This is a genomic window from Acinetobacter sp. XS-4 (assembly GCF_023920705.1).
GTDB lineage: Bacteria > Pseudomonadota > Gammaproteobacteria > Pseudomonadales > Moraxellaceae > Acinetobacter.
In genome coordinates this window covers 979,983-1,037,653 of the sequence record NZ_CP094657.1, presented here as the reverse complement: position 1 = coordinate 1,037,653, position 57,671 = coordinate 979,983, and the positions used below count along the sequence as shown (strand labels likewise).

61 protein-coding genes, 1 tRNA gene and 1 pseudogene (1 of these 63 only partly in view) are annotated in these 57,671 nt (G+C 38.8%); 32 read left to right on the top strand and 31 right to left on the bottom strand.

Going from position 1 to position 57,671, the window contains the following annotated elements:
- Positions 1-10: 10 nt before the first annotated feature.
- The 4 genes from MMY79_RS04850 to uvrB form a co-directional block, all read right to left on the bottom strand.
- Positions 11-1,468: a glyceraldehyde-3-phosphate dehydrogenase gene (locus MMY79_RS04850; RefSeq protein ID WP_252612338.1), complete on the bottom strand. Its 1,458-nt coding sequence runs from the start codon at positions 1,466-1,468 to the stop codon at positions 11-13.
- Between the two features lie 216 nt (positions 1,469-1,684).
- A complete protein-coding gene (rarD, locus tag MMY79_RS04845; protein WP_252612337.1) occupies positions 1,685-2,632 on the bottom strand; it encodes an EamA family transporter RarD in 948 nt (315 codons plus the stop codon).
- A gap of 110 nt (positions 2,633-2,742) precedes the next feature.
- Positions 2,743-3,330, bottom strand: a complete 588-nt coding sequence (locus tag MMY79_RS04840) for a lipocalin family protein (protein WP_252612336.1) — start codon at positions 3,328-3,330, stop codon at positions 2,743-2,745.
- A 93-nt stretch (positions 3,331-3,423) separates the two neighbouring features.
- Positions 3,424-5,445 carry an excinuclease ABC subunit UvrB gene (gene uvrB, locus MMY79_RS04835; protein ID WP_174740113.1) on the bottom strand — a complete coding sequence of 674 codons (2,022 nt, stop codon included), beginning with the start codon at positions 5,443-5,445 and terminating at the stop codon, positions 3,424-3,426.
- A gap of 180 nt (positions 5,446-5,625) precedes the next feature.
- Here uvrB and MMY79_RS04830 point away from each other — a divergent pair, with 180 nt between their 5' ends.
- On the top strand, positions 5,626-6,417 hold the full coding sequence (locus tag MMY79_RS04830) for a hypothetical protein (protein ID WP_004790757.1): 792 nt from the start codon (positions 5,626-5,628) through the stop codon (positions 6,415-6,417).
- Positions 6,418-6,592: 175 nt separating this feature from the next.
- Positions 6,593-8,029, top strand: a pseudogene (locus tag MMY79_RS04825) (sensor domain-containing diguanylate cyclase); the annotation flags it as partial.
- A 32-nt stretch (positions 8,030-8,061) separates the two neighbouring features.
- On the opposite strand, the gene MMY79_RS04820 reads toward MMY79_RS04825, so the two are convergent.
- Entirely contained in the window at positions 8,062-8,241 is a 180-nt protein-coding gene (locus tag MMY79_RS04820) for a hypothetical protein (protein WP_252612335.1), read from the bottom strand.
- Between the two features lie 208 nt (positions 8,242-8,449).
- Between MMY79_RS04820 and MMY79_RS04815 the strand changes: the two genes are divergently transcribed.
- The gene (locus MMY79_RS04815; protein WP_004790755.1) at positions 8,450-9,685 is read left to right on the top strand and encodes a pyridoxal phosphate-dependent aminotransferase; all 1,236 of its coding nucleotides are present in this window, start codon (positions 8,450-8,452) and stop codon (positions 9,683-9,685) included.
- A 52-nt stretch (positions 9,686-9,737) separates the two neighbouring features.
- On the opposite strand, the gene MMY79_RS04810 is transcribed toward MMY79_RS04815, so the two are convergent.
- Entirely contained in the window at positions 9,738-10,577 is an 840-nt protein-coding gene (locus MMY79_RS04810; protein ID WP_252612333.1) for a DMT family transporter, read from the bottom strand.
- 239 nt (positions 10,578-10,816) lie between these two features.
- Between MMY79_RS04810 and MMY79_RS04805 the strand changes: the two genes are divergently transcribed.
- Positions 10,817-11,254 (top strand): PaaI family thioesterase, encoded by a 438-nt coding sequence (locus MMY79_RS04805; RefSeq protein WP_252612332.1) that lies wholly within the window; start codon positions 10,817-10,819, stop codon positions 11,252-11,254.
- A 15-nt stretch (positions 11,255-11,269) separates the two neighbouring features.
- Here the strand turns inward: MMY79_RS04805 and MMY79_RS04800 are convergent, their stop codons facing one another.
- Both MMY79_RS04800 and MMY79_RS04795 read right to left on the bottom strand, forming a co-directional pair.
- Entirely contained in the window at positions 11,270-11,701 is a 432-nt protein-coding gene (locus MMY79_RS04800; protein WP_252612331.1) for a hypothetical protein, read from the bottom strand.
- 41 nt (positions 11,702-11,742) lie between these two features.
- Positions 11,743-11,889 carry a hypothetical protein gene (locus MMY79_RS04795; protein WP_252613439.1) on the bottom strand — a complete coding sequence of 49 codons (147 nt, stop codon included), beginning with the start codon at positions 11,887-11,889 and terminating at the stop codon, positions 11,743-11,745.
- A gap of 46 nt (positions 11,890-11,935) precedes the next feature.
- On the opposite strand from MMY79_RS04795, the gene MMY79_RS04790 reads away from it, so the two are divergent.
- Positions 11,936-12,011: transfer RNA gene (locus MMY79_RS04790), tRNA-Asn, on the top strand.
- Between the two features lie 192 nt (positions 12,012-12,203).
- On the opposite strand, the gene MMY79_RS04785 is transcribed toward MMY79_RS04790, so the two are convergent.
- From MMY79_RS04785 to MMY79_RS04730, 12 genes are all read right to left on the bottom strand, one after another.
- Complete coding sequence (locus tag MMY79_RS04785) at positions 12,204-12,962, bottom strand: SDR family NAD(P)-dependent oxidoreductase (protein WP_252612330.1); 759 nt, start codon at positions 12,960-12,962, stop codon at positions 12,204-12,206.
- A gap of 296 nt (positions 12,963-13,258) precedes the next feature.
- Positions 13,259-13,903, bottom strand: coding sequence for a tRNA-(ms[2]io[6]A)-hydroxylase (locus MMY79_RS04780; RefSeq protein ID WP_004790750.1), 645 nt, complete (start codon positions 13,901-13,903; stop codon positions 13,259-13,261).
- A gap of 6 nt (positions 13,904-13,909) precedes the next feature.
- Complete coding sequence (pdxJ, locus tag MMY79_RS04775; protein ID WP_252612329.1) at positions 13,910-14,635, bottom strand: pyridoxine 5'-phosphate synthase; 726 nt, start codon at positions 14,633-14,635, stop codon at positions 13,910-13,912.
- A 13-nt stretch (positions 14,636-14,648) separates the two neighbouring features.
- Complete coding sequence (locus MMY79_RS04770) at positions 14,649-15,362, bottom strand: DNA repair protein RecO C-terminal domain-containing protein (RefSeq protein ID WP_252612328.1); 714 nt, start codon at positions 15,360-15,362, stop codon at positions 14,649-14,651.
- A gap of 9 nt (positions 15,363-15,371) precedes the next feature.
- Entirely contained in the window at positions 15,372-15,575 is a 204-nt protein-coding gene (locus tag MMY79_RS04765; RefSeq protein WP_252612327.1) for an NF038104 family lipoprotein, read from the bottom strand.
- A 17-nt stretch (positions 15,576-15,592) separates the two neighbouring features.
- On the bottom strand, positions 15,593-16,615 hold the full coding sequence (gene era / locus MMY79_RS04760; protein WP_252613437.1) for a GTPase Era: 1,023 nt from the start codon (positions 16,613-16,615) through the stop codon (positions 15,593-15,595).
- A gap of 11 nt (positions 16,616-16,626) precedes the next feature.
- Entirely contained in the window at positions 16,627-17,319 is a 693-nt protein-coding gene (rnc, locus tag MMY79_RS04755) for a ribonuclease III (protein WP_004643662.1), read from the bottom strand.
- Positions 17,291-17,665, bottom strand: a complete 375-nt coding sequence (locus MMY79_RS04750; RefSeq protein WP_252612325.1) for a DUF4845 domain-containing protein — start codon at positions 17,663-17,665, stop codon at positions 17,291-17,293. Before MMY79_RS04750 ends, rnc begins: the two co-directional genes overlap by 29 nt.
- A 24-nt stretch (positions 17,666-17,689) precedes the next feature.
- Positions 17,690-18,517 (bottom strand): signal peptidase I, encoded by an 828-nt coding sequence (lepB, locus tag MMY79_RS04745; RefSeq protein WP_252612324.1) that lies wholly within the window; start codon positions 18,515-18,517, stop codon positions 17,690-17,692.
- Positions 18,518-18,593: 76 nt separating this feature from the next.
- Positions 18,594-20,411, bottom strand: coding sequence for a translation elongation factor 4 (gene lepA, locus MMY79_RS04740; RefSeq protein ID WP_009393568.1), 1,818 nt, complete (start codon positions 20,409-20,411; stop codon positions 18,594-18,596).
- A gap of 173 nt (positions 20,412-20,584) precedes the next feature.
- On the bottom strand, positions 20,585-21,037 hold the full coding sequence (locus tag MMY79_RS04735; RefSeq protein WP_252612323.1) for an acyl-CoA thioesterase: 453 nt from the start codon (positions 21,035-21,037) through the stop codon (positions 20,585-20,587).
- 125 nt (positions 21,038-21,162) lie between these two features.
- Positions 21,163-22,539, bottom strand: coding sequence for a Do family serine endopeptidase (locus MMY79_RS04730; protein ID WP_252612322.1), 1,377 nt, complete (start codon positions 22,537-22,539; stop codon positions 21,163-21,165).
- Between the two features lie 230 nt (positions 22,540-22,769).
- On the opposite strand from MMY79_RS04730, the gene nadB reads away from it, so the two are divergent.
- A complete protein-coding gene (nadB, locus tag MMY79_RS04725) occupies positions 22,770-24,413 on the top strand; it encodes an L-aspartate oxidase (RefSeq protein ID WP_252612321.1) in 1,644 nt (547 codons plus the stop codon).
- 57 nt (positions 24,414-24,470) lie between these two features.
- Here the strand turns inward: nadB and MMY79_RS04720 are convergent, their stop codons facing one another.
- The 4 genes from MMY79_RS04720 to pabC all read right to left on the bottom strand — a co-directional run bounded on the left by MMY79_RS04720 (position 24,471) and on the right by pabC (position 27,518).
- A complete protein-coding gene (locus tag MMY79_RS04720) occupies positions 24,471-24,887 on the bottom strand; it encodes a PaaI family thioesterase (RefSeq protein WP_003650294.1) in 417 nt (138 codons plus the stop codon).
- Positions 24,888-25,024: 137 nt separating this feature from the next.
- Positions 25,025-25,624: a dTMP kinase gene (gene tmk / locus MMY79_RS04715; protein ID WP_252612320.1), complete on the bottom strand. Its 600-nt coding sequence runs from the start codon at positions 25,622-25,624 to the stop codon at positions 25,025-25,027.
- A gap of 9 nt (positions 25,625-25,633) precedes the next feature.
- Positions 25,634-26,704, bottom strand: coding sequence for an endolytic transglycosylase MltG (mltG, locus tag MMY79_RS04710; RefSeq protein WP_252612319.1), 1,071 nt, complete (start codon positions 26,702-26,704; stop codon positions 25,634-25,636).
- 1 nt (position 26,705) lies between these two features.
- A complete protein-coding gene (pabC, locus tag MMY79_RS04705; protein WP_252612318.1) occupies positions 26,706-27,518 on the bottom strand; it encodes an aminodeoxychorismate lyase in 813 nt (270 codons plus the stop codon).
- Positions 27,519-27,781: 263 nt separating this feature from the next.
- Between pabC and MMY79_RS04700 the strand changes: the two genes are divergently transcribed.
- From MMY79_RS04700 to MMY79_RS04675, 6 genes are all read left to right on the top strand, one after another.
- Positions 27,782-28,789: a sulfate ABC transporter substrate-binding protein gene (locus MMY79_RS04700; RefSeq protein ID WP_252612316.1), complete on the top strand. Its 1,008-nt coding sequence runs from the start codon at positions 27,782-27,784 to the stop codon at positions 28,787-28,789.
- Positions 28,790-28,819: 30 nt separating this feature from the next.
- Positions 28,820-29,428 carry an alpha/beta hydrolase gene (locus MMY79_RS04695; RefSeq protein WP_252612314.1) on the top strand — a complete coding sequence of 203 codons (609 nt, stop codon included), beginning with the start codon at positions 28,820-28,822 and terminating at the stop codon, positions 29,426-29,428.
- Between the two features lie 80 nt (positions 29,429-29,508).
- Positions 29,509-30,342 (top strand): sulfate ABC transporter permease subunit CysT, encoded by an 834-nt coding sequence (gene cysT, locus MMY79_RS04690; RefSeq protein ID WP_252612312.1) that lies wholly within the window; start codon positions 29,509-29,511, stop codon positions 30,340-30,342.
- Positions 30,339-31,223, top strand: a complete 885-nt coding sequence (gene cysW, locus MMY79_RS04685; protein WP_252612311.1) for a sulfate ABC transporter permease subunit CysW — start codon at positions 30,339-30,341, stop codon at positions 31,221-31,223. The genes cysT and cysW overlap by 4 nt, the downstream gene beginning before the upstream one ends.
- A gap of 11 nt (positions 31,224-31,234) precedes the next feature.
- Complete coding sequence (locus MMY79_RS04680; protein ID WP_252612310.1) at positions 31,235-32,296, top strand: sulfate ABC transporter ATP-binding protein; 1,062 nt, start codon at positions 31,235-31,237, stop codon at positions 32,294-32,296.
- A 28-nt stretch (positions 32,297-32,324) separates the two neighbouring features.
- Entirely contained in the window at positions 32,325-33,248 is a 924-nt protein-coding gene (locus tag MMY79_RS04675) for a CysB family HTH-type transcriptional regulator (protein ID WP_252612309.1), read from the top strand.
- A gap of 88 nt (positions 33,249-33,336) precedes the next feature.
- Here MMY79_RS04675 and carO read toward each other — a convergent pair whose 3' ends face one another.
- Entirely contained in the window at positions 33,337-34,065 is a 729-nt protein-coding gene (gene carO, locus MMY79_RS04670; RefSeq protein WP_016137361.1) for an ornithine uptake porin CarO type 4, read from the bottom strand.
- Positions 34,066-34,359: 294 nt separating this feature from the next.
- Between carO and dapD the strand changes: the two genes are divergently transcribed.
- From dapD to MMY79_RS04630, 8 genes are all read left to right on the top strand, one after another.
- Positions 34,360-35,181 (top strand): 2,3,4,5-tetrahydropyridine-2,6-dicarboxylate N-succinyltransferase, encoded by an 822-nt coding sequence (dapD, locus tag MMY79_RS04665; RefSeq protein ID WP_004699931.1) that lies wholly within the window; start codon positions 34,360-34,362, stop codon positions 35,179-35,181.
- A 78-nt stretch (positions 35,182-35,259) separates the two neighbouring features.
- Positions 35,260-35,970, top strand: coding sequence for a 7-carboxy-7-deazaguanine synthase QueE (queE, locus tag MMY79_RS04660; RefSeq protein WP_016137359.1), 711 nt, complete (start codon positions 35,260-35,262; stop codon positions 35,968-35,970).
- A gap of 40 nt (positions 35,971-36,010) precedes the next feature.
- Positions 36,011-36,679, top strand: coding sequence for a 7-cyano-7-deazaguanine synthase QueC (gene queC / locus MMY79_RS04655; RefSeq protein WP_004790702.1), 669 nt, complete (start codon positions 36,011-36,013; stop codon positions 36,677-36,679).
- 16 nt (positions 36,680-36,695) lie between these two features.
- Positions 36,696-37,112: a hypothetical protein gene (locus MMY79_RS04650; RefSeq protein ID WP_017387866.1), complete on the top strand. Its 417-nt coding sequence runs from the start codon at positions 36,696-36,698 to the stop codon at positions 37,110-37,112.
- Between the two features lie 99 nt (positions 37,113-37,211).
- Positions 37,212-37,898, top strand: coding sequence for a diphthine--ammonia ligase (locus MMY79_RS04645; RefSeq protein WP_252612308.1), 687 nt, complete (start codon positions 37,212-37,214; stop codon positions 37,896-37,898).
- A 19-nt stretch (positions 37,899-37,917) separates the two neighbouring features.
- Positions 37,918-38,379 (top strand): peroxiredoxin, encoded by a 462-nt coding sequence (locus MMY79_RS04640; RefSeq protein WP_252612307.1) that lies wholly within the window; start codon positions 37,918-37,920, stop codon positions 38,377-38,379.
- Between the two features lie 117 nt (positions 38,380-38,496).
- The gene (locus MMY79_RS04635; protein WP_252612306.1) at positions 38,497-39,066 is read left to right on the top strand and encodes a CAP domain-containing protein; all 570 of its coding nucleotides are present in this window, start codon (positions 38,497-38,499) and stop codon (positions 39,064-39,066) included.
- 11 nt (positions 39,067-39,077) lie between these two features.
- Positions 39,078-39,440 (top strand): glyoxalase superfamily protein, encoded by a 363-nt coding sequence (locus MMY79_RS04630; RefSeq protein ID WP_174732154.1) that lies wholly within the window; start codon positions 39,078-39,080, stop codon positions 39,438-39,440.
- Between the two features lie 11 nt (positions 39,441-39,451).
- On the opposite strand, the gene MMY79_RS04625 is transcribed toward MMY79_RS04630, so the two are convergent.
- Positions 39,452-40,027, bottom strand: coding sequence for a nicotinate-nicotinamide nucleotide adenylyltransferase (locus MMY79_RS04625; RefSeq protein ID WP_252612305.1), 576 nt, complete (start codon positions 40,025-40,027; stop codon positions 39,452-39,454).
- 109 nt (positions 40,028-40,136) lie between these two features.
- Here MMY79_RS04625 and MMY79_RS04620 point away from each other — a divergent pair, with 109 nt between their 5' ends.
- A complete protein-coding gene (locus tag MMY79_RS04620) occupies positions 40,137-40,937 on the top strand; it encodes an enoyl-CoA hydratase-related protein (protein ID WP_252612303.1) in 801 nt (266 codons plus the stop codon).
- On the opposite strand, the gene MMY79_RS04615 is transcribed toward MMY79_RS04620, so the two are convergent.
- From MMY79_RS04615 to purL, 4 genes are all read right to left on the bottom strand, one after another.
- A complete protein-coding gene (locus MMY79_RS04615) occupies positions 40,930-41,250 on the bottom strand; it encodes a hypothetical protein (protein ID WP_016137350.1) in 321 nt (106 codons plus the stop codon). The genes MMY79_RS04620 and MMY79_RS04615 overlap by 8 nt on opposite strands.
- 69 nt (positions 41,251-41,319) lie before the next feature.
- Positions 41,320-41,445 (bottom strand): KGW motif small protein, encoded by a 126-nt coding sequence (locus MMY79_RS04610; RefSeq protein ID WP_252510131.1) that lies wholly within the window; start codon positions 41,443-41,445, stop codon positions 41,320-41,322.
- A gap of 199 nt (positions 41,446-41,644) precedes the next feature.
- Positions 41,645-42,850, bottom strand: a complete 1,206-nt coding sequence (locus MMY79_RS04605; RefSeq protein ID WP_252612302.1) for a multidrug effflux MFS transporter — start codon at positions 42,848-42,850, stop codon at positions 41,645-41,647.
- 77 nt (positions 42,851-42,927) lie between these two features.
- Entirely contained in the window at positions 42,928-46,761 is a 3,834-nt protein-coding gene (gene purL, locus MMY79_RS04600; protein WP_252612301.1) for a phosphoribosylformylglycinamidine synthase, read from the bottom strand.
- 309 nt (positions 46,762-47,070) lie between these two features.
- Here purL and MMY79_RS04595 point away from each other — a divergent pair, with 309 nt between their 5' ends.
- The 10 genes from MMY79_RS04595 to pal all read left to right on the top strand — a co-directional run bounded on the left by MMY79_RS04595 (position 47,071) and on the right by pal (position 56,907).
- A complete protein-coding gene (locus tag MMY79_RS04595; RefSeq protein ID WP_252612300.1) occupies positions 47,071-48,411 on the top strand; it encodes a deoxyguanosinetriphosphate triphosphohydrolase in 1,341 nt (446 codons plus the stop codon).
- A gap of 93 nt (positions 48,412-48,504) precedes the next feature.
- A complete protein-coding gene (gene ruvA, locus MMY79_RS04590; protein WP_016137345.1) occupies positions 48,505-49,104 on the top strand; it encodes a Holliday junction branch migration protein RuvA in 600 nt (199 codons plus the stop codon).
- Between the two features lie 7 nt (positions 49,105-49,111).
- Entirely contained in the window at positions 49,112-50,116 is a 1,005-nt protein-coding gene (gene ruvB, locus MMY79_RS04585) for a Holliday junction branch migration DNA helicase RuvB (RefSeq protein WP_198079571.1), read from the top strand.
- A 205-nt stretch (positions 50,117-50,321) separates the two neighbouring features.
- Positions 50,322-51,656: a M20 family metallopeptidase gene (locus MMY79_RS04580; RefSeq protein WP_252612299.1), complete on the top strand. Its 1,335-nt coding sequence runs from the start codon at positions 50,322-50,324 to the stop codon at positions 51,654-51,656.
- 210 nt (positions 51,657-51,866) lie between these two features.
- Positions 51,867-52,274, top strand: a complete 408-nt coding sequence (ybgC, locus tag MMY79_RS04575; RefSeq protein ID WP_004699892.1) for a tol-pal system-associated acyl-CoA thioesterase — start codon at positions 51,867-51,869, stop codon at positions 52,272-52,274.
- A 23-nt stretch (positions 52,275-52,297) separates the two neighbouring features.
- A complete protein-coding gene (gene tolQ, locus MMY79_RS04570; protein ID WP_252612298.1) occupies positions 52,298-52,996 on the top strand; it encodes a protein TolQ in 699 nt (232 codons plus the stop codon).
- Positions 52,996-53,448, top strand: coding sequence for a protein TolR (gene tolR, locus MMY79_RS04565; protein WP_003650231.1), 453 nt, complete (start codon positions 52,996-52,998; stop codon positions 53,446-53,448). The genes tolQ and tolR overlap by 1 nt, the downstream gene beginning before the upstream one ends.
- 3 nt (positions 53,449-53,451) lie before the next feature.
- Positions 53,452-54,945 (top strand): cell envelope integrity protein TolA, encoded by a 1,494-nt coding sequence (tolA, locus tag MMY79_RS04560; protein ID WP_252612297.1) that lies wholly within the window; start codon positions 53,452-53,454, stop codon positions 54,943-54,945.
- 93 nt (positions 54,946-55,038) lie between these two features.
- On the top strand, positions 55,039-56,319 hold the full coding sequence (gene tolB / locus MMY79_RS04555; protein WP_252612296.1) for a Tol-Pal system beta propeller repeat protein TolB: 1,281 nt from the start codon (positions 55,039-55,041) through the stop codon (positions 56,317-56,319).
- 27 nt (positions 56,320-56,346) lie between these two features.
- Complete coding sequence (gene pal, locus MMY79_RS04550) at positions 56,347-56,907, top strand: peptidoglycan-associated lipoprotein Pal (RefSeq protein WP_013197071.1); 561 nt, start codon at positions 56,347-56,349, stop codon at positions 56,905-56,907.
- A 57-nt stretch (positions 56,908-56,964) separates the two neighbouring features.
- On the opposite strand, the gene MMY79_RS04545 is transcribed toward pal, so the two are convergent.
- Positions 56,965-57,150 carry an NF038105 family protein gene (locus tag MMY79_RS04545; protein ID WP_004790651.1) on the bottom strand — a complete coding sequence of 62 codons (186 nt, stop codon included), beginning with the start codon at positions 57,148-57,150 and terminating at the stop codon, positions 56,965-56,967.
- 185 nt (positions 57,151-57,335) lie between these two features.
- Between MMY79_RS04545 and MMY79_RS04540 the strand changes: the two genes are divergently transcribed.
- Positions 57,336-57,671, top strand: the beginning of a protein-coding gene (locus tag MMY79_RS04540; protein WP_252612294.1) for a class 1 fructose-bisphosphatase. 636 nt of this gene lie beyond the right edge of the window; only the first 336 of its 972 coding nucleotides appear in the window; its start codon is at positions 57,336-57,338; its stop codon lies off the right edge, out of view.

Genomic DNA, 57,671 nt, shown 5'->3' with positions numbered 1-57,671 from the left:
GTTAATGATCTTAAGCATTCAATTCTGCTGGAATTTTTTTGTAGCTTACGCCGCACATTTGTTCAGCAATACGTAATACCTGACAGCTATAACCAACTTCGTTATCGTACCAAACATAAGCAGTTAAACGGTTACCAGAAGTAATCGTTGCTTGAGCGTCATATACACCAGCAGTACGAGAACCGATAAAGTCACTCGATACAACTTCAGTCGAGTTGGTATAACCAATTTGACCTTGAAGGCTAGAGTTAATCGAAATTTGACGAATGTATTCGTTCACTTCTTCACGATCAACTTCTTTATCAAGCGTTAAGTTCAAGATAGCAAGAGATACGTTTGGCGTAGGAACACGTACAGAGTTACCAGTTAACTTACCTTTCAATGCAGGTAATGCTTTAGCAACAGCTTTAGCAGCACCAGTTTCTGTAATTACCATGTTCAAGGTAGCCGCACGACCACGACGGTCTGCTTTATGGTAGTTATCGATTAAGTTCTGGTCATTTGTAAATGAGTGAACAGTTTCAACGTGACCGTTAAGAACTTTATATTTGTCATCCAATACTTTAAGAATTGGAGTAATTGCATTTGTTGTACAACTTGCAGCAGAGATGATTTTGTCTTCATCTAAGATGTCTGTGTTGTTTACGCCAAATACAACGTTTTTCATTTCGCCTTTACTTGGTGCAGTCAATACAACACGTGCAACGCCTGGGCATTTCAAGTGTTGGCTTAGACCTTCAGCATCACGCCATTTACCAGTGTTATCGATTAAAAGTGCGTTTGAAATACCGTATTCAGTATAGTCAACTTCACTTGGGCTAGATGCATAAATCACTTTAATGAAGTTACCGTTAGCAATGATTGCTTCGTTTTCTTCATCAACAGCGATTGTACCAGCGAAAGTGCCATGAATAGAGTCACGACGAAGTAAAGAAGCACGTTTTGCTAAATCGCCATCAGAAGATTTACGCACAACAATTGCTTTAAGGCTTAAACCACGACCTAAACCTGATTGGCTAATGATTAAACGAGCCAAGATACGGCCAATACGACCAAAACCATAAAGAACTACATCTTTAGGTTGTTCAGAAGTTGCGCTACCTTTGATTGATTCAACTGCTTGAGCAACAAAAGCGTTAACATCACCGCCTTTTTCTTTATATTCAACAGCAAGTTTACCAATATCAACTTCTGCTGAACCAATGTTTTCAAGCTGAGCTAAAGCTTCTAAAATTGGGAATGTGTTCACAACAGAAAGCTCAACGTCTACAACACGTGTACGGCGGTGAGTTTTCAAAATTTGGATAACAGAACGGTTAATTAAAGAGCGACCGTAAACAGATACGACAATATTTTTTTCACGGTATAATTGTCCGATTAATGCAATCATACGTTCCGCGATTTCTTCACGGTTTTTCCAACGGCCTTGGTGTTCAGCATGCAGGGCGATGATAGTGTCTTTGCTCACAGATACGTCCTCTAATTAATTATATCTAGGCGTGATTTTTTAAACCCCGTAATTGTAATGGAATTATCGACAAGAATGAATCAAAAGCTGACGTTAGTAGCTAGATTTTCCTAAAATTCATCATAAATTCATAAAATACCTATAATTATTTTTTATTATCTTATTGTTTAAAGCAGCTAAATTTTTGCTTTTTCTTACTTTTTAGATTTTGATGCTCTAATCGTGAGCATCATTTTTTAATCTTTTTTGATATTTCGCAATATTGAGCTGCAAATTTTTAGCTTTTTGACGTTGCTGATAAAGGTGAACTGCACCTTCTAAAACGAGTACAAACACTGCGCACCAGATTGGAATATAAGTAAACCATTCTTCTTGACCAATACTCTCTCCTAAAACCAAAGAAGCTAAAGCAAGCAATACAGGTTCCAAATATCCTAAAAGTCCAAACACCACTAAGGGTAAAAAGCGACTTGCCAGAATATAACTTCCCAAACCTATTGCGCTTAAAATTCCAAGCCCAACAATGATCAAAGCAAGACTCGGTTGGTCTATAAATTTGCTATAAGGAAGTAAACCTGTATGGGTCAAATAAATCGCAATGGGTAGAATAATGACTAAATCCCACCAGAAGCCACCTAAATTGTCTGTTTTAATTGTCTTACGTAGTAAAAAGTAGGCAGAGTAGCCAACTGCAACCAATGCAGTCTCCCAAGCAATACTTCCTAAACGCCAGATTTCATGGCCCACGCCAATGACTGCAAGAATAATTGCTACCCATTGAAATTTTGATATTTTTTCGCCATAAAGCACACTGCCAGCCAAGACAAGAACAAGTGGTAATAGAAAATATCCTAAAGATACTTGTAGACCCCGCCCATGCATAGGCCCCCATAAAAACAGCCAAAGTTGGACTGATGTTAAAACGGAGGTTGTAATTAACAACAATAATAACGATGGCTTAGCCAAAATACGCTGATAGATATTTTTGATATATGCTAAATCACCACTCCACCACATAAACAAGGTGAGAAATGGGATTGTTGCAATAATCCGCCATCCAAAAGTCTGTTGACTATCAAGCTGACCTAACAATTGAGTATAAAAATAAAGTACACCAAAAGTGACAGATGCCATGACAGACAAGCTCACGCCCTTAAACATCACCACCCTCTTAGACTTTAGTAAAAACAGCTCAACACAATACTTGATTTATCCACTATAAAAAAGAAAAAACCATGTAAAAACATGGTTTTTTCTTGATCAGACATCTGCTGTTATTCTTTATGTTCTGTATGGATAACATCTCGAATATCGAAACCTAATGTTTTTGCATAATTTAGATATTCATCCACCACTTCTTGTTCAGGATGTGGTGTTCTTGATAATACCCAAAGATATTTACGAGAAGGTTCTCCAACTAAAACGGTTTGATAGTCTTCATCTATTTTTAAAATCCAGTAATCTCCACGAATAACCGGAATCCATCTCACAGCTTCCGGTAAGAAACTCACCTTCAATTTGGTGTTATATGGCGGGTTCACCACGAAGGCTTCACCAATAGATTGCTGTAATTGTTTTCTATTGTCATAGCAGCGATTATCTACAACCACATTTCCATTTTCGTTTAAAGTGTAAGTTGCAGATACGTTATAAGCACATTTTTTTTGGAAAAATGCAGGCTTACGGGCGACTTCATACCAGACACCTAAATATCGGTCTAGTTCAACTTTATAAACAGTTTGCAAGGGTTTCGGCTGAGCATAGACATAGGTTCCAACAGCTAAACCAGCCAAAACGACACCGCCCAACGCAATTTTAGCCAAACGCCAACTGGCTTGCGGAACATTATTTCGAAATGCCATTGTTGCCCTCAACGATTAGTTGTGAATACAAAAGAACTCAAACATCTACAGTAGCTTGTTTTTTAAACACATTATGTAGCGTTATGTATTCGTTTATTGCAACATCTGCGCTTTTAATCGAAGAATTTCATCACGTATCCGCGCTGCTTGCTCAAACTGTAAATCTTTCGAGGCCTTTAACATATCTTTTTCAAGCTTAGTAATATGTTTACTAAACAATTTAGGGTCTGAAAGAATATGTCTTTCATCGGCACTCAATGCTTGTGCTTGTTCAAGTACTTTTTCATCAATCTCGTCGTCTGAAAGTACCTCACCCGAGTCAATTTCTTTGACAGCCTGACGAACTGCACTACGTGGCGTAATACCATGCAACTCATTAAATTCAATTTGCTTCGCTCTACGACGATCAGTTTCATCTATTGCTTTTTGCATAGAGTCAGTAATTCGGTCAGCATATAAAATTGCTTTACCTTTTACATTACGCGCAGCACGACCAATAGTCTGAATGAGTGAACGTTCCGAACGTAAAAAGCCCTCTTTATCTGCATCTAAAATAGCAACCAAAGAAACTTCTGGCATATCCAGACCTTCACGTAGCAGGTTAATACCGACTAAAACATCAAATACGCCTGTACGTAATTCATGAATAATTTTGACACGTTCAACGGTATCAATATCTGAGTGGAGATAAGCCACCTTAACGCCATATTCTTTTAAATATGAAGTCAGATCTTCTGCCATACGTTTTGTTAAAGTGGTAATCAATACCCTTTCATTCAAATTCTTACGAATATTAATTTCAGAAAGAACATCATCTACTTGGGTTAAAACAGGACGAATCTCGATTTCAGGGTCAATGAGACCTGTTGGACGTACCACCTGTTCAACAATTTGATCTGACTTTTCTAATTCATATTTAGCAGGTGTTGCACTTACAAAAATGGTAGTCGGTACAATACGCTCCCACTCTTCAAACTTCATTGGACGGTTATCAAGCGCACTTGGTAAACGGAATCCATAGTTTACTAAGTTTTCTTTACGTGACCGGTCACCTTTATACATCGCTCCAATTTGTGGAACCGTAACGTGTGACTCATCAATAATGAGTAAAGCATCTTCTGGAATATAGTCAAATAAAGTCGGTGGCGCTTCACCAGATGGGCGTCCAGACAAATGACGTGAGTAGTTTTCGATACCATTGGTATAACCCAACTGTTGCATCATTTCCAGATCGTAACGTGTCCGTTGCTCAATACGCTGTGCTTCAAGCAATTTGTCATGTTCACGGAAGAATTTAAGCTGATCTTGTAACTCATCTTTAATCGTATCGATGGCACGGGTTAAATGATCTTTTGGTGTTACATAGTGGCTTTTCGGATAAATCGTTACCCGAGAAACTTTACGAACCATTTTACCAGTTAGCGGGTCAAACCAACGGATTGAGTCGACCTCATCATCAAATAGTTCAATGCGAATGGCATGTTGATCGGATTCTGCTGGGAAAATATCAATAATTTCACCGCGAATTCGATATGTACCACGTAAGAACTCAAGTTCATTACGGGTATATTGCATTTCAACCAAACGGCGGATGATTTCATCACGGCTTACTCGGTCGCCCTCAACTACATGCAGCAACATTTGCATATAAGCATTTGGATCACCCAAACCATAAATTGCAGATACCGATGCCACAATAATTGCATCACGACGTTCTAATAAAGCTCGTGTTGCAGATAATCGCATCTGGTCAATGTGATCATTAATGGCTGCATCTTTTTCGATGAATGTATCCGAAGATGGAACGTAAGCCTCTGGTTGATAGTAATCGTAATAACTTACAAAATATTCAACCGCATTATTGGGGAAGAAAGATTTAAATTCGCCATAAAGCTGGGCAGCCAAAGTTTTATTATGGGCCATCACAATTGTAGGTCGCTGTGTTTGAGCGATCACATTGGCCATGGTATAGGTCTTACCCGAGCCTGTTACCCCTAGCAATAACTGATTACGAAAACCATGCTCGATACCATTAACCAGCTTTTCAATTGCCTGTGGCTGATCACCTGCTGGCTGATAATGAGTGACCAAATCAAAAGGTTGATTTTCGTTCAAAGTTATCTCTCTTTATGAAAAAATTGAATTTAACGTCTCCCCCATTAATGGGGATTTTTATCTTAATTTAAAGTGCACATTGAGTTGGAAATTCAATGTAAAAGATTAAGCATCTTAACACTTGACCAATACCCTAATCAGTTGCAACATGAAGCTATCCATTAAATAAAAAGCATAACCATGACCTATCAATATCATGATGAAAGTATTGTAACCGAACTTCCAGAAGATACAGTTTTTGTATTTGGTAGTAACCTTGCGGGGCAGCACGGTAGCGGTGCAGCACGCGTTGCCAGTCAACACTTCGGAGCAGTTGAAGGTGTGGGTCGCGGCTGGGCTGGTCAAAGCTTTGCAATTCCAACTTTAAATGAACATATTCAACAAATGCCTCTTTCACAAATTGAGCACTACGTTGAAGATTTTAAAATATATGCAAAAAATCATCCTAAAATGAAATATTTTGTCACTGCTTTAGGTTGTGGCATTGCAGGTTATAAAGTTTCTGAAATTGCACCACTCTTTAAAGATATTGATCACAACGTTATCTTTCCAGAATCGTTTAAACCTTATGTTGAAGATAATGCTGTTTCTCAATTTCCAACATTAACTCAAAAGATGGTAAAAAGTTTCATTAACGATGAGGTAATTTTTTACTTTAATCATGGAAGTGAATCTTTTGAAGAAGCTTTAGATAAAACAGATTTATCAGCTGCTGAAAAAGCGATAGCTCTTATTGTTTTAAATGAAGAGTTATACCCTCGGGATCGATATGGCCGAGGTCGAGATCATGAGCTTAGTGATATTTTAGGTAAGCTCAATGGTAAAATTTTTGATCTGCATGGAAACTCTGAGGGTGCCATGATTTTTGTGAGCGCAGTCGTTGCACTCATGGAACTTTATGATTTTGATGAGCAAGACTTTATCAAGTTATGGCGTGGTGAAAAGAATATTGACCACCCCATTAATCGTTAATTTCTCTAATAAATTTATGAGCTAAGCAGATAATATCTGCTTTCTCATTATTTTATTTTTACTTACATTTAATTTTCTTATTTTTAATTATTCTAATAAATTTAAGTTCTTTATATTCCCAAATCTTAATTTTTCTCATTATACTTCAAGGCAAACTGAATACTTAAAGAAACATATGGAAACTTTAGATTCATCAATTTTTGACCTTAGCCCAATTCCAATGTGGATTGAGGATTTCAGTGAAGTTAAACAACAATTTGACCTATGGAGAAATCAAGGTGTTGAAAACCTCCATGAATTTTTAAGTCAAAATAAAAATTTAATTATTGAATGCGCGCATAAAATTAAAATTATTCGTGTTAATCAAAAAACATTAGAACTTTTTGAAGCAAGAACTCACGAAGAGCTATATTCGAATTTAAATCTTATTTTTAAAAAAGAAATGTTCGAATCACATATTCATGAACTAGAAGAACTATGGAATGGTAAAACCCATTTTTTAAGCACTACTGTAAATTACACCTTATCAGGTAAACGTATTGATGTGCAGTTAAGAGGCTCAATTTTACCCGGTTCTGAATCGACCTTTGAGCGTGTATTAATTACCACCGAAGACGTCACACCTTATCAAAATGCACTTCGTCAGGAAGAAAAAAATCGTCGCTTGGCTGAATCTATGTTTATCTATTCACCCACATCTCTTTGGGTCGAAGATTTCAGCCGTATAAAAAATAGAATTGATCAACTTAGGTTGTTGGGAATTGAAGATTTTAGGACTTTTCTAGATGTTCATCCTGAGTTTGTCCGTCAGTGTGTTGAAGATATTCTGATTTTAGATGTCAATCAGGCAACTCTTGATTTATTTAAGGCTCCTGATAAGTCTACCCTTCTCAGAAATACACATAAAATTTTTGCTGAAGAAATGATTGAAACATTTCGGGAACAACTCATCGAATTATGGCAAGGTAATATTCACCATAAACGTGAAGCCATTAACTATGCGTTAGATGGGCAAATGAGAAATGTCTTACTTCAGTTTACTGTTTTCCCCGGTTATGAAGAGACTTGGGGACTAGTACAAGTTGCACTTACAGATATTACCGCGCGAAAAAAAGCGGAAAACTATCTTGAATATTTGGGACAACACGATGTCCTGACAAAACTATATAACCGCGCTTTTTTTACAGAAGAACTTAACCGTTTAAACCGAAGCATTATTCGCCCTGTTTCTTCAATTTTCTTAGACATGAATGGATTAAAAGAAACAAATGATCAGTTTGGTCATGATATTGGGGATGGATTATTGCGTCGCGTTGGAAATATTTTAAGTCAGGCCATTTTAAATACGCCCCATACGGCTTCTAGAATAGGTGGCGATGAATTCGTGATTTTAATGCCAGGAGCAGATGAGGCTAATGTTCTAGTTATGCTTCAAACTATTCAGGAACTTTTTAATATCGACAATCAATATTATTCAAGCCACCCTATTAGCATCGCAATTGGACATTCGACAACTCAAACAAATGAACAAATTGAGGACATGTTAAAGCGAGCTGACTATCACATGTATCAAATGAAAAAAAATTACTATCAGGAAATTTCATTTAATCAATAAAAAAACAGGCATATTGCCTGTTTTTGAGCTTAACGTTTTCCCATAGAACGACGAGTACCACGTGGTGGCATCCATGTTCTATCTGCGTATTGCTCTGGTTTCGGACGCACTTGGTTGTGTACCGCGTCGTCGGCTTCATTGCTTTCATTCGGCATTGGGAATGGCAATTTCACCAAAGCCTTTTTCTGTTTTGGCTGTTGCTCAGTCATGATTCATTCTCGAAATTTCGATTGCGACTTATTATAAATGATTTTTGTCATTTCTTTTCAAAAAAGCTTCAATTGAATAAAACAGCAACAACATCGTTCTTAAATCAAACTTTTTTACATCTAAAAATACCCACATCCGCAAATTGCTTAATTTTTGCGATAAGATAGTATGCTTTTTATTTTTTAATCCCATAAGAGGAATATTGCCGTGGACGTACGTCTTTCTGATCGTGTCAATGCTATCAAACCGTCCCCTACACTTGCTGTAACTAACAAAGCTGCTGAACTTAAAGCTGCTGGCAAGAATGTGATTGGTTTAGGTGCTGGCGAACCAGACTTTGATACCCCTCAACACATCAAAGATGCTGCGATTGAAGCGATTAATAATGGTTTCACCAAATATACGGCTGTAGATGGTACTCCTGGGTTAAAAAAAGCAATTATTGCTAAATTTAAGCGCGACAATAATCTTGATTATCAAGCGAATCAGATTTTGGTTTCATGTGGTGGTAAGCAAAGTTTCTTTAACTTAGCGCTTGCTCTATTAAACAAAGGCGATGAAGTTATCATTCCAGCACCTTTCTGGGTAAGCTATCCAGATATGGTCATTATTGCTGAAGGTACTCCAGTCATTGTGAAATGTGGCGAAGACCAACGTTTCAAAATCACTCCTGAACAATTAGAAGCTGCGATTACACCTAACACTCGTTTAGTTGTATTAAACAGTCCATCTAACCCGACAGGTATGATTTATAGCAAAGCTGAATTAGAAGCTTTAGCTGAAGTTTTACGTCGCCACCCACAAGTATTTGTTGCATCTGACGATATGTATGAACCAATTCGTTGGGAAGATGAGTTCTACAACATCGCAACTGTTGCTCCAGATTTATATGACCGCACGATTGTTTTAAATGGTGTATCTAAAGCATATGCGATGACAGGTTGGCGTATTGGCTATGCAGCCGGTCCAGCAAAAATCATTGGTGCAATGAAAAAAATCCAATCTCAATCAACTTCAAACCCAACTTCTATTTCACAAGTTGCTGCTGAAGCTGCATTGAATGGTCCACAAGATGTTTTAGAGCCAATGATTGAAGCGTTTAAACGCCGTCATGACTTAGTTGTAAACGGCTTAAATGACATTAAAGGTATCTCTTGCTTACCTGCTGATGGTGCTTTCTATGCCTATGCAAACATTCGCCCACTTATTCGCGCAAAAGGCTTAAAGTCTTGCACAGAGTTCTCTGAATGGTTACTAGAAGAAACTGGCGTAGCAGTAGTACCTGGTGATGCATTTGGTTTAGGCGGTTTTATGCGTATTTCATATGCAACAGCTGACGAAGTACTCGTTGATGCGTTAGCACGTATCAAAAAAGCTGCTGACTCAATTGAAGGTGTCGATGCTGCAATCGCTTCAATTGAAGCTGAAAAAGCTGCGAAATAATCTGCATTTTGCATAAAAAGGGTTCTCTTTAGAGAACCCTTTTTTAATTGATCTATGCTTTGTTTTTCTTTGGCACCATATATATAACCAAAAAAATTCCAAACAAAACCATAAAACCAGAGAAAATCACTCGCTCCGTTACAGCTTCATTCACAAATAGGCTTCCACCTATAATTGCCAAACATGGCACACTCAACTGCACGGTACTGGCCGTCACTCGATCAATATGCTTCAAAATTGCATACCAGAGTACATAAGCCCCACTTGAAGTCACGCCACCAGACAAAATTGCTAATACCCAACCTTGCAAATCAATATACCGCTCTTGATTGAGCAATATATTTGTCAACAAAACGATTGGTACAGCCAATATAAAATTTGCCAATGTACTACCGACAGGCTGAGTCATATTACGGCCAGCAATACTATATCCAGCCCAAGCCAAACCAGACAGCATCATAAGCAAAGCATACTTCCAATCAGGTGCATGAGCACCAGGTAATAACAAAACAATGATTCCAGCTAAAGCAATACATAAGCCTATACCACGGTATATACCAATCTGCTCACCATGCCAATAACCGTAAAGCACCATAGTCAGCTGTACAACACCAAATAATAATAACGCACCGATACCAGCATCGATTTGAAGATAGGTGCACGAAAATGCCAAAATATAAATCGCTAGAAAAAATGCGTTTTTTAAACTCCATTGGACTTTAGCTTGAGGTGATTTTGAATATAAAAACAGCCCCAATAAAACAACTGCACCACTCACTACTCGTATTAGACTAAAACTCATTGGGTCAATATGATGCCCTGCTAGAGCCAAACGGCACAACACAGAATTTGCTGCAAAAGCCACCATCACAAGTGCAATTTTTAAAAGCATTATCCGTATGCTCCTACTATTTTTTATAGTGTATAAGAAGAACCTCTTATCTATCTAATTCATTATTCAACTCATTTAATTCAATTTTTATAATAAAGGAATATTATAGTAGAAAGGCAAGTTTCGAAGATTCAACTTAACAGTTCAATTTTCAACGATAGAATTGACATATTGATGACTTAATAATAGGCTAACATCAAGTTCCAATTTAGAACTTAAAGAATTAAAGGACTCAAAAAATGAAAAATCCGATGGAAATGACTGGCCTTGAATTTTTACAAGCCATGATAGAAGGCCATATTCCTCCTGCAAGTATTAGCAAAACTATACCTATGCAACCCACTGAAATTTCAGAAGGATCTGTTACTTTTAAAGCAGAGGCAGATCATAACCATCTAAATCCACTCGGTGGCGTACATGGTGGCTTTGCTGCTACAGTTTTAGATTCTGTAACTGGCTGTGCAATACATACAATGTTACCTGCGGGTGTAGGCTATGGCACAATCGATCTTAACGTAAAAATGTGCCGTCCTATTCCAAAGAATCATTCTTTAATTGCGATAGGCAAAGTCATTAACTTAAGTAAAAATTTAGCTATTTCTGAAGGAAAGATTATTGATGAGGAAGGTAAACTGTATGCTTATGCAACAGCAACCTGCATGATTATTCGTCCATAGTCATTAAAGGCAGCCTTAAACCGCTGCCTTTTTTATTGGATAATCTGAAGTATCTGGACGTTCACAAGTTTGTGCGATCACATAGGGTGCCCAAATATTTTTAAGTTGAAGTTCTATAACTTCTTGATGCTCGGTAGACCACGCTAAAACTTTGTTTTTACCTAGCAACAACTCCCCTTCTAACTGAAAAATATATAAAGCTTTAGAAGACTTTAATACTTTCGAGCTTTTTAAAATTTTAAGTGAACCATGCACATTCCATTTAGAACTAAACCAAAGCTGTAATAAATCGCCCAAATATAAATTCTGTTTTTTGAAAGGAAAAGTATTAATCCAAGCACTTTCAACAAGTGTGTAATAGGATTCTGGTTGACTTAAAATATTGAGATAATGATCTTGATAAAAATCAAAATTAGAAAAAATAGAGGCAACAGTAAGTGTTTTCATACTTATCTCCGATTTAGCCATTTTAGTGCTGGCAAGTTGGTTTAAATCCACACTGTTTGAATTTCTTCAAACGCTTGTTCTGTTTTGAATCTAGCAATTGATTTTTTAAAGTGCAAGTAATTTCTTAAACCACCACCTAAATGATCAAATAAAAGCCATACAACACAAAAATGAAGTAAACATGACAATTTACACTTGACCCTTCTCAAAATCTCCTTATAATCGCATGCAGATTCTCCCATAGCTCAGTCGGTAGAGCGACGGACTGTTAATCCGCAGGTCCCTGGTTCGAGCCCAGGTGGGAGAGCCAAATACTAAAAAGTCCGCAGCATTAAAGCGGGCTTTTTTTTGCCTTAAATTTATCAATACCTGTAAAAAATCCCCTATCAATAGATAGAGGATTTGATTTCAAATATTAGATTATCTGCTTGAATTAATGATCTAAGCCAAGTCCAAAAGAAATATTATCTTCCGCCCTGTTCTTAGAACATTAAAAAAACAACTATTCCACTTCAACAACTTTTAAAGGATTAAAAGACTGAGTGGTCGGCATCATTTCAATACGGTTAATATTAATATGTGAAGGTTGTAAAGCAACCCAAGCTACCGTATTTGCAATATCTTCAGGCAAAATTGGGTTCTTTTTATCATAGAGACTGTTCACTTTCTCTTGGTCACCCTTAAAACGCACAAGAGAAAACTCAGTACCACCGCAAAGCCCTGGTTCAATGTTGGTTACCCGCACACCAGTACCAGCTAAATCAGCACGAAGATTTAGACTAAATTGCTCCACAAAGGCTTTGGTTGCACCATAAACGTTACCGCCCGGATATGGGTATGTACCTGCAATTGAGCCCATATTAATGATTAAGCCAGATTTTTTCTTTACCATGCTTGGCAAAATTAGTCGAGTAACAGTAACAAGCCCCTTAACATTGGTATCAATCATAGTGTACCAATCATCTAAATCTGATTTATCTGCTGACTCTAGGCCTAATGCTAGACCAGCATTATTAACCAATAGATCAATTTGATTGATTTGAAATTCGGCTGGTAAATCAACCAAGGCCTTATTTATATTTTCTACGGTATCTGTCATGTCAAATACTAAGGGATAAAACTTTTCACCAAGCTCTTGTTGTAATTCTTTTAGCTTTTCTGCCCGTCTTCCACAGCCAATAACTTTATAACCTGACTCAATCAGTTTTTTTGAAATACTATAACCAAAGCCAGCAGAGGCGCCTGTAACTAATGCTAACATTCTTATATCCTTAAAATTTTCGACTAATTTAGTTGAACCGATTACGAATAAATCTATCTTTATATTTACATAATATTCGTTATTACTTTAAAAAATAAAAAGAATTTTAAAAATTTAATAGAGATAATAAAATTTGAGAAGCTAAAAATATATAAATATGATGCTATCAATATTGTCAGATCATAAACACCACATATCTTGAGCTAACCACTTATGAAAGTTAATTTAAAATTATAGAGTTAGAATAAAAAAGTTTATCTAGGCAAGATAAACTTTTTTATTTAAAAATTCTAATATTATGCAGGCACGCCACTGTGAAAACGGAAGGTATCATCAGGCGTTAAAATCAGATTCTTTTCAACCTCACGGATATGATCAATGCGCTGCTGAATATCCTCTTTAGGATTTTTCATTTTTGCAGTTTTTGCAACATCAAGTGCAAGTGCTAAGTAGTCTTCAAAATGACGAGACTCTGACTTAAGCAAATAACGATAATAGCGTCCTAACTCATCGTCTACGCGTGGAGCAAGAGCATGAAAACGTTCACATGAGCGCGCCTCAACAAAAGCACCTACCACAAGTACATCAATTAAAGCTTCTGGCTCATAAGTACGAATCTCCTTACGGAGCCCACCAGCATAGCGCCCAGCACTTAAGCCATCCCATTTCTGACCACGTTTGGCCATAAGTTCAAGCACTTGTTCATAATGAAGCATTTCTTCCCGTACCAACTGTGCAAGCTTTACTTGCAAATCAGGGAAAAAACTATAACGGAACATTAAGTTCATTGCTGTACTAGCTGCTTTTTTTTCACAATTAGCATGATCTTGCATCAGTATATCTAAATTATTGATTGCCTCATCTAACCATGCTTTTGGCGTTTGACACCCTAAAAAAGCCAAGACAGGTTGCATTAATTCATCGTAATTGATACTCGACATAACCAATTAACCTGCCACCTGAATTGCTGCTTTCATATCTTTAACCGCTTGGACCAGACCTACAAAAATGCTATCAGCAATAATTGAGTGCCCAATATTTAACTCGTGAATTTGTGAAATAGCAGCAATTGGAGCAATATTTTTAAGGTTAAGGCCATGACCAGCATTTACAACCAAACCTTTTGAAGCTGCGTATTCAACACCTTTGATAATACGTGCTAACTCAGCTTGTTGATCTTGCTCTGTTGCCGCATCTGCATATGCACCCGTGTGCAACTCAATCGTAGGTGCACCACATGCAACTGCTGCATCAATTTGAGCTAAATCGGCATCAATAAATAATGATACGTCGCAACCAATAGCAGCTAAGACTTGAGTTGCAGCTTTAACTTTTTCGAAGTTACCTACTACATCTAAACCACCTTCAGTTGTTACTTCTTGGCGTCTTTCGGGAACAAAGCAAACATGCTGTGGCTGAATTTCTTTCGCAAACTCGACCATTTCATCAGTAACAGCCAATTCAAGATTCATGCGAGTTTTTAGTAATGGACGCATGCGGCGTACGTCATCATCTTGAATATGTCTGCGGTCTTCACGCAAATGCAAGGTAATCCCTTCTGCACCAGCTTGTTCACAAATGAGAGCAGCTTCTACAGGGTCTGGGTAAGTAGTACCGCGCGCCTGTCTTAAAGTAGCAACATGGTCTATGTTTACACCAAGCAATGCAGCCATAAATAAATCCTAATTACGATTGAGTTTGAGTATTTTGAATCCACAATTGTCGACTTTTTAGGGGGCGATCTCCTAAAAGCGATGTAATCATTTGACGGTATAGTTTACCTAATAATTGCAATTGTTCGAGAGAAAAATCCTGCCCTTGCTCATAATCCAACATAGACAAAATTGCTTTCCCTGACAAAGAAGAACGGCTCGCCTGCACAACAGGAGCAAAACCTTCTGTCACTTGAAATTGGTAAAACTGATGAGCCTGAATCGGCTGTTGCTGAGTATCGACCGAGAAATCAAGCGCGTACCCAAGTTCAGGAAGTAAAATATGCTCGAACTGGCGCAAAATCTGCCGAAGAAAAAGGTCAGGATTTTCGTGAGAAGATAATTGTTGTAATTGAAGTAACGTTAACTGATATTGCTCAAACGTTTGTGGCATTGTCTCTTCTAACGGACAAAGTCTAAGAACAACTTCATTTAAATAAAATCCGGCAAAAAAAGCATCACCAAAAAAGAAAACAGGCTGATTTAAAATTTCAAGCTTCGTAAAGTTCTTCAGCTCACTTTTACCCGTGGCTTGCAAACGGATAGGTTGATACTGAGGAGGTGGAGTCTGTCTTAAAATACCATCGACTCGCCCATATTCCTGAGTAAAAAGATGCACAATATGGCTTTTTTCACGGTACTTACGGTGATGAATCATATATCCGTGGAGGACTTCATTGCGCATCATAAAAAGAAACTATTCCTCAGATTCTTTTTCTTTTTTATCATCCTCATCATCACCGTCAGGAATTACCGCCCCCACAACAGCCGCTGTACCTTTAACAACACCTTTTGTAGTTTTATAGGCGATACCTACTGGTACGGTTACAAGCTTATATACACAACCTTGTAACATCAATGTACATCCAATTATAGCCATCAATGATGTAATTGTTTTCATACCAGTATCCTTATCCTTTAGATATCACTATATCCTAAGCTTTTTAAGGCGCGCTCATCATCAGACCAGCCACCCTTCACTTTTACCCAAAGTGTGAGCATAATTTTTTGTTCAAACATCCTTTCCATGTCTTTTCGAGCATCCATACCGATTGTTTTAAGCTTGGCACCTTTTTCACCAATCACAATCGCTTTTTGGCCCGCACGATCTACAAAAATCGTTGCATCAATATAAGTACAAGCTGGTTTTAAACGACCCGTTTTTTCATTAACAGCCTCTTCTTCCGTTTTGAAAGATTCAATTTGTACTGTTAAATCATAAGGTAGTTCTTCACCTAACTGACGCATAATTTTTTCACGAATAATTTCGCTAGCTAAAAAGCGTTCAGAACGGTCAGTAATCTGATCAAATGAATACAAAGGCGCTTGATAAGGAAGATACTTCTCAATCGTTTCGCTCAAGTGTTCCAGATTTGCTCCGCGTAACGCAGATACAGGAACGATCTCGGCAAAATTCATAAGCTTGGCACGCTCTTGAATTAAAGGAAGAATATCTCTTTTCTCTTCAAAAGTATCAACCTTGTTAATCACCAAAATAACTGGCATTTCAGCATTCTTGAGTTTTTCAAGCACTAAGTCGTCATTTGGGGTCCACTTATAAGCATCAATAACAAATAAGACCAAATTAACGTCGCGCAATGCAGAATGAGCTGCACGGTTCATCATTTTATTAATAGCGCGCACTTCTTTTTTATGCATACCTGGGGTATCTACATATACCGCCTGCATTTTTTCACGCGAATCAATACCAATAATTTTATGACGTGTTGTTTGAGGTTTACGCGAAGTAATAGAGAGCTTTTGACCTAGCAAATGGTTCATGAGGGTAGATTTACCCACATTTGGACGTCCTACAATCGCCACAAATCCGCTCTTAAAATCCGAAGGAATTGTTACGCCTTTGGAACTAAAAAATTGATCAATCAGATTATTAGGATCTTGGTTCTCATTTGAATCTGGATTGATTTGATCAGAATGCATCGACATGCAGGTTATTGCTCCAATAACTTTAAAATTTCCGCCGCTGCTGCCTGCTCGGCAAAACGACGACTTGAACCCTCACCATAAATCTTTGATAAGCCATCTATCAAACATTCAACTTTAAAGTGTTGGTGAGGTGCATCACCCTGAATATCTACAACCTCGTAAACAGGGAGAGGTTTTTTACGTGCTTGTAGATACTCTTGTAAACGTGATTTCGGGTCTTTAAGTTGATCCGTAGGTTCAATATGGTCTAAATACGGTACATACCATTTTAGCACAATATCGGTAAGTAAGTTGAGATCACCACTATCAATATAAATTGCACCAATAATAGCTTCTACCGTATCAGCCAATATTGACTCACGATGATGACCACCTGATTTCAATTCGCCCGTACTTAATATTAAACACCGACTAAGTTGCAAATCGGTTGCAATCTTGCCTAAAGCTTCCTGACGTACTAAAGTCGCTCGCATACGCGTTAGACGACCTTCATTTTCATTTGGATAGGCATGATATAGATAATTGGCAACAATCATGCCTAATAATGAATCGCCTAAAAATTCCAAGCGCTCGTAATTGTATTTATGACTCACCGAACGATGAGTCAAAGCTAACTGTAACAATTCAAGCTGCTTGAATTGATATCCGATTCGACTCAATAAGCGAGGATCACTTAGTTTGAACTGATGTTTTATCAAAACTCTTCTCAAATGTTAAAACTAAATCAATATTTGATAAGAAATGTTTTCTTACCTCATATTTCTTTTTGACTTTCAGACCAGACTCATTAAACACTTGCGCAATCTCTTTAAAATGAAGATCACGAATATTGTTCATTTCGAGTCGCTGATCCATTTGTGTCACAAACTTCTGTGGTGTGATCTCAGAAGAGCTTTCTTGTAAAAGCTCTTCTATTTGATTGTTAATCAATCGATCATCCCAATATGCTGGCCAGACTGCAAGTACAGCTTTTACTGCAATTGCAAATATAACCACCCCAAATAAAATTGCTAAATACGAAGTACCTTGTTGTGCCTTACGCATTTCTTTTTTTCCTAATGGTTGTTTTTAATCTATTTTTCCATTTCGGCCAAAGTTAGGAAGATGTAAACCCGGTTCTTTATGCATCCACACATAGAATGCTCGTCCTGTTAAATTTTCTTCAGGAACGAAACCCCAGAAACGACTGTCTGCACTTTGATCACGGTTATCCCCCATTGCAAAGTAATGTCCTTTTGGAACAGTCACTTCCCAATATAAACCGTCTTGGTTTGCATATTTACCATTTTCAACATAGTTGATAAACGGTGCTTGACGCGCCACATTTACGCCTTCAAGTTCACGCATTGTAAAGGTATGCGTACCAATCGTCTCTTTATGATAAATAGACGTTGGGGTATCTAACACGTCTTTTTCACGACTAAATTGTGTTAATACTTTCGGTACTTTTTGTCCGTTAATAATCAATTGCCCATGATCATAAACAAGATGATCGCCCGGCAAACCAATTACACGTTTAATATAGCTAATGGTAGGTTGAGGTGGATAACGGAATACAATCACATCACCACGCTTTGGCTCTCCCACATCAATAATTTTCTTATTGACGATAGGTAAACGCACGCCATAATCAAATTTATTAACCAAAATAAAGTCACCAGTTTCTAAAGTAGGTACCATAGAGTCTGATGGAATATTAAATGGTTCGTAAAGGAATGAACGAAGTACAAGTACTACAGCTAAAACTGGCCAAAAGTCATAAGCCCATGTAATAACAAAATTTTCGTTCCCGCGCCCTTTATCTGCACGCTGTTTGAATACAAGTTTATCTAACAACCACACTGCAAATAGAATCAGCGTAACTGGAACAAGAATTAAATTAAAATCAAAATCCACACGACCTCACTCGCAGCCTAGCTGCTTTTCTTAAGGTAGGAAAAAGTAATATCTTACTTTCCCCTACCTTCATTTCTTATCTTTCTACTTTCAATACAGCCAAGAACGCTTCTTGTGGAATTTCAACACTTCCCACTTGTTTCATACGTTTCTTACCTTCTTTTTGCTTAGAAAGTAGTTTTTTCTTACGCGAAACGTCACCACCATAACATTTTGCTAATACGTTTTTACGCATCGCTTTTACAGTAGAACGAGCAATAATTTGTGCACCGATAGCTGCTTGAATAGCAACGTCGTACATTTGGCGAGGAATCAAATCTTTCATTTTCTCAACCAATGCAATACCACGATGACGCGCGTCATTACGGTGACAAATCATAGCCAAGGCATCAACCTTGTCACTATTAATTAATACATCAACCTTAACTAAAGCTGAACTTTCGAAACGCACAAAGTTATAGTCTAGCGATGCAAAACCACGAGAACATGATTTTAATTTATCAAAGAAATCCATAACGACTTCAGCCATCGGAATTTCGAAGGTAATAGAAACTTGATTACCCAAGAATTTCATATCTTTTTGAACACCACGGCGTTCAATACAGAGGGTCATGACATTCCCTAGGTACTCTTGCGGAACAAGGATATGACATTCTGCAATCGGTTCACGCAAATCTTCTACAGTAGATCCATCTGGCATTTTTGATGGACTATCGATATAAATCGTTTCGCCCTTTTTGGTTAATGCTTCATAAATTACGGTAGGCGCAGAACTGATGAGATCAAGATCATACTCACGCTCTAAACGCTCTTGTACAATCTCCATGTGTAGCATTCCTAGGAAGCCACAACGGAAACCAAAACCTAATGCATCAGAGCTTTCCGGTTCAAAGAATAAAGCCGAGTCGTTAATCTGCAATTTTTGTAGCGCTTCACGGAATGGCTCAAAATCACTCGCATCAATTGGGAAAAGACCAGCATAAACCTGTGGTTTAACCTTTTTGAAACCTGGTAAAATCGCAACATCAGGTGTAGATGCAAGAGTAATAGTGTCACCTACAGGTGCACCAAAAATATCTTTGATACCTGCAATAACAAAACCTACTTCACCAGCTTCAAGAATATCTGTTTCAGTATGCTTAGGATTAAATACACCCACTGAAGTTACTGGATGAGTTTGTCCTGTCGATTTAACCAACATTTTGTCGCCCTTACGGATACGACCTTGTTTAATACGTACAAGAGAAACTACACCTAGGTAGTTATCAAACCATGAGTCGATAATTAATGCTTGCAATGGAGCATCACGATCGCCTTCAGGTGCTGGAATAACATCGACTAAACGTTCTAAAACGCCTTCAACACCCAAACCAGTTTTTGCTGAACAGGTTGGTGCATCAGTTGCTTCAATTCCGATAATTTCTTCAATTTCATGAATTACACGTTCAGGTTCAGCCTGCGGTAAATCAATTTTATTTAAAATTGGAAGAACTTCGAGACCTTGTTCAATCGCGGTATAACAGTTTGCAACTGATTGTGCTTCTACACCTTGTGCAGCATCTACAACCAATAGCGCACCTTCACATGCAGCTAATGAACGAGAAACTTCATACGAGAAGTCTACGTGTCCAGGAGTATCAATAAAGTTAAGTTGATATTCCTGACCATTAGGATGAGTATAATATAGCGTTACAGAAGCGGCTTTAATGGTAATCCCACGTTCGCGCTCAAGCTCCATTGAGTCTAAGACTTGAGCTTGCATTTCACGATCTTGTAGACCACCACACATCTGAATAAAACGGTCAGCCAATGTAGACTTACCATGGTCAATGTGAGCAATAATCGAGAAATTTCGTATATTTTTGATATCGACGGATTTTTTAGCTTGCGCCATGGGTTACCTTGAGAAAATATAGAGTGCTATGTAGCTTGTTTTAATACACAGCCAAAGCAGTTAAATAAATTGCGTGAGATTATAACAGATGGATATTTTAAAGTATCCAAAATAATCATGAGCTTTGTACTTATGTTTTAAAAGGACAATCAAAGCGAGTTTATTGCTTCAGGTTATCGAGCATATGAAACCGTAAAATCGTAAGGGTTTATGTTTGAATCAAGCGGCTTGTACGCATGAGTAAAAGTTGGAGACATTCGTTTTGGACGCCCTGTGGCAATTTCAATACATGCCCATTTTGTATTTCCAACAAATAATACGGCCTGATCTGATGGACGGAAAAACACATACTGGCGGAAAGAATAAAGAGCGTTGATATCATCTAACCATGTGCGTAATACAACTTGTTCGCCTTCAAATGCAGCTTTACGATATTGCACATGATGCTCAACCGCAACCATTGCATGTTTTAATTCAAGATACTTAGTCACCCCTACTCCCAAAGTTTCAACATGAGCAGCAGCTACATCTTGCATCCACTGCACATACATCACATTATTTACATGTCCTAACGCATCAATATGATGTGGCTGTACCTGAATATGTAAATCAAAAATACTACTCACGAATGTTCACTCTTATTTATTAACTTTTAAACTGAAAATAAGTGTAGGTAGATATCTCTATACGCTCAAGATAAATAACAAAAAAACCACCCATATTTAGGGTGGCTCATTGTTTATTTTCAAGTTTACTGGATACGTAAACCAAGCATAGCGCGTTGTCCCTGACGGATAATTGCAACACGTGCTACCGTATTTTTTTGCAAGTTAGAAACAACTTTTGAAAAATCCTGACTATTTAAAATCTGGTTATTGTTGACTTGAACAATCACATCACCCGGAATGATATTTGACAATGATGCTAAGCCACCACGGCGAACATCCTGTACATAGATACCACCTTTCACACTTAAAGCACTTTTTTCTGGTTCAGCTAAATCACGAATGCTCATTCCTAAAACTGGGCCTTTAGATACAGCACTTTGGGCGCCTGTAGCAGGCGTTTCATCTGGAGCAGTCGTTAAAGTTGCTGAAATATTACGGGTTTTGTCATCACGCAATACTTCAAACTGAACAGTTTGATTCGGCTGTACTTTGTTTAATGCGTAAAGTAATTCACTGGTGCGCGGTACTGGATTACCGTTATATTTCAGAATCACATCACCGGCACGCAAGCCTGCTTTTTGTGCAGGTGAGTTCGGAGAAATTTGAGTAATTAAAGCACCTTCAGGTTTCGGTAACTTATAAGCATCAGCAAGGTTTCGGTCAATGTCTTGCATCATCACACCAAGATAAGAGCGTGTGACCTTACCTTTAGTCTTAAGCTGTTCGGCAACATCCATTGCTACGTCAATCGGGATAGAGAAAGACAAACCCATATAGCCGCCAGTACCACTAAATATTCGAGAGTTTACGCCGACCACTTCACCATTTTGGTTAAACAATGGACCACCAGAGTTACCTGGGTTTAGCGCAACGTCAGTTTGAATAAATGGTACCGAAGTTTCACCACTCATATTTCGTGATTTAGCACTCACAATACCTGCCGACGCAGAGTAGTCAAAACCAAAAGGTGAACCAATTGCTAAAACTGGCTCTCCTACTCGTAAGCGATCAACATTTCCTACGCGTAAAGCTGGATAGCTATTTCCAGTCACCTTTAACAATGCAACGTCTGTACGCTCATCACTACCAACCACCGTTGCATCAATTTCGCGGCGGTCATTTAAAGTAATACTAATACGTGAGGCATTTTCAATCACATGGTGATTGGTGAGTAGGTAACCATCTTTACTAATAAAGAATGCACTACCATATGCGGTTTTTTCTTGTGGACCCTGTTGCTGTGGAATGATGACCTGATTTCCAAAGAAACGTTTCAAAATTTCAGGGACTTGCTGCTGCAATAGTTCATCCTGAGTCATTTTTTTTACGACGTTTACACTCACCACTGCTGGACTAACTTGTTCAACGAGGTTTGAAAAATCAACAGCAGCATTTGCCTGAACAGCAGCAACTGTAAATACCGCTGCATACATTCCTTGTTGTAAATAGCGAGTTTTCATTCGGTGCTCACCCACAATTGGTCTACGAGAATAAGAATAAAACTGTTGTATCACAACGCTTTGGGGTTGTGCGTAACAATATGTTTATTTGTAAGGCATCCTTACAATCATTATTTTACGCATTGCAACTTTTTAAGCCAATTGCAATTTTTCTCTGAGTTAGAGCGCTTAAGCTCTTGCCTTTTTAGATAAAAAGGGGTGTCATTAGCGGACGTTTTAAATTGTTGCGAATGGACATGCCTAATTTACAGACAATTCACCACTTTGACGTGATTATTGTGGGCAGCGGCGGTGCTGGTTTAAGTCTGGCTTTATCGTTACCAAATCATTTTAATATTGCAGTTTTAGCCAAAGCTGCTTTAACCGAAGCAAGTACCTTCTATGCTCAAGGTGGTGTTGCTGCTGTTCTTGATGAGACCGACTCTATTCAACAGCACATTAATGACACTATGATTGCAGGTGCTCATTTATGTGAAATGGATGCGGTACAACATACCGTAGAAGGCGGCCGCCCTTCTGTTGATTTTCTTTTAAAGCAAGGCGTGCAATTTACTTTAGATGAAGATGAACAACTTCATTTAACCCGCGAAGGCGGTCACTCCCAGCGTCGTATTATCCATTCAGCTGATGCAACAGGTAAAGCGATTTCAACCACCTTGGTTGAACGCGCCAAAGAACGTAAAAATATTACTATTTTTGAAAACTATATTGCGATTGATTTAATTACATCGCATAAATTAGGTCATACCGATCAAGCGAATCGCGCTATTGGTTTGTATGCATTAGATGAAAATACAGAAAAGGTTCATACCCTCCTTGCACCATTTACTGCACTTGCTTGCGGCGGTGCAATGAAAGCTTACCTCTACACATCCAATCCAGATATTGCTACAGGTGATGGAATTGCGATGGCTTACCGCGCAGGTTGCCGTGTAGCCAACATGGAATTTAATCAGTTCCACCCAACTTGTCTGTATCACCCTCAAGCACGCTCTTTTTTAATTACTGAAGCCATGCGTGGTGAAGGTGCTTATTTGCGCTTACCTGATGGTGAACGTTTCATGCTACGTTTTGATGATCGTGCAGAACTGGCTCCTCGCGATATTGTGGCACGTACCATCGACCACGAAATCAAGCGTCTCGGTATTCGTCACGTGTGGTTAGATATTACCCATAAATCACCAGAGTTTATCAAAGAGCACTTCCCTACACTTTATGCACGATTGCTTGAACTAGGGATCGACATTACCAAAGACATGATTCCAGTGGTGCCAGCAGCTCACTATACATGTGGTGGTGTTGTGGTTGACTCAAATAGTCAGACCGATATTGAAGGTCTATATGCGATTGGTGAAACCTCTTATACAGGTTTACATGGCGCAAACCGTATGGCAAGTAACTCATTACTTGAGTGCTTCGTTTATGGCATGAGTGCAGCAAAAGATATCGAAAATAAATTTGATGAAAGCTTCAAATTACCCGAAGTACCTACTTGGGATGACTCACAAGTAACCAACCCTGATGAAGATGTGGTGATTTTACAAAACTGGGATGAGTTACGTTCGACCATGTGGAACTACGTTGGTATTGTGAGAACTACCAAACGTCTAGAACGTGCTTTACACCGTATTGAAATGTTAAAACGTGAAATCACTGAATATTATCAAGACTACCGTGTTAGCAAAAACCTGATTGAGCTGCGTAACCTTGTTTTAGTATCGGAAATGATTGTTCGCTGTGCTATGCAACGCAAAGAATCGCGTGGTCTGCATTACACACTCGATTATCCGGAAACTTCGAGTGAGATTCGTAAAACGGTTTTAACTCCTCCAAATTTTGCAGTAGAACAGCCATTAGTTAATACTGATATTTAAGCTGTTTTCCTAAGAAAAAAGCACAGCTCTGGCTGTGCTTTTTATTTGCTTTAATATTTATGATTTAGGTGGAATTGAATAAGTCGCGGTCACATGTGCAACGGGTTCATCCAAACCGACCGAATAAATCCAGACCTCACCCACCACCAAGCTCTTTCCGACTTTCATGAGCTTACACTCACTGCGTAAGTCTTGATCACCTGCGGGTTTTCTTAGAAAATTAATATTAAAATTGGTCGTCACAGCTAAACCAATAATTCCGATTTCACCTAATATTGCAATATACAAAGCAAAGTCTGCCAAAGTCATCATGGTAGGGCCAGATATGGTGCCACCAGGGCGTTGATGTCTTTGATCGACATGATAATAAACAACTGCAGCTTTAGGCGTGACTGATTCAATCGTGCAATGTTCAAGACTTGGTGGAAATTCTTTTTCAAGAAATGCCACGATTTCTTCTTTTGAGCTTTTCATCCTTGTTATTCTTCAATCTATAAAATCATATGTAAGATAGCATAAGAAAATAATAGATATTTTCTATGACGTTTTAAATCAGAATTAACGTCATTTTTAACCACTCCCATTTTTATAAGAGTGGCTCATCCAATTGCTTATCCTAAATATTGCAATGCCTGTTTGAACACCTGATCAGGACTTTGGGTTGCATCTATTCGCTTAATACGTTCTGGTTCAGCTTTCCATAAGGTTTCATAGCCTTCACGAACCTTAGTGAAAAAACTCAACTTTTCTTGCTCAAAACGATCTAAAGCTCCACGTTCACGCGCACGGTTCATACCCAATTCAATCGGTGCATCTAACCAGAAAGTCACCTCAGGCATGCGCGAAACAAAGTTCTGATTTAAAAGCTGTAATTTATCTTGGCTTAAACCACGACCAGAGCATTGGTAAGCAAAGCTTGCATCGGTAAAACGATCACTTAATACAATTTTACTAGACTCTAGAGCCGGTAAAATAACCTGCTGTAAGTGTTGAGCACGCGCCGCATAAATGAGTAGTAACTCGGTATCATGGCTCATATTTTCATCATGATTCACCGCCAAGAGCATAGAACGTATTTGTTCAGCTAGCGGAGTACCACCCGGTTCTCGGGTTAAAACAACTTGTTTACCTTGCTCTTCAAAATGCTGATGAATTTTTCGAATGAGTGTAGTTTTACCTACCCCTTCCGTGCCTTCAAAGCTAATAAACATCTCTTTTCCTTATTTCTTCGATCTCAACACGGATAAGTACTCTTGCACCGCTTGATTATGCGCTTGCAAGCTTGCCGTAAATTTATGCCCACCATTACCAGTCGCTACAAAATAGATGTTATTTGAATCATCTGGATGCAATGCAGCTTCAATTGCTTTTTGGCTTGGTAAGGCAATTGGAGTTGGCGGTAAGCCATTAATAGTATAAGTATTATATGCTGTTGGGGTACGAAGGTCTTCTCGGGTAATATTGCCTTTATAGTTATTCCCCATACCGTAAATAACAGTTGGATCCGTTTGTAAACGCATACCAATTTTTAAACGTCGAACGAAAACGCCTGAAACTTGTGTAAGTTCACTATCTAAACTTGTTTCTTTCTCAACAATAGAAGCCATAATTAATGCTTCATATTTATCTTTATAAGGTAAATTCGGTGCGCGATTTGCCCAAGCTGCATCTAGAGCTTTCATTTGACGGTGGTATAAATCGGTAAGAATTTTCTTATCTGTTTCACCTTTTGCAAAGAAATAAGTATTAGGTGCAAACAAACCTTCAGGATGCTCATAGGGAATCCCAAGCGCCTTCATCAGCTGATCATCTGGTAAATCTAATATTGTATTTTTTACGTTTTTATCATTTTTGAGTGCAGTAATAAGCTGTTTAAAAGTTGTACCTTCAATGACCAAAACACGGTTCATCTGAGCATTATCTGCATCAGATAACATCTCTAATACTTCTCTTACACTCATTCCCTGTTCAATTTCATACACACCAGCTTTCATGCTATCATGAATCATAAACTTCTGATAAAGCTTCAATACCACTGGAAAGCTAATTTTGTCTTCTTTCGCTAAACGATCAATAAAACCAGAATAGGTTTCACCAGATGTAATAGATAACATCTGTTTTTTGCCTTCAATAGGATAAGCTTTAAATAGACTCGACCATAAAATGGCAAAAATAGAAATTAAGACAATAAACAAGCCAATTAAAACCAGTCGCTTAGAAAATTTTGGAGCTTGTTTCTTGTTATTTTTCTTGGCGTTTTTTGCTTTCGCATTCACAGGTGGCTTCGGCATATTAATGAATCTGATTCAAGTTAAGGATATGAAATAAATCTATGCATGCCTGTGTTTCTAGCGTTTTCTCCCCTAAATGAGTAACTACTCGCATAGGGTTTAAAGCATTACAAAAGAATAGACTTTGTATTTCAGATACTTCATCTAGCTCAATTACACGCACTTCACAGACAATACCATGGTGCTGCATACGCGCCAGAATTTCTGCCCGCATTACACCGTGGACGCCATTATAGCGAAGTTCCGGAGTAATCCATCTATCATTTAAGCGAATAAAACAATTACTACTAACCCCTTCAACAATATAACCTTGTACATCAGTAACTAATGCTTCAGGCCATCCCAGTTGATCTGCTTCTTTTTTTAGCAATACTTGTTCAAGACGGTTTAAAGATTTAAGTCCAACCAAGCTTGGCATGGTTAAACCTAAGGCCTGATTTAAAACACCACACTGGATAGAGTCAGGCTGAAATGGCTCTAAAGCTTTCGGATAAAACCAGATATAAATATCGGCGTTATGCTTTGGTAAACTATAACCACGGTCGCCTATCCCACGACTAATCACAATTTTTAAAGTACCGTTGAGCACAAGGTTCTGCTTTTGTAATTGCTCTAAGCTCTGTTCTATGAGTTCAAAATCCGCAATTAAAGACAGTTTTTGACATGCAAGTTTTAGACGCTCCCAATGTCTATCTTTAAGCTCAATTTTATTTTGAAATACACGAATTGTGCTAAAGCATCCATCACCATAATGAAATGCTCGATCCAACAAAGGAATGGTTTCAACAGGTTGCCCATTTTTAAAACACCACATGTTTAATCCACCCTCTGCTTAAAACAACCCAACAATACAACACCTTTCATTTAAATAATAAATGACTGATTTTAAAAAATTATACCGATTTCGTATCTACTTTTGAAACTTGTTATATATCAAGATTTAAGAATAACTTATCTGTTTTTAGTATTTCTATTTTTTTCATATTAAATTCGTTTTTTATTATTTTTTTAGAATAAAGACTAGCGCTATTCTGCGTTCATGTTTTGAACATTTCATATTTTTTGAGGACTTATCTCATGCGTTTTTCACAATTAAAGGTCGGGGTTATCGCTGCACTTCTGTCTGTTTCATCATTTGCAGCGCAAGAATTTTTAAACGTTTCTTACGATCCTACTCGTGAGTTATATACAGATTTCAATAAACAGTTCGGTACTTACTGGAAACAACGTACTGGTCAAGATATTGAGTTTAAACAATCACACGGTGGCTCTGGTAAGCAGGCCCGTGCAGTGATTGATGGCTTAAATGCAGATGTAGTGACATTAGCACTTGCGGCAGATATCGATGAAATTGCAGAAAAAGCAAAATTACTTCCAGCTGACTGGCAGAAAAAGTTACCGCAGAACTCTACCCCATACACTTCAACAATTGTGTTCTTAGTGCGTAAAGGTAATCCAAAACAAATTAAAGACTGGGGTGATTTAATCAAACCAGGTGTAGAAATTATTACGCCAAACCCGAAAACTTCAGGTGGCGCTCGTTGGAATTATCTTGCAGCTTGGGCTTGGGCAAAACATCAACCAGGTGGTAACGATGCTAAAGCACAAGAGTACGTTCGCCAAATTTATAAGCACACTAAAGTTCTAGATTCTGGTGCACGCGGTGCAACCACAACTTTTGCTGAACGTGGCATTGGTGATGTGTTACTGGCTTGGGAAAACGAAGCATATTTAGCTACTCGTGAACAGCCGGGCAAATTTGAAATTATTACTCCGTCTTTGTCTATTTTAGCTGAGCCTCCAGTCGCAATTGTAGAAAAGAATGCAACTAAAAAGGGCAACTTAACGATTGCTAAAGGTTATCTCAACTACTTGTATTCACCAGCTGGCCAAGAAATTGCAGCACGCAACTTCTACCGCCCACGTAATGCAGCCGTTCTTAAGAAATACAGCAACGTATTTAAACCGTTGAAACTCGTGACTATTGATAAAGAGTTTGGTGGTTGGACGAAGGTACAAAAGCAACACTTCGACAATGGCGGTGTTTTCGATCAAATCGTGAAAATCAATAGTGCAGAGAAGTAATTCTTTGTACTAAAGATAAGGAGAACAGACATGATTCATACTGTAATTGTTCCAGGTGTAGGTGGAAGTGAACATCAGCATTGGCAATCTTGGTTGCAGCGTAAACTCGTGTCTAGTTCTCGTGTTGAGCAAAAAAACTGGGATAGACCTGTACTAAGCGAATGGGTTGAGCAATTCGTTAAAACGGTTCAAGCAGCACCAGCTCCTGTACAAATTGTTGCGCATAGCTTTGGTTGCTTAACGAGTGTAGCTGCTTTAGCTGAGCATCCAGAGTTAAAAAGCCAAGTTAAGAAACTTATTTTAGTCGCTCCAGCAAATCCAGCACGCTTTGGGGAAGCAGGGTTTGCTCGTCATAGCTTGACCGACTACAAAGCGTATTTTCATCAATTAAAAATTGATGTGCCAACATCTCTTCTCATTAGTGAAAATGATCCATGGCTTGGTTTTTTTGATGCATTACAACTTGCGAAATCATGGAAATTAAATCCGGTTAACCTTGGTGAAGTCGGCCATATTAATGTTGCCTCAGGTTTTGGCCCGTTTCCAGATTTGCTGAATTATTTGATTCCAGAAGATTCGATGTGTAGTCACTCATCTATCGACCCGGTAAAAACTCATTTCTCTTTGAAATTTGCTTAATACCCAGCTTTATATCGCACCGTTTATCTTTATTTATTCGCTTACTGGTTTCAGCAGGCTTTTCTCTTTGAGGAAATATCATGTCGCAGCGATCCCGAGTGCTGCCTGGGTTTGGTCTATCTTTGGGCTTCACCCTCGCCTATGTGTCTTTTATTGTGCTTATTCCATTAGCCGCAGTCTTTATCAAATCATTTGGAATTGGATGGGACGGATTATGGGAAATTTTAACTTCTGAACGTATTTTAAAATCACTTCAACTCAGTTTCAGTTCAGCTTTAATAGCAGCTTTTATTAATGTTGTGTTTGGCTTACTTCTGGCTTGGTGCCTTGTACGTTACAACTTCCCCGGAAAACGTCTGGTTGATGCATTAGTCGATCTACCTTTTGCTCTTCCAACTGCTGTTGCTGGTATTGCACTGACTTCACTCTATGCGCCTACTGGCTGGATCGGTCAGTATTTAGAGCCCCTAGGGATTCAAGTCGCATATAGTCCAATCGGTATTACACTGGCATTGGTCTTCATTGGTATTCCATTCATTGTAAGAACAGTTCAGCCTGTACTTAGTGATATCGAAACTGAACTTGAAGAAGCTGCTTCGGCACTTGGCGCAAATCGCTGGCAGACGATTACTAAAATTATTTTACCAATATTACTACCGGCTCTGTTCACAGGCTTTGCTTTAGCATTTGCCCGCGGTGTGGGTGAATATGGTTCAGTTATTTTTATTGCAGGTAACCAGCCTTTTAAAACAGAAATTGCTCCGCTCATGATCATTTCACGCCTTGAAGAATATGATTATGCAGGTGCAACAACGATTGCTGCGGTCATGTTAGTTCTCTCTTTCATCATTTTATTTGCGATTAATTTACTTCAAGCGTGGGCAAACCGTCGTACAGGGAGAAATATCACATGAACCTACATACTGACAGCAATGCACTTGCGCTTAAATTACAGTCACGAGACGCAACACGCGAACCAACTTGGGTACGTTACACACTCATTACCGTGGCACTAATTTTTTTCTTAAGTTGTCTGATGTTGCCACTCATTCTGGTTTTTGTGGAAGCATTTAAACAGGGACTTGAAGTCTACGTTCAGGCTTTGATTGATCCAGATACGTTATCAGCAGTGAAATTAACTTTATTAACCGCAGCAATTGCTGTTCCAATTAATGTGATATTTGGTGTTGCCGCTGCATGGGCTGTTTCTAAGTTCCAGTTTAGAGGTAAAGCAATTTTAACGACCATTATTGATATGCCTTTTTCAGTTTCACCTGTTATTGCAGGTTTAATGATCGTATTGATTTTTGGTGCCCAAGGTTGGTTTGGCGGCTGGTTAATGGATCATGACATTAAGATTTTATATGCCGTACCTGCAATTGTTTTAGCAACTATCTTTATTACAGTCCCTTTTGTCGCACGTGAATTAATTCCACTCATGGAAGCTCAAGGAACTGAAGAAGAAGAAGCAGCGATTGTATTGGGTGCTTCTGGTTGGCAAACCTTTTGGAAAGTCACCCTACCTAACATTAAATGGGGTTTGATTTACGGTGTGATTCTATGTAATGCCCGTGCAATGGGTGAGTTTGGTGCAGTATCGGTGGTTTCTGGTCACATTCGTGGCGAAACTAATACCCTGCCACTTCATGTCGAAATTTTATATAACGAGTACACCTTTAGCGCAGCGTTTGCCGTGTCCTCATTACTTGCTTTTTTAGCCATATTAACGCTGGTATTGAAAACGTGGTTAGAACTACATCAAGACAAACCAGAACCACATTCAACTGATTCGTAAGGAATGAAATCATGAGTATTCAAGTTAAAAATATTGAAAAACACTTTGGTGCATTCCATGCGCTTAAAAATATTTCGCTAGATTTTCCAGAAGGTGAACTGGTTGCACTACTTGGCCCATCTGGTTGCGGTAAAACGACTCTACTTAGAATTATTGCAGGTCTAGAATCAGCTGATGGCGGTCAAGTGCTACTTGAAGGTGAAGACGCGACCAATGTGCATGTGCGTGAGCGTCAGGTCGGCTTTGTATTTCAGCACTATGCATTATTTCGTCACATGACAGTATTTGACAATATTGCCTTTGGTTTACGTGTTCGTCCTCGTGCAACCCGCCCTTCAGAAGCTGAAATTAAAAAACGCGTTACTCGTTTACTTGACCTAGTTCAACTTGGATTTTTAGCAGACCGCTACCCTGCACAGCTTTCAGGCGGCCAACGTCAGCGTATTGCTTTGGCACGTGCCTTGGCAGTAGAGCCACGAGTCTTATTACTTGATGAACCGTTTGGTGCGCTAGATGCTAAAGTCCGTAAGGAGTTACGCCGCTGGTTACGCAACTTACATGATGAACTACACATTACTTCAATTTTCGTGACCCATGACCAAGAAGAAGCTCTTGAAGTTGCAGATCAGATTATTGTAATGAATAAAGGTAATGTTGAGCAGATCGGTTCACCTCGTGAAGTTTATGAAAAACCATCAACGCCATTTGTATTTGATTTCTTGGGTCAGGCAAATCGTTTTGAAGGTGAAAATACAGGCGGTATTATCCGTATTGGCAATGACCGTATTCAATTACCAACGTTAGTTGAAGCACCTCAAGGAAAAGTGATTGCTTTTGCCCGTCCAGATGAGTTACATATTCACTCGCAACCTCAGGCGAATAGCATTGAAGCCACTTTTGTACGTGAAATCTGGATTGCTGGAAAAGTTGTGGCGGAATTACAAGACCGTAATGGACGTTTAATTGAGATTGCTCTGAGCAATGAAGCTGCAAAATTACATGCGTTTAAACCAAATCAAACCGTTTGGGTAAGTGCATCTCAGTTGCACTTATTTGCAGATCAAGTTGCTTAAGAAATATATTTGGTAAGGAAAAGTGTGAATGAACTTTCAACAATTAAGAATTATCCGAGAAACTGTACGCCAGAACTTTAACTTAACCGAAGCATCGGCTGCACTCTACACGTCTCAATCGGGTGTAAGTAAACATATTAAAGATTTAGAAGATGAGCTAGGTGTACAACTTTTTATACGTAAAGGTAAGCGTCTTTTAGGTTTAACAGAACCTGGACAATCTCTTCTTGGCATCGTTGAACGCATGTTAGTTGATGCTGAAAATATTAAACGCCTTGCCGAAGATTTTAATAAAGTTGATGAAGGCACATTAACGATCGCAACAACCCATACTCAGGCACGTTATGTACTGCCTCCGATCGTAAACCAGTTTAAGAAGTTATTTCCTAAAGTTCATTTGATTTTACAACAAGCCAGCCCTGTTGAAATTTCAGAAATGCTTTTACAAGGTGAGGCTGATATTGGGATTGCAACTGAATCTTTAACGACTGAAGACAATCTGGCTAGTATTCCTTACTATCAATGGCAACACAGCATTATCACTCCACAAAATCATCCTTTAGTAAAGGCAGACAAGATTACGCTTGAGCTTTTAGCGGACTACCCACTCATTACTTATCATGGTGGTTTTACAGGTCGATCTAAAATTGACAAAGCTTTCGAAGAAGCTCACCTCGATGCAGATATCGTAATGTCAGCTCTTGATGCAGACGTTATTAAAACTTATGTTGAACTTGGAATGGGAGTTGGAATTGTCAATGATGTGGCCTATGACACAGAACGTGATCATCGCTTAAAACAAACTAAAACTGATATTTTTGGTGTCAATACGACATGGATTGCAGTTCGTAAAGGCCATCTACTACGCGGTTATGGTTACGAGTTTATTTCTTTATGCTCACCTGATGCCGATATCAAAGCACTTAAGAAAATTGCTTACCCAGATGAATAAAAATTCAAAAATAAATAAAAGAGCTTTTTAGCTCTTTTATTTATTAGAGGCAAAAAAAACGAGCCGAAGCTCGTTTTTTTTGTATTTATTACCAGAAGAAGTTCACACCAACTTTACCAACTGGTAACCATTGGTATTTATCGTCATTCGCGATTTTATTTTCTTCTGCACGTAAGTCTTTATCAAAGTCAGCACCGTTAACATTAACAAATGTACCGTTTGATTTAAGATTTACACTTGGGTTACCTGTGTAATATGCACCAACCTCACCAAATACACCCCAGTTCTTATTGATCTTAGGTGCAAAACCCAAACCTACATAAGGGGCAATATCATTTTTATAACTTAATTTACCATCAACTGAACCATTAAAGTTATAATTATTACCATTTACTTTAATAGTACCGTCTTGTGAACGTTTGCTTAAATCATAATCATTATCAAGGTATGCTGCACCAGCTGCTACATATAAGCCTTGAGCCCAACGGTTAGTACTTGCACCCCAAGGACGAATTTCAGCGTTTAAATAAACGTTGTTATTATCCATATCAACGTCATATTTCGTACCATTTACAGATACGTCATCACGCCAAGAAATATCACCACCATTGTAGCCAAGTGCCAAACCTACATATGGGTTTGCTTGCCACAATAAAGCACCACCGTAACCAGTTGTACCTACCTCAGCACGCACTCCCACAGGAATTAATTGGTTTTTGTCGAATGCGTAGCTGTCATGAACAACGGCTTCATCTGCCATTGCAGCACCAGCAGCGAATAAAGCTGTTGTTGTTACTAAAACACGTAATGCTTTCATAGTTTTCTCCTCAAAAGGCTCTGTTTTTAATTTATTCATCTTGTGACTGAAATCATAATAAAGAGAGCTTAGAGTCTTTTTTATACAAAAAATGGTAGATTTCTGTTATTTTTTGATACAAATTGAGTTAAATTTTTATTTTCAAATCATTTTTGTGTAAAAAACACTTGATTATCTAATAAGCTTAATTTCATTTATCTCATTTATATCCTCGATTAAACGTAACACGTTTTTTCAAAGCTTCTTGTCACAAATTAGTGTAAAATCTTTAAAATTTTTTATGGAAGGAAGATCATGTCTCAGCTTTCTACGATCATTGAGCAAGCATTTGAAGACCGCGCAAATTTTACTGCAGCAGATTGCTCAAGCGAAATCCGCCAAGCTGTTGAAGAAGCAATTGCTGGTTTAGATAACGGTACACTTCGAGTTGCTGAAAAGATCAATGGTGAATGGGTTGTTCACCAATGGTTAAAAAAAGCTGTTTTATTATCATTTAAACTCAATGACAATAAACCAATCGAGTCATGTGATCTTCGTTTCTACGACAAAGTTGAAACTAAATTCTCTGGTTGGACTGAAGAGCAATTTAAAGCAGCAGGTGTTCGTGTTGTTCCTCCTGCTGTAGCACGTCGTGGTAGCTTCCAAGCTAAAAACGTAGTGTTAATGCCTTCTTATGTAAACATTGGTGCTTATGTAGATGAAGGCACAATGGTTGATACATGGGCAACTGTAGGTTCATGTGCTCAAATCGGTAAAAATGTTCACTTGTCTGGTGGCGTAGGTATCGGTGGTGTTTTAGAACCATTACAAGCTAACCCAACCATTATTGAAGACAACTGCTTTATCGGTGCGCGTTCAGAAATCGTTGAAGGTGTTATTGTTGAAGAAGGCTCAGTCATTTCAATGGGCGTTTTCATTGGCCAATCAACTAAAATTTATGACCGCGAAACTGGCGAAATCCATTATGGTCGTGTACCAGCAGGTTCAGTTGTAGTGTCAGGCAGCTTGCCATCTAAATGTGGTACTTACAGCTTATATGCTGCAATTATTGTGAAAAAAGTTGATGCAAAAACACGTGCAAAAACGAGCTTGAACGATTTGTTACGCGCTGACTAATTTCAGTTTGATCAAACATCTCTACGGTCAACACTGATCGTAGAGATTTTATTTTTTATATAGTGTGGTATTTCTAGAATGGCTTCCTTACGTTCCTCTGCAATTCCTGTCTCAGACCCTGCGTCCGGTTTACGCATTACCGAGATTTTTTACTCGTTGCAGGGTGAAGCAAACGCCTCTGGCCTACCGACTGTATTTATTCGTCTAACGGGCTGTCCATTACGTTGTAGCTACTGTGATACCACTTATTCTTTTGAAGGTGGTGAACGTTTTTCACTTGAACATATCATTGAAACAGCTACACAATTTCAAACACCTTATATTTGTGTAACTGGTGGTGAACCACTTGCACAGCCAAACTGTTTGATTTTATTACAACGTCTATGTGAAGCTGGCTTTGACGTTTCTTTAGAAACCAGTGGCGCGCTCGATGTTTCAAAAGTAGATTCGCGTGTTTCTAAAGTTCTTGATTTAAAAACTCCAACTTCTGGTGAGGAACATCGTAATCTCATCAGTAATCTCGATCATTTGACTGCACATGACCAAATTAAATTCGTCATTTGTAACCGCGAAGATTATGAATGGTCAAAGCAGCAAGTTGAAAAATATCAACTGCATAAAAAAGTCAGTACCGTTTGGTTCTCCCCTGCCTTTGCAGTTGAAAAAGGTGCTGTTGGCCTGCCACGTCTAGCACGTGATCTGGCACAGTGGATACTTGATGATAAACTCCTTGTTCGCTTCCAACTTCAGTTACATAAACTGCTTTGGAATGATGAATCAGGTCGTTAATCACTCAATAAAATAAATCATTCCGAATATGGAGAAAAATATGCGCCCTCGTGCCATTGTTTTGCTTTCAGGCGGCTTAGACTCAACCACTTGCCTAGCTTGGGCACAAGCACGCTATGAATGTATTGCTATTAGTTTTATGTATGGTCAACGCTCAACCACTGAACTAGATGCAGCAAAAGCATTAGCTCAACGTGCAGGGGTTGAACATCGTGTAATTAATATCGATTTGGCTAATTTAGGTGGCTCTGCGTTAACAGACCACAACATTGCCGTACCAGAACAGTTACAAGAAGGTATTCCTGTAACTTATGTACCAGCGCGTAACACTATTTTCCTCTCTTATGCTCTAGCAGCAGCTGAAGTATTTAATGCTGAAGCAATTGTTATTGGTATCAATGCTGTTGATTATTCAGGATATCCTGATTGCCGTCCTGAATTTATTGATGCTTTTGCGAATATGGCTCGTTTAGCAACTAAAGCTGGCGTAGAAGGAAAACCACTTAAGTTTGAAACACCCCTGTTACATTTATCCAAAGCGAATATTATACGTTTAGGGATTGAACATGGCGTAGACTATAGTCAAACGGTATCTTGCTACCAAGCAGATGCTCAAGGACGTGCGTGTGGCAAATGTGACAGTTGCCGTTTGCGTAAAGAAGGCTTTATCGAGGCCGGTGTTGCCGACCCAACACGCTATATACCGTAATAAGTAGGTAAAATTTATGAAGTTGTTAAAATCAAATCTTATTCTTTCATCTTTGTTTTCAACAGTTGCTCTTATGGCTGGTACAGCGCATGCTGCCGAAAACCCAGTTCAAGCAGCATATAAAAGCACTAACGTTAAAGGTGCATTAGTTAACGTTTGTAAAGATCAAACAGCTAAAGGTGGTAAACTAAGTTCATCTGAAGTTAGCAAATTCTGTAGCTGCCAAGTTGAAGCACAAGGTAAAGTCACTGAAGCACAAAAATGGGAAATCCAAAGTGCAATCAATGCGAAGAAAAGCCCAAGCTCTCTAGGATTTGTACAACAACAAAACCGTGATCTTAAAGCATGTTTCGGCCCTCAGTTAACAACTAAGCTTGAAAAATTAACTGAAGATGCAATGAAAGCAGCTCAACAACAAGCTCCTAAAAAATAAAATTTTATTATTCCAAATTAAGCCTGCATTTATGCAGGCTTTTTTGTGGCTCTGTTAAAATCGCCTTATCGAACTTGAACGATTCACCTGAAATAAACTATGCAAGAACAATGGAAAACTAACGCAATAAATAAGACCTCTATTGTCTCATTCAGTGGTGGCAAAGACAGCTCCCTTGCACTCTACCATGCAATGCAAACTGGTACAGTTAATGGACTCATTATCATGCTGGAAGAACAAGGTCAGCGCTCTCGTTCACATGCTATGCCACTTGATATTATTCAAGCTCAAGCTGAAGCAATCGGCTTACCAGTATTTATGGCTTCATCAAGCTGGAATGACTATGAAGCTAAATTTATTGAATTACTCATTCAGTCAAAACAACAAGGTGCCGAGGTACTTGTTACAGGTGATCTAGATATGCCTGAACATGGCTGTTGGCATGATCGAATAACTCAACAGGTGGGACTTAAATTAGGAATGCCTCTTTGGCTTCGCCCACATCGTGAAGTTGTTGAAGAATTTATTAATCTTGGTTTCCGTAGTGTGCTTGTGACAGTGAACTTAAAACTAGGAATGACAATTGAAGATTTAGGAAAAACGCTAACCTTAGAATATATAAAAGAACTTGAAAACCGTGGTATTGATCCATGTGGTGAAGGCGGTGAATTTCATACCACTGTAATTGATGGCCCAATTTTTAACAAACCAATTCCTGTAAGAAAGCTCGATATTGTTTATCATGAGGAATATGCTTTTTTACCACTTGAATTAGATCAAATTTAGCTTTTTTGAAGGATGAGAAATGACTGACAATATCCAATTACCAAATCAGGTATTCCCAACAACACAAGGTGAAGTGAACTTGACTGAGGTCGAAAATGAATGGTTAATCATTTACTTTTACCCTAAAGACTCAACTCCAGGATGTACAACACAAGCTGTTGGTTTTTCTTGTTTAAAAGATCAGTTTCAAGCTTTGGGTGCTCGTATTTACGGTGTTTCGCGTGACTCTGTAAAAGCACATCAAAACTTTACTGAAAAGCAAGCGCTTACCATTGATCTGATTAGTGATAAAGAAGAAGTACTGTGTAAACACTTCGACGTGATTAAAGAAAAAAATATGTATGGAAAAAAAGTGATGGGTATCGAACGCTCTACTTTCATTTTCCATAACAAAACTTTAGTTAAAAGCTATCGTAAAGTTAAAGCTGCTGGGCATGCAGAACAAGTTCTAGAAGACTTGAAAGCTCTTCAAACAGCTTAATAACCGTAACAAACAAAAAGCGAGTTTCACACTCGCTTTTTGTTTGCAAAGCATTACCCAACACTTTGACTTTGGCGTATCATAAAAATATTAGAATAATTATTTTAAGGCAATGATATGAGTCTACTCAAAACTTACTCTTTGCTGTCTGCTACTGTTTTTATTGGTGCATGTAGTGCAAATACATTAGCAATATCCACTGACACCACCCCATCCATTGCTCAAATTCAAAAAAACTCCAATGAAATAAGCTGCCAAGATCTACAAAACCCAGCCTACCAACAAGCTGTACTGAACACGATTAATCAAATTCGGCAGCAATCACGCCAATGTGGCCAGCAGTATTTTCCAGCAACCAAACCGCTAAGTTGGAGTAATAATTTATATAAAGGTGCACTCTCTCATAGTGAAGATATGGCAACACATAACTTTCTCGGGCATGTTGGCTCAACAGGTCTGGACTTAAAATCACGTTTGAAGCTTTACAATACACTTGGTAAAGCCAATGGCGAAAATGTCGCGAGTGGCCAAAAAACTTTAGGGCAAGTTATGTCTAAATGGCTAACAAGTCCCTTGCATTGTAGTAATCTAATGAATCCAAAATTCACTACTTACGCAATCGCGTGTGCTTCTGATCAGTCTGTAAAGCAAAAGAGTTATTGGACTCAACAATTTGGTACACGTTAAAAGGAAAAATGATGCAATCAGGTTCAATCACCCCAATTTTAAGAATTTTTGATGTTGATTTAGCTCAATCATTTTATCTTGATTTCTTAGGTTTTCAGCTTGATTGGCAACATCAATTCGAAGATAACTTCCCGTTATATTTACAAATTTCTAAAGATGATTGTGTTATTCATCTATCTGAGCATTTTGGAGATGCAAGCCCACATAGTGCAATTCGTATTTATTGGGAACATATCTATGAGTTGCACAGTGAACTAAGCCAAAAAGATTATAAATTCTCTAAACCTCAGGTTGAAAAAACAGATTGGGAAACTCTAGAACTCAGTATCACCGATCCTTTTTCCAACCGAATTATCTTTTGGGCAGATGCTTAATCAATATACGTTTACTCAAACTCATCGAGATTTGAACGGTCATCCTCTTCAAATCTTTGCTGTAGTTGTTGATAAGTACGTGTTTTTTTAAACTCATCCAAAAATTGAATAGTTCCTACAGGAAAAAATTCCGTTTGGATTTCACCGCGATAATAAGCTTCGCGCATTGGTGTTGCTGAAATTGAATCTTTTAAGCTATCCAGCTCAACCATAATCCATTCAGGGAATAGTCGTAAATAATAAGAAGACTCATCTTTAAAATGCCCAATCAAGCCAACGATTGAATTCGGTTCAATCACGCCGTTCACTAAAGTTTTGACTTGTTTTACCCACTTTTCGTCGTTATAAACATCCATTACATGTACAAAAAGAATGCGCTTTTGTTCTTCCAATGAAAAATTTGACAAGATCATTTGCTCGCGCTCTACTGCTAAGAACGGATTTTTAATATTACGTTCCATTTGAGCAGAGCCTAGCGCCAAAACCACATAGTGGCTTTGTTGTAAGGCAATTTCAATTGTCTGCATATGAGCCAAATGAAATGGTTGAAAACGCCCTATAAAAACGAGATAGTCAAATTTATACATAATTAGATTTTCACTTTTTATGAACTCACCAGTAACGCGCATTACAAAAAATATGCGCCATAATGAGAACCTAAAAATTAACAACGTGGTTTAAAGCAAGGATAGTACGATGACACTTAGCTGTATTCAACAACCTCATCAACATTTAAACGCAAATTTAGAAGGTGGCGTACTCACCTTAGCCATAAATCGCCCAGATGCAAAAAATGCACTCTATGGCGAACTTTATTTATGGATTGCCAAAGCACTGAATGAAGCTGACCTTAATAAAGATGTTCGAGTAGTCGTTCTACGTGGTGTAGAGCAAGATTTTACTGCTGGTAATGACATGAAAGATTTTATGGGTTTTGTACAAAATCCTAACATGGGTCCAGCGGGCGAAGTCCCACCATTTGTTTTACTCAAAGCAGCTGCCAAATTATCAAAACCACTTATTATTGCAGTAAAAGGTGTGGCAATTGGAATTGGCGTTACGATTTTATTACACGCAGATTTAGTTTTTGCTGACAACACGGCCCTATTCCAAATTCCATTTGTAAGTCTTGGTCTTTCTCCAGAAGGTGGTGCAAGTCAATTACTCATTCAACAAGCTGGTTATCACAAAGCAGCCGAGCTTCTACTTACTGCAAAAAAATTCAATGCTGAAACCGCAGTACAAGCTGGCTTAGTTAATGAAGTGGTTGAAGATTCTTACGCATCTGCTCAGGCAACAGCTCAGCATTTAGCAGCCTTACCCCTTGCATCATTGAAGCAGACAAAAGCGCTTATGAAGCATAATTTAGAGCAAATTATTGAATGTATTGATCATGAAGCTGAAATCTTTATGCAGCGCGTTCACTCGCCTGAAATGCTAGAAGCAGTACAAGCATTTATGCAAAAACGTAAATCAGATTTCTCTCAGTTTAATTAAAATCAATTTCTATGATTTGAATAAACTCAAAGGCAGGCTCTTCATAAGGATGGCTTGCCTTTAATGCTTTCGCTACAGCCCTTGCGCTTTCTTCAATCACAATAGTTTCCACACGCCATTCTTCGACTTGTTCGAGTTCACCTAGCTCTCCGATATAAGGATCGGCTCCTTTAACTGGTTTGAACTGCCCTATTCCTTTCACTTGCCATGCACAGTGTTCATAATTACCGATACCACCTGCACCAGCAGAAAAAATAGCTTGTTTAGTCGACTCAAGATGTGACTCAGGTACGTAATAAATCAGCTTTAACATGAGCAAAATGACTCAAGATTTTATAAGTGGGGTTTAAATCATACCGTTTTAAAAGCCCAATAAGCAAAATCAGCTCATCATTAATAAATAATTTACTCCAATAAATAGTATTTGAATGGCAAGTGCTAAACCGAACAATTGCCAGCCCTTATCTTTTTTATAAAACGTTTTTATATGATTTTCATTTTTCATCATTTTGATCTCCGATTTTTTATCGTTGTTACAGAGAAAGCAAAAATTGAACCAACATCAAATAGAGCATAAGGGATTAAATAGTAAGTTGTCTATACTCCGATACGTTTTCAAAAATTCTTAAACAGCCTTATTCATCCATATAAAAGTCAGAGTGTGAAGAAAATTTAAAAATCATAGAACTATCCTCACACTGATATTGTTAAGCACTCAATTTTTTTAAATATCTATTCTCATATATCGTCATAGCAAAAGCCAAACCACACAAAATAGCAAAACCACAGGTCATTGGAATTAATGTACCGTTATATAACTGCCCAATAATAGAAGCAAGAATAAGTGACAATATAGAAGAGGCTGCACCAATAATAGCCGACGCCATTCCAGCGACATGCCCCATCGGTTCCATCGCAATCGCGTTTAAATTGCCAAATAGAGTTCCAAATAATAAAAATAAAATGCAGGCATAAAACATAAACATCCAGAAGGATACAGCCACACCTAAAAGCTGGATTCCCAAGAAAATTAAAGAAATTAAGCACAAGCCTAAAAAGCCATAAATACAGATTGGACGCATACCAAACTTCATAACAATTTTAGAGTTGGTAAATGAGGCGATTCCCATCACACCAGCAAGCACGGCAAAATAAGCACTAAACTCTTGTCCTGTTTTACCAAACTGCTGCATAAAAATTTGCTGGGAAGTTCCCAGATAACCAATAAATCCACCAAAGCAAAAACCGGCACATAAGAGATAGCTCATGGTAGTTTTATTACTCACTACTTCTTTAAAGCCCTCTTGAAATGCTTTTAAACGCATAGGTAAACGATTTTCAGGAAGTAGCGTCTCTTCTAAACGTAAAGCGACCCATGCTCCAACCACTGTGGCATAAACCATATATAAAACAAAAATTTCACGCCAACCAAAGAAATGAATAATGAGCTGCCCTAAACTCGGTGCAACTGCTGGAGCCACCATAAATACCATCATAATTAAAGACATAATACGAGCCATTTGAGCTCCACTGTATTTATCTCTAACAATTGAAATAGAAGCAACGTATGGCCCTGAAACGCCAATACCTTGAATAAAGCGCCCAACTAAAAACCACTCAAAACTTTGTGTGGAAAAACACAATAGACTTCCCAGAAAATAAATAATAATTCCTGTGAATAAAATGCGTTTACGCCCAATAGCATCGGATAGAGGCCCCGCAATGAGCTGTCCAATGGTCATGCCAGAAAAGATACCAATGATGACCCACTGCGACTGGTTATTATTTTTTAATTCAAAAATACGGCCAATCTCACCTAAAGCAGGTAAGACTGCATCTATCGAAAAAGAAACAATCGACATAAGCAATGCCATGAGCAATGCAAATTCACGGAAATGGATTTTTGATTTCATTTTTCTTCTCCACTATCTATTAAAATTGTACTACACATAAATAAGCCACCTTACGGTGGCTTATTTCAATCTTTATATTAACCAATAAACTTACGAGCATTACGGAACATACGTAACCATGCACCGTCTTCAGTCCACTCTTCTGGTTTCCAAGAATGCTGAAGTGCGCGGAAGGTACGCTCTGGATGCGGCATCATAATCGTTGCACGACCATCTTTAGAGGTAACACCAGTAATCGCTTCAGGTGAGCCATTCGGGTTCAATGGATAATGCTGAGTTGGGTTACCTTGGCTATCAACATAACGCAATGCAACTTGATTAGCTGCATTCAAGCTTGCAATGTTAGCTTCACTTGCAACAGCACGACCTTCACCATGTGCAACAGCAATCGGTAAGATTGAACCTTCCATACCATCAAGTAATACAGAAACAGATTTTTCAACACGAACGTTTACGCTACGAGCTTCAAAAACTTCTGACATATTGCGGTGGAAACGAGGCCAGTGTTCAGCACCCGGAATAAGCGGCGCCAATTGTGACAACATTTGGCAACCATTACAGATACCTAAGCTAAAAGTATCTTCACGGTGGAAGAATTGCTCAAACTGATCACGTAATTTAGCATTGAACAATACTGATTTTGCCCAACCACCACCTGCGCCCATAACGTCGCCGTAAGAGAAACCACCACAAGTCACTAAACCTTCGAAATCACTTAGGCTTACACGACCAGCAAGTAAATCGCTCATGTGTACGTCAATCGTATTGAAACCAACTTTGTCGAAAGCTGCTGCCATTTCAATATGACCATTTACACCTTGCTCACGCAAGATTGCCATATTAGGACGGCGTGTATTAATGAACGGTGCTTCAACAGGTTCATTCAAGTCGAATGTTGGTTTAGCAATCAAACCTTGATGCGCATTGTCAGTAATTAATGAAAATTCCTGATCAGCAGTTTCTACGTTATCACGTAGACGTTGGATCTGATGAGATACCTCAGACCAAGCTTGTTGTAATTCAGCACGATCTAAAGTTAAACCATTTACAGATAATTGATCTGAGTTATTTACACGACCAACTACAGCAATTGCATCTTTTAAGCTAGAAGTTGCGATTTCTGCTTGTAAAGCGTCCCAATCAGTTGCTTTGATTTGAAGTACTGCACCAATTTCTTCTGCAAATAAACCTGCAGTAGTCTGGTTTTCTAACGCAACACCTAAACGTGCAGCAAACATCATTTCAGCTACAGAAGCTAATAAACCACCATCACCGATGTCATGGTAAGCCTGAATCAAGCCACGGTTGTTCCAATCTTGGATTAAAGCGAAGAACGCTTTGAAATCATCAAAACTGTCAACATCTGGAGTGATTGAACCAATTGCTTTATATACTTGAGCAAGAATCGAACCACCTAAACGGAACTGACCTTTAGATAAATCAATACGAACAAGTACTGAATCTTCTAAATTTTTAAGTTCAGGTGTTAAGGTCTTACGAACATCAGTTACTGGAGCAAATGCAGTGATTACACCCGTCATTGGAGAAGTTACAGCTTTATCTTCACCGTTGTCATTCCAAGTCGTACGCATTGAAAGTGAGTCTTTACCTACAGGAATCGCAATTCCTAAAGCAGGACACATTTCCATACCAATTGCTTTCACGCCTTCAAACAATGCTTGATCTTCACCTTTTTGACCAGCAGCAGCCATCCAGTTTGCAGAAAGTTTGATATCGCTAATTTGTTCAATGTTTGCACATGCAATATTGGTAATTGCTTCAGCAACTGCCAAACGAGCAGATGCGGCTGGGTTTAACAATGCAACTGGTGGACGTTCACCCATTGCCATTGCTTCACCAGTGAAACCTTGCAAACTTGTTGTTGTTACTGCTGCATCTGCAACAGGAACCTGCCAACGACCAACCATTTGATCACGTGCAACCATACCTGTAATTGAACGGTCACCAATTGTGATCAAGAATGACTTAGACGCAACTGTAGGGTTTTTCAATACGCGGAAAATCGCATCTTTCAAATCAACTTTTGAAGCGTCAAAATCATCGCCACTACGTTCAATAGTTTCATAAGAACGTTGCATGCGTGGCGTACCACCAAGCATCACCTGCATTGGCATATCAACAGCATCATTTTGGAATAATGGATCTTCAACTGTTAAGTGACGTGCTTCAGTTGCTTCACCCAACACAGCAAACGGACAACGTTCACGTGCACAGATTGCTTCGAACTGCTCTAAAGATTCTGGACGAATAGCAAGAACATAACGCTCTTGTGCTTCATTTGACCAGATTTCCATTGGGCTCATACCCGGTTCTAATGAAGGAATCTTACGAAGGTTAAGAACTGCACCTAACTCATGATCATTCACAAGTTCAGGCATAGCATTTGATAAACCACCCGCGCCAACGTCATGTACAGAAACGATTGGGTTGAAGTCTTCTAAACGCCAGCAAGTATCGATTACTTCTTGACAACGGCGCTCCATTTCTGGGTTTTCACGTTGTACAGAAGCGAAATCAAGGCTTTCACCCATTGTACCGCTATCTACAGAAGATGCTGCACCACCACCAAGACCGATTAACATTGCAGGGCCACCCAATACAATGAGTAAATCACCTGGTTGAATCGCATCTTTTTCTACATGGTCAGGACGGATATTACCGTAACCACCAGCGATCATAATTGGCTTGTGGAAGCCTTTCACTTCACCATTTACATTCTGTTCGAAAGTACGGAAATAACCATTTAACGCAGGACGACCGAATTCATTATTGAATGCCGCGCCGCCTAATGGACCTTCAATCATGATTTGTAATGGCGATGCCATACGTGAAGGTTTACCGTAGTTTTCTTCCCAAGGTTGTTCAAAACCTGGAATATTTAAGTTGGAAACTGTGAAACCTGTTAAACCAGCTTTTGGTTTACCACCACGACCTGTTGCACCTTCATCACGGATTTCACCGCCTGAACCAGTTGCAGCACCAGCAAATGGAGAAATTGCTGTTGGGTGGTTATGAGTTTCAACCTTCATTAAAATATGAGCAGCTTGGCTCTTATATTTATAAACAAAGTGACCATTTTCATCCGCTTTCGGATAAAAACGCATCGTGTCATAACCCACAATTACTGAAGCATTATCTTTATATGCAGATAACACATCAGTTGGAGATTCTTTATAAGTGTTTTTAATCATCTGGAACAATGATAATGGTTGTTTTTCACCATCAATTGTCCATTCAGATCCAAAGATTTTATGACGGCAGTGTTCAGAGTTTGCTTGTGCAAACATCATTAACTCGATGTCATTTGGATTACGACCCAGCTTAACGAATGCTTCAGTTAAGTAATCAATTTCTTGTTCAGATAACGCAAAACCAAACTCATTGTTAGCTTTAACCAAAGCTTCTTTGCCTTGACCCAAGATATCAATTGAATTTAATGGTTTTGGAGCAGTTTCTGAAAATAATGCTTTTGCATCATCAATTTGAGCAAAAACTGTTTCTGTCATACGGTCATGAAGTACTTGTTTAACTTCATTCGTAATTTCAGTAACACCTTTTAATGTGAATAAAAGACCACGTTCTAAACGGTGTACTGGTGTATTACAGTTTTTGAAAATATCAGTTGCTTTAGAAGACCAAGGTGAAATAGTACCCACACGTGGTGTAACTAAAATCTGAATCTCATCACTTGCAGATTGACGAAGTTCAAAAGACTCACCGTCATTTAATAATTGCAAAGCAGATTGATGTTGCTGCTCGTTGAGCGCTTGATCAAACAAATAGACCCATTGGCTGTCAAAAGATTGAACAGAACTAATTGACGATAAACGTGTTAATAGTTGAGCTTTCTTAAAAGAAGAATGTGCTGCTGCACCGGCCACGATAAACATGTTGATTTTGGCTCCACGGGCAGGTCTTGTGAACCTTACCGCAATGTGACTTTAGAGAGAGCGCATATTCTACTGCTTCTTGCTAAAATCAGCTAGATGTAGAATCAGTATTCTGTAACCTAATTCTGCAAGAAGTGAGTAGTTTTTTGTTCAAAATCATTTTTTTAGGCATTCTCGTTAAAAATAAATTGTTTCATGTTTATTCAATAACATAATAAAACCTGAACTAAGACAAACTATGTCGCACCAAGCTAGTGCTTTTAACTTTTTTTTGGCATGATCAGGTTTTACAGTTTTGAATAATGATAAATGGAACAAATGCGTTGGTTAGAGCTGCTTTCTGCAGTTCGTTTAGGTAGTAAAAAAAGCAGTACAGAACTGGCTCGTAGCCCATTCCATAAAGATTATGACCGCATTATATTTTCTCAAAGTTTTCGTCAGCTAAACCGTAAGACGCAAGTTCACCCACTTGCACAGCATGATGGCATTCATACCCGTTTAACCCACTCTCTTGAAGTCTCCTGTATTGGCCGCTCAATGGGAATGCTTGCCGCAGAAAAAATAAAAAATGAATTACCCGTTTGGATTTCTCCGGCCGATGTTGGTGCAATTATTCAGGCAGCGTGTCTAGCCCACGACATTGGCAACCCGCCTTTCGGACATGCGGGTGAATATGCGATTCGTGAGTGGTTTGACGATGCTTCACATGATGATTTTTTGAAGAAACTAAGCCCCGAAGAAGAAGCCGATGTTCGCCAGTTTGAAGGTAATGCTCAAGGATTACGATTATTAAGTCGCATTGACTATCATCCAAATGATGGAGGTATGCGCTTAACCTATGCAACCTTAGGGGCTTATTTAAAGTATCCATGGCTTTCAAAAACCATTGCATCGCAAGGTGATCGCCCTTCTCATCAACGAGCAAAGTTTGGTTGTTATCAATCTGAAAAAGAAATTTTAAAACAGATTGCCGAACAGCTCGGACTTATTCAGTTAGGTGAATATCATTATTGCCGTCACCCGCTCACCTATTTGTTAGAAGCTGCGGATGACATTTGCTATGCCTTAATTGACTTAGAAGATGGCATTATCTTAAATATGCTGAGTTACCAAGAAGTTGAGCCAATTTTCTTAAACCTTATTGCCGACTATGGTCAGCCTGAAGAATTGTCACACCCAAATAGCACGTGGCAACAAAAGATTTCGGCATTACGTGGTCGTGTTATGAAACGGCTTGTGGATGAAGTCACCACAGCTTTTGCTAAACATCATTATGAAATCATTACAGGTCAGCTTAAAGGTAACCTTTTACAATATTGCTCACCCGATATTGCAATTGGTATCGAAACAGCCAAAAATCTGGCGCGTGATAAAATTTTTGAGCATCCACAAAAGTCTGGCTTAGAAATTATTGCGCATCAAAGTTTGCAAACAATTTTGGATGCATTTGTACCGCTGACCACACCACATAAATCTTTAAGCTTTAAAGAACAACGTTTAATGTCTATTCTTAGTCTGTATGGTGCTAACTTTAGCAATAATCATTACAGCAATATTATGCAAGTACTCGATATTATCAGTAAGTTCTCAGATCATCAGGCTTATAGCTTGGCGCAAGAGTTGCAAGGTAATAAAATAGGTTTGTTTTAAGCTGGCTTGATATAGAAAGAAATAAAACCAGTGTCGTTTTCAATTAGTGTTAAAACGACCAGATTTACAGTTATGAATAAGTGAAACTAATCTATGATCGGATGTTTAATTGGCGAAGTGTTTGCCCTAGAAGCCCCTACTGTCTTACTAAATGTAAATGGTGTGGGTTATGAAATTGATACGCCACTTTCAACATTTTGCCAATTACAAAAAGGCCAAAAAGTTACGCTATGGACGCATTTGGTTGTCCGTGAAGATGCACAACAGCTCTACGGATTTAGTGATGCTCAAGAGAAAACAATTTTCCGCACTTTATTAAAAGTAAATGGTGTCGGTCCGAAAATGGCTTTAGGTATTTTATCAACGTTAAGTGTTGAGTTACTGGTGCACACAATTGAACATGACGACATCAATACGTTAGTAAAAGTTCCGGGCGTTGGCAAAAAAACAGCTGAACGTTTAATGATTGAGCTTCGTGACCGTTTCAAAACATTAGCTCAAGGAACTTCTACTTCAGCTACCCTGCCTCAAATTCAGTTTGCTGCAAACTCACCTGTGGCAGAAGCAGAAGCTGCTTTGCAATCTTTAGGTTATAAGCCACTTGAAGCACAAAAAGCTGTTGCTGCGGTTAAAGCCGATTACACAGAATCAGCCGATATTATTCGTGCTGCTCTTAAATCAATGATGAAGTAAAACAATTATGCAAGACCGTCTAATCAGTGGAGCGGAAAAGCCTGAAGATCATTTTGATCGGGCTATTCGACCAACTTCTCTTGCCGACTACATCGGACAACCTGTAGTACGCGAGCAAATGGAAATTTTCATTGGCGCAGCTCGCGGTCGTGGTGAAGCACTTGATCACACGCTGATTTTTGGTCCACCGGGCTTGGGTAAAACCACCCTTGCCAATATTATTGCGCGTGAAATGGGCGGTAATCTTAAATCTACTTCGGGGCCAGTTTTGGAGCGTGCGGGTGACTTAGCTGCAATGCTTACCAACCTTGAAGAAGGCGACGTCTTGTTCATTGATGAAATTCACCGCCTTTCTCCAGTGATTGAAGAAATTCTTTATCCAGCGATGGAAGACTACCAATTAGATATCATGATTGGTGAAGGCCCTGCTGCTCGTTCAATCAAACTCGATTTACCCCCTTTTACACTTGTTGCGGCTACAACACGCGCGGGTTTGCTCACCTCTCCTCTACGTGACCGTTTTGGTATTGTGCAACGTCTTGAGTTTTACTCTGTAGAAGACCTCACTCACATTGTGTCACGCTCTGCAAACTTGATGAATGTGCCCATCACAGTTGAGGGCGCAGAAGAAGTTGCACGCCGTGCCCGTGGAACACCTCGTATTGCCAATCGTTTATTACGTCGTGTGCGAGACTATGCACAAGTGAAAGGCACAGGCGAAGTGACCCATGAAATGGCTCAACGTGCCCTTGATATGCTCAATGTTGATAAAGCAGGTTTAGACACCCTAGACCGACGTTATTTGAGCATGCTGTTAGAGCGTTTTGATGGTGGCCCTGCTGGAGTTGAAGCGCTAGCAGCAGCAATGGCTGAAGATAGCGGCACACTTGAAGATGTGATTGAACCGTATTTAATTCAACAAGGTTATGTCATGCGGACTGCTCGAGGCCGCATTGCAACCAATCAGTCTTATTTACAGTTTGGCCTGACACCACCTGAGCCTAAAAACTAATCAAAGGAAGAGAGTTTTCTCTTCCTTTTTTAATTTAACTATTCTTTTTTTATTCAAATAATAATTGCCTTATCAATAGATTAGCCACTCAATACTTTTTAAGTCTTTCTTTATACCTTATTGATTTTTTAATATTTTAAAAAACTGAATTATAAGAAACCTAGATATTAAATCTTATGAACAATAATATTTTTAGGATAAGGACATGTATAAGAAAGCCGCTTTATTTTTGCCACTCGCCTTAATGAGTCAACTAAGTTTAGCAGATTGGGTTAACGATGCTGCTCAACAAAATGAAAATCAGGTCATTCAGCTAAGACAAAACATTCACCAACATCCTGAACTAGGCAATATGGAGTTTAAAACGTCTGCCCTTGTTCAAAGAGAGTTGAAGTCTTATGGCATTCAAGTCAAAACAGGTTATGCGAAAACAGGTGTAATTGGCATATTAAAAGGTAATAAACCCGGCCCTATCATTGCACTTCGCGCCGATATGGACGCTTTACCCATGGAGGAAAAAAGCGGTGTTCCATTTGCCAGTAAACAAAAAGCAATTTATCAAGGTAAGGAAACTTATGTGATGCATGCTTGTGGACATGATGCACACACTGCAATGCTATTAGGTGCAGCAAAAATTTTAGCTGCGAATAAAGATAAAATATCGGGCACAGTTATTTTTGTTTTCCAACCGGCTGAAGAAGGCAGTGCAGATATAGATAACTTTACCCATGGTGATCAAATCGGTTCACGAAAAATGATCGCAGATGGTGCTTTTAAAGACTATAAACCAGAAGTCATTTTTGGAATGCATGTCATGGCAGGCATGGAAAGTGGGCACCTTTACTATAAAGACGGTGCTATTTTAAATAGTGCAGATCACTTACGTATTCAGGTCAATGGTAAGCAGGTTCATGGTTCGACGCCGTGGTTAGGTAAAGATCCAATTTATGCATCTGCACTCATGATTAATAATTTGCAAAGTCTGATTAGCCGAAGAACAGATCTAACCCAAGGTATGGGTGTAATCAGTATTGGTAATATTCAAGGGGGTACTGCAGGAAATGTAATTCCCGAACAGGTCAATATGATCGGTACGATTCGCTCTAATAACGAAGAAATAAGAAATAATATCTTAAAAAGTTTACCAGTCATGATAGAGCATAATGCTCAAGCCAATGATGTAACTGCTAAAGTTGAAATTGCACCTTATGCACCAGTAACCATGAATGATAAAAACCTTACTCAACTTATTCAGCCAACATTAGCGAAAGTTGCAGGAGCTTCAAGACTGCATGTGCTTGAGCACAATGCAAGTGCTAGTGAGGATTTTGCCTATTATGGCAAACTGATGCCTTCCTTCTTTGTCTTCTTGGGAGCTACACCAGAGAATCAAGACTTAAGTCAGGCTGCACCGAATCATAATCCTTATTTTATTGTGGATGACAAAGCTTTAAAAACAGGGACTGAGTTACATGTAAGATTCGTATTAGATTATCCGAATATGTCAAAACAAGTTCAAATGACATGGAAACCGTTATAATTTAAAAGCATGCTAGCCATGAGATGTAGCATTTTTCGATCAAAAATACAGCAATCGCAATTGAAAGGTTGTGCCATAGGACTTAGTATGCAATCTGCTAAACTGCCCCGTATTTAAAGCATATACGTGGCTTCGAATAAAATTGATGTTTTATTCAGCAGTCATATTTTAGATACAAAGCTCTATAGTGAACTAAAACGGAATCCTCTCATGGCGAATCATTTTGAATTCAACATTCGTGTTTATATTGAAGATACGGACGCAGGCGGTATTGTTTACCATGCCAACCACATTCGCTATATGGAACGTACCCGTACTGAATGGCTCCGTGCTTCTGGCGTTGATCATTACTGGCATCAAAAAGACTACAACTTTGTCGTACACAAAATTGACGTAAAATACATGCGTCCTATTTTAATGGATGATTTAATTACTGTTACAGCACGTGTAGTTTCATGTAAAGCTGCGTCATTTGTGTTGCAACAAAATATTTATCGTGGTGAAATCTTGCTTGCTTCTGGCGAGGTTGAGTTGGCATGTTTAAGCAAAGAACTTGTAGCTCGTCGTCTTCCAGAAGAAATACGTGATCTTATTCGTAAAGAATTGGAACAAGACTAAAAAAACAACCGGCATATGTAACTATGGCAACAAACATTGAATCAACCCTGCATATTTCTGACCTTATTTTACAGGCAAGTCCAGTCGTTCAGTTGGTCATGCTAATTTTATTGTTAGCATCAATCTTTAGTTGGTATCTGATTGCCAAGTTACATATGAGTTATAAAAAAGCACATCAAGAAGATGAACATTTCCAGAAAATGTTCTGGTCAGGTGCTGAACTCAATACGCTTTACAACAATGCTCAGCTCAACTCAAAACGCTCAGGTCTCGAAGATATTTTTTATCAAGGATTGAGTGAGTTTTTTAAGCTTAAAAAACGTCATGCCCCTGTTTCACAAACAATTGAAGGGACTGAACGTATTTTACGTGTAGGTCTGAGTCGTGATCAGAGCCACTTAGAATACGGCTTAGGTACTTTAGCAAGTATTGGCTCTGTAGCTCCTTACATCGGTCTATTCGGTACCGTTTGGGGGATTATGAATGCATTTATCGGTTTAGCTGCTGTTGATCAAGTCACTTTGGCAACTGTTGCACCTGGTATTGCCGAAGCACTTATTGCAACCGCAATTGGTTTATTTGCTGCAATTCCTGCTGTATTGGCTTTTAACCACTTCACTTCTAAAAGTGAAAGTGTTTACTCTGATCGTGCTTTATTTGCTGAAGAGATGATTGCCTTATTGCAACGTCAGTCTGTGGGTTCATCACAGGAAGATGCATAATGGCAATTCAGCGTTCAGGGCGCTTTGAGCGCATAAAAAAACCACTAAAAAGTGATATGAACGTCGTACCCTATATTGACGTTATGCTCGTACTTTTGGTTATTTTCATGGTGACTGCTCCCATGATTACTAGTGGGATTAAAGTCGATTTACCTCAAGCAAATAATCATCCAATCGAATCAAAAGATATGCCAGCCATGGTCACGATTGGTAAAGATGGCAATATTTATCTTCAGTATGAAGATTACAAAGATAGTGAACCATTGTCTCGTGAAAAACTTGAAGAAGTTTTAAGCGATGCACAAAAACAAGCTGAACAAGAAAATAAACAACTCACAGTTTTAGTCAATGGTGATAAGTCTCGTCCTTATGGAGAAGTCGTATCATTGATGGCAAGTTTACAAGAAGCAGGTTTAACTCAAGTTGGCCTTCTGACAGAGCCTTTAAAATAAGCTATGAATAAAAATCAAAAGCCACACTTTAAACAAAATGCGATTGCATTGAGCTTTACACTAGGAGTTCATGCAATTGCCATTGTTGGCTTGCTTTTTTTAGGCTTGAGTAAACCACCTGAACAGCCAAAAAAGCTAACAACTATTTTAGTTAAGCCAGAAGATTTACCGCCTCCGTTAGCCAAAGAAGTTGAACAAGAAACTACAGCTACCAATGAAGCAAAAGAGGTGTTAACGCCTATTGTGGATGAAACGCTTCCTGAAAATCTTCCGGCTACGCCCCCTCCTCCAACAGCTCAACAACTTGCTGCTCAAAAGCAAAAAGTGGAACAGGCACAGCAAGCAAAATTAGCTGAACAAAAACGTAAAGCTGAAGAAGCTGCAAAAGCTAAACAAGCAGCAGAACAGCAACGTATAGAGGAAATACAAAAGCAGCAAGCTGAAGCTAAACGCCAGAATGAGGCTAAAACAAAATCCGAAGCCGAACAAAAACGTAAGGCTGAACAAAGTGCAAAAGCTGAAGCAGATGCTAAGGCAAGACAAAAAGTTGCTGAAGAAGCTAAGCAAAAAGCAGAGACCGATGCAAAGCTAAAACGTGAGGCTCAAAAAGCCGAAAACGCTAAACTTCGAGCACAGCAAGAAGCTAAACAAAAAGCTGAAGCAGATGCTAAAGCGAAACAGCAAAAAGCTAATGATGACGCTAAACGTAAAGCTGAAGCAGACGCTAAAGCGAAGCAGCAAAAAGCTAATGACGATGCTAAGCGTAAAGCTGAAGCTGACTCAAAAGCTAAACAGCAAAAAGCTAATGACGATGCTAAACGTAAAGCTGAAGCAGACGCTAAAGCTAAACAGCAAAAAGTTAATGACGACGCTAAACGTAAAGCTGAAGCAGACGCTAAAGCTAAGCAGCAAAAAGCCAATGACGATGCTAAACGCAAAGCTGAAGCAGACGCTAAAGCTAAACAGCAAAAAGCTGACGACGCTAAACGCAAAGCTGAGGCTGATGCAAAAGCTAAACAACAAAAGGCTAATGAAGATGCTAAGCGTAAAGCTGAAGCTGACTCAAAAGCCAAGCAACAAAAAGCTGAGGCTGACGCTAAAGCTAAACAGCAAAAAGCTGCTGATGATGCTAAACGTAAAGCTGAAGCAGAGGCCGAAGCAAAAGCTGCATCTGCTCAAAAAGCTCAAGAAGAAGCAGCTCAGAAGAAAGCCGAAGCTAAAAAAATTGCGTCTTCAGCTAGACGTGATTTTGAGCAAAAAATTCGACGCTCTTGGGATGTCCCGACTGGCAGTAGTGGTAAAACAGTTGGTGTTCGTTTTACCCTTTCAGACTCAGGTAGCGTTAATTCTATTGTGATCACACGTTCAAGCGGAGATGATGCTTTAGATGCAAGTATTAAGGCCGCAATTCAAGCATCTGCACCATATCCTATGCCATCAGACCCTGATGCAAGACGCGAAGCAAGAAGTGTTAACTCTACATTTAGAGCGCAATAATTTTGAAAGAGTTACATGCTTTAAATAGTTTAAGGCATGTAACTATGCTACAAAATCAACAGTCACAAAAATATCTGCTATGACTTTAAACTTATGAATACGAGCCGCAAACACCTGCTATCTTTAGCATTGATCACCGCCTTAAGCCCTATTGCTTCTACAACTGCTTTTGCCCAGTTATATCTGGAAATTGCTAAAGCACCAGATCAGGCACCAAAAATTGCTATTGTCCCATTTAACAATGACAATGGGCTTTCTCCTATTGTTGAAACTGACTTAAACCGTTCTGGACGTTTTACAAGCTCATCTAAAAATTTGCCAGCCAATGCTGCAATCAATCAAATTCAAGCTTCTGACTGGCAAACTGCTGGAATTCCGTATGTAGTTACTGGACAAATTAAACAAACAGCTACAGGTTTTGAAGTTCATTATCAACTTTATGATGTACAAAAGCAGCAATACATTTTAAATGAACTTTTAAATGTTCCTGCTTCACGCATACGCCAAGCTGGTCATATGGTGAGTGATGCTATTTATCAGGCACTTACTGGCATTCCAGGTGACTTTAGCGGCCGTATTGCATATGTACTCAGAAATCCAGCAACTCCTGCAGAGCGTTATACTCTACAAATTGCAGATACCGATGGTGAACAGCCAAAAACTGTTTTGTCATCTCGTGACCCAATTCTTTCTCCGGCATGGACACCAGATGCCAAGAAAATTGCTTATGTTTCTTTTGAAACCAAACGTCCAGCAATTTATCTGCAAGATTTATCAACTGGCACACGTGAAGTACTCACTAGCTTTAAAGGCTTAAATGGCGCACCGAGTTTTTCACCTGATGGTCAATCAATGCTATTTACAGCATCCATGAATGGCAATCCAGAAATCTATCAAATGGATTTATCAACTCGCCAAGTCAAACGTATGACAAACGACTCGGCAATTGATACAGAAGCACGTTATACACCAGATGGAAAATCGTTTATTTTCACTTCTGACCGTGGTGGTTCAGCCCAAATCTATCGTTATACCTTTGCTGATGGTTCAGTAAAACGTCTAACGTTTAAAGGTTCATTTAATGCACGCGGAACTTTGAGTGCAGATGGCAAAAAAATTGCTCTTGTTCATCGTCCAAGTGGCAGCAGTTATAAAGTTGCAATTCAGGACATTAATACTGGTATCACCAATATTCTTACTCCAACCAGTTTAGATGAATCACCAAGTTTCTCACCGAATGGGCAAATGGTGGTCTACGCGACTCGTGAAGGCAGCCGTGGCCTGTTATCTATCATGTCTACTGATGGACGTTTCCGTATGAATTTACCAAGTGAACAAGGTGAAGTACGTGAACCAGCTTGGGCACCAAAATAACTTTTAATTCCATTGATGGAGAAGATCATGAAATCAATCAAATATTTAGCTTTACCCTTTCTTAGTGTAGCACTTGTAATGACGGGTTGTGCTAGCCGCAAACCAGCAACAACTACTGCAACTGGCACAAATCCAAGTACAGTTAACACTTCTGGTTTAAGTGAAGATGCGGCATTAAATGCTCAAAATTTGGCTGGTGCTTCATCGAAAGGTGTAACTGAGGCAAATAAAGCTGCTTTGGCTAAACGCGTTGTTCATTTTGATTATGACAGTAGTGATTTATCTACTGAAGACTATCAAACGCTTCAAGCTCACGCTCAATTCCTTATGGCAAATGCAAATTCAAAAGTTGCATTAACTGGTCATACAGATGAACGTGGTACACGTGAGTACAATATGGCTTTAGGCGAGCGTCGTGCTAAAGCTGTACAAAGCTACTTAATTACCAATGGTGTAAACCCACAGCAACTTGAAGCTGTAAGTTATGGTAAAGAAGCACCTGTAAATGCAGGACATGATGAATCTGCGTGGAAAGAAAATCGCCGCGTTGAAATTAATTACGAAGCAGTGCCTCCTTTATTAAAATAAGGCAGATGCATAAAAAAACGCTCATATTTTATGAGCGTTTTTTTATAACAACAAAACTTAAGAAGATTTCTTTTCTTCTTCAGAATGTTGCATAGATTCAATCAAATCATGCTTATTAAAATCTTTATATTCAGGCTTAGCCTCGTAGTCTTTCCAAGCTTCCTGAACATTTTCTTTCGAAATTTCATCTAGATTGATTGGTTCACCTGCTGTTGGGGTCGCATCAAACTTCTTTGTTGTCATTTCGATTCTCCTAAAAATATACAGTCCGTTGTCATATAATCAACATACCATTTAAAATGGGGGTTGTAAGCATAAATCCAACACAAATAAAGTAAGATAATTTTTATTTTGTGACATTCTCATCTAGAATATGCCTCGTATTTATCTGACTCATTTTGATGCTTGAAGCACAGGAGCTATTTTATATGTCCAACCTCACATTGTCCCAATTTTTACAACAACAAAAAGGGAATCTAACACCTGAGTTGGCTCAAGTCATCGACACTATCGCCACTACCTGTAAAACGATCGATCAAGCCTTACAAAAAGGTGCACTCGCTGGTATTTTGGGTAGTGCTGGTAATGAAAATGTTCAAGGTGAAACACAGAAAAAACTTGATGTGATTTCAAATGACTATTTAATTGATGCTTTAAAAGTTCATCCACAAGTGGGTGGCCTCGCTTCTGAAGAGCTTGATGAGTTCACACCTGCACAAGAAAATGGTAAATATTTAGTGTTATTTGATCCACTAGATGGCTCA

Bases quoted from the DNA above. Each gene is read 5' to 3' on its own strand.
- MMY79_RS04830 (WP_004790757.1), top strand. From the start codon at position 5,626: ATGACCTATCAATATCATGATGAAAGTATTGTAACCGAACTTCCAGAA.
- tolR (WP_003650231.1), top strand. From the start codon at position 52,996: ATGGCAATTCAGCGTTCAGGGCGCTTTGAGCGCATAAAAAAACCACTA.
- MMY79_RS04720 (WP_003650294.1), bottom strand. From the start codon at position 24,887: ATGAAAAGCTCAAAAGAAGAAATCGTGGCATTTCTTGAAAAAGAATTT.
- nadB (WP_252612321.1), top strand. From the start codon at position 22,770: ATGGACATGCCTAATTTACAGACAATTCACCACTTTGACGTGATTATT.
- MMY79_RS04545 (WP_004790651.1), bottom strand. From the start codon at position 57,150: ATGACAACAAAGAAGTTTGATGCGACCCCAACAGCAGGTGAACCAATC.
- MMY79_RS04800 (WP_252612331.1), bottom strand. From the start codon at position 11,701: ATGAAAACACTTACTGTTGCCTCTATTTTTTCTAATTTTGATTTTTAT.
- pdxJ (WP_252612329.1), bottom strand. From the start codon at position 14,635: ATGGCTGCATTGCTTGGTGTAAACATAGACCATGTTGCTACTTTAAGA.
- MMY79_RS04650 (WP_017387866.1), top strand. From the start codon at position 36,696: ATGAAGTTGTTAAAATCAAATCTTATTCTTTCATCTTTGTTTTCAACA.
- MMY79_RS04840 (WP_252612336.1), bottom strand. From the start codon at position 3,330: ATGGCATTTCGAAATAATGTTCCGCAAGCCAGTTGGCGTTTGGCTAAA.
- MMY79_RS04615 (WP_016137350.1), bottom strand. From the start codon at position 41,250: ATGTTAAAGCTGATTTATTACGTACCTGAGTCACATCTTGAGTCGACT.
- MMY79_RS04680 (WP_252612310.1), top strand. From the start codon at position 31,235: ATGAGTATTCAAGTTAAAAATATTGAAAAACACTTTGGTGCATTCCAT.
- MMY79_RS04625 (WP_252612305.1), bottom strand. From the start codon at position 40,027: ATGTATAAATTTGACTATCTCGTTTTTATAGGGCGTTTTCAACCATTT.
- era (WP_252613437.1), bottom strand. From the start codon at position 16,615: ATGCATTCTGATCAAATCAATCCAGATTCAAATGAGAACCAAGATCCT.
- MMY79_RS04580 (WP_252612299.1), top strand. From the start codon at position 50,322: ATGTATAAGAAAGCCGCTTTATTTTTGCCACTCGCCTTAATGAGTCAA.
- MMY79_RS04630 (WP_174732154.1), top strand. From the start codon at position 39,078: ATGCAATCAGGTTCAATCACCCCAATTTTAAGAATTTTTGATGTTGAT.
- MMY79_RS04635 (WP_252612306.1), top strand. From the start codon at position 38,497: ATGAGTCTACTCAAAACTTACTCTTTGCTGTCTGCTACTGTTTTTATT.
- MMY79_RS04805 (WP_252612332.1), top strand. From the start codon at position 10,817: ATGAAAAATCCGATGGAAATGACTGGCCTTGAATTTTTACAAGCCATG.
- ruvA (WP_016137345.1), top strand. From the start codon at position 48,505: ATGATCGGATGTTTAATTGGCGAAGTGTTTGCCCTAGAAGCCCCTACT.
- mltG (WP_252612319.1), bottom strand. From the start codon at position 26,704: ATGCCGAAGCCACCTGTGAATGCGAAAGCAAAAAACGCCAAGAAAAAT.
- MMY79_RS04605 (WP_252612302.1), bottom strand. From the start codon at position 42,850: ATGAAATCAAAAATCCATTTCCGTGAATTTGCATTGCTCATGGCATTG.
- ybgC (WP_004699892.1), top strand. From the start codon at position 51,867: ATGGCGAATCATTTTGAATTCAACATTCGTGTTTATATTGAAGATACG.
- lepA (WP_009393568.1), bottom strand. From the start codon at position 20,411: ATGGCGCAAGCTAAAAAATCCGTCGATATCAAAAATATACGAAATTTC.
- purL (WP_252612301.1), bottom strand. From the start codon at position 46,761: ATGTTTATCGTGGCCGGTGCAGCAGCACATTCTTCTTTTAAGAAAGCT.
- MMY79_RS04645 (WP_252612308.1), top strand. From the start codon at position 37,212: ATGCAAGAACAATGGAAAACTAACGCAATAAATAAGACCTCTATTGTC.
- ruvB (WP_198079571.1), top strand. From the start codon at position 49,112: ATGCAAGACCGTCTAATCAGTGGAGCGGAAAAGCCTGAAGATCATTTT.
- tolA (WP_252612297.1), top strand. From the start codon at position 53,452: ATGAATAAAAATCAAAAGCCACACTTTAAACAAAATGCGATTGCATTG.
- MMY79_RS04750 (WP_252612325.1), bottom strand. From the start codon at position 17,665: ATGCGTAAGGCACAACAAGGTACTTCGTATTTAGCAATTTTATTTGGG.
- pabC (WP_252612318.1), bottom strand. From the start codon at position 27,518: ATGTGGTGTTTTAAAAATGGGCAACCTGTTGAAACCATTCCTTTGTTG.
- MMY79_RS04700 (WP_252612316.1), top strand. From the start codon at position 27,782: ATGCGTTTTTCACAATTAAAGGTCGGGGTTATCGCTGCACTTCTGTCT.
- MMY79_RS04810 (WP_252612333.1), bottom strand. From the start codon at position 10,577: ATGCTTTTAAAAATTGCACTTGTGATGGTGGCTTTTGCAGCAAATTCT.
- MMY79_RS04765 (WP_252612327.1), bottom strand. From the start codon at position 15,575: ATGAAAACAATTACATCATTGATGGCTATAATTGGATGTACATTGATG.
- queE (WP_016137359.1), top strand. From the start codon at position 35,260: ATGGCTTCCTTACGTTCCTCTGCAATTCCTGTCTCAGACCCTGCGTCC.
- carO (WP_016137361.1), bottom strand. From the start codon at position 34,065: ATGAAAGCATTACGTGTTTTAGTAACAACAACAGCTTTATTCGCTGCT.
- queC (WP_004790702.1), top strand. From the start codon at position 36,011: ATGCGCCCTCGTGCCATTGTTTTGCTTTCAGGCGGCTTAGACTCAACC.
- MMY79_RS04640 (WP_252612307.1), top strand. From the start codon at position 37,918: ATGACTGACAATATCCAATTACCAAATCAGGTATTCCCAACAACACAA.
- MMY79_RS04620 (WP_252612303.1), top strand. From the start codon at position 40,137: ATGACACTTAGCTGTATTCAACAACCTCATCAACATTTAAACGCAAAT.
- pal (WP_013197071.1), top strand. From the start codon at position 56,347: ATGAAATCAATCAAATATTTAGCTTTACCCTTTCTTAGTGTAGCACTT.
- tolQ (WP_252612298.1), top strand. From the start codon at position 52,298: ATGGCAACAAACATTGAATCAACCCTGCATATTTCTGACCTTATTTTA.
- cysW (WP_252612311.1), top strand. From the start codon at position 30,339: ATGAACCTACATACTGACAGCAATGCACTTGCGCTTAAATTACAGTCA.
- MMY79_RS04610 (WP_252510131.1), bottom strand. From the start codon at position 41,445: ATGATGAAAAATGAAAATCATATAAAAACGTTTTATAAAAAAGATAAG.
- MMY79_RS04730 (WP_252612322.1), bottom strand. From the start codon at position 22,539: ATGAAAACTCGCTATTTACAACAAGGAATGTATGCAGCGGTATTTACA.
- MMY79_RS04695 (WP_252612314.1), top strand. From the start codon at position 28,820: ATGATTCATACTGTAATTGTTCCAGGTGTAGGTGGAAGTGAACATCAG.
- MMY79_RS04780 (WP_004790750.1), bottom strand. From the start codon at position 13,903: ATGTCGAGTATCAATTACGATGAATTAATGCAACCTGTCTTGGCTTTT.
- dapD (WP_004699931.1), top strand. From the start codon at position 34,360: ATGTCTCAGCTTTCTACGATCATTGAGCAAGCATTTGAAGACCGCGCA.
- MMY79_RS04785 (WP_252612330.1), bottom strand. From the start codon at position 12,962: ATGTTAGCATTAGTTACAGGCGCCTCTGCTGGCTTTGGTTATAGTATT.
- cysT (WP_252612312.1), top strand. From the start codon at position 29,509: ATGTCGCAGCGATCCCGAGTGCTGCCTGGGTTTGGTCTATCTTTGGGC.
- tolB (WP_252612296.1), top strand. From the start codon at position 55,039: ATGAATACGAGCCGCAAACACCTGCTATCTTTAGCATTGATCACCGCC.
- MMY79_RS04675 (WP_252612309.1), top strand. From the start codon at position 32,325: ATGAACTTTCAACAATTAAGAATTATCCGAGAAACTGTACGCCAGAAC.
- MMY79_RS04820 (WP_252612335.1), bottom strand. From the start codon at position 8,241: ATGACTGAGCAACAGCCAAAACAGAAAAAGGCTTTGGTGAAATTGCCA.
- tmk (WP_252612320.1), bottom strand. From the start codon at position 25,624: ATGTTTATTAGCTTTGAAGGCACGGAAGGGGTAGGTAAAACTACACTC.
- MMY79_RS04770 (WP_252612328.1), bottom strand. From the start codon at position 15,362: ATGATGCGCAATGAAGTCCTCCACGGATATATGATTCATCACCGTAAG.
- MMY79_RS04595 (WP_252612300.1), top strand. From the start codon at position 47,071: ATGGAACAAATGCGTTGGTTAGAGCTGCTTTCTGCAGTTCGTTTAGGT.